Origin of the sequence: Anaeromicrobium sp., assembly GCF_025210435.1 — a bacterium.
Classification (GTDB): Bacteria; Bacillota; Clostridia; order Peptostreptococcales; family Thermotaleaceae; genus Anaeromicrobium.
In genome coordinates, this window is sequence record NZ_JAOART010000147.1 from 1 (window position 1) to 57671 (window position 57671).

66 protein-coding genes and 1 pseudogene are annotated in these 57671 nt (G+C 28.8%); 65 read left to right on the forward strand and 2 right to left on the reverse strand.

What is annotated here, in order from left to right:
* Positions 1-310 precede the first annotated feature (310 nt).
* Positions 311-580, forward strand: a pseudogene (locus N4A57_RS17905) (ABC transporter ATP-binding protein); the annotation flags it as partial.
* A 135-nt stretch (positions 581-715) separates the two neighbouring features.
* Positions 716-1045 (forward strand): transposase, encoded by a 330-nt coding sequence (locus N4A57_RS17910; RefSeq protein WP_293659467.1) that lies wholly within the window; start codon positions 716-718, stop codon positions 1043-1045.
* 34 nt (positions 1046-1079) lie between these two features.
* Here N4A57_RS17910 and N4A57_RS17915 read toward each other — a convergent pair whose 3' ends face one another.
* Positions 1080-1244: a helix-turn-helix transcriptional regulator gene (locus N4A57_RS17915; RefSeq protein WP_293659468.1), complete on the reverse strand. Its 165-nt coding sequence runs from the start codon at positions 1242-1244 to the stop codon at positions 1080-1082.
* A gap of 51 nt (positions 1245-1295) precedes the next feature.
* Between N4A57_RS17915 and N4A57_RS17920 the strand changes: the two genes are divergently transcribed.
* The 58 genes from N4A57_RS17920 (at position 1296) to N4A57_RS18190 (ending at position 49596) form a co-directional block, all read left to right on the forward strand.
* Complete coding sequence (locus N4A57_RS17920; protein ID WP_293659469.1) at positions 1296-1451, forward strand: hypothetical protein; 156 nt, start codon at positions 1296-1298, stop codon at positions 1449-1451.
* A 28-nt stretch (positions 1452-1479) separates the two neighbouring features.
* Positions 1480-1785 (forward strand): MATE family efflux transporter, encoded by a 306-nt coding sequence (locus N4A57_RS17925; protein ID WP_293659470.1) that lies wholly within the window; start codon positions 1480-1482, stop codon positions 1783-1785.
* A gap of 125 nt (positions 1786-1910) precedes the next feature.
* Complete coding sequence (locus N4A57_RS18690; RefSeq protein WP_442863870.1) at positions 1911-2354, forward strand: MATE family efflux transporter; 444 nt, start codon at positions 1911-1913, stop codon at positions 2352-2354.
* Positions 2339-2491 carry a hypothetical protein gene (locus N4A57_RS17930; RefSeq protein ID WP_293659471.1) on the forward strand — a complete coding sequence of 51 codons (153 nt, stop codon included), beginning with the start codon at positions 2339-2341 and terminating at the stop codon, positions 2489-2491. Before N4A57_RS18690 ends, N4A57_RS17930 begins: the two co-directional genes overlap by 16 nt.
* A gap of 410 nt (positions 2492-2901) precedes the next feature.
* Positions 2902-3879 (forward strand): helix-turn-helix domain-containing protein, encoded by a 978-nt coding sequence (locus tag N4A57_RS17935; protein WP_293659473.1) that lies wholly within the window; start codon positions 2902-2904, stop codon positions 3877-3879.
* Positions 3880-4157: 278 nt separating this feature from the next.
* Positions 4158-4385, forward strand: a complete 228-nt coding sequence (locus N4A57_RS17940; protein ID WP_293659474.1) for a FeoA family protein — start codon at positions 4158-4160, stop codon at positions 4383-4385.
* A complete protein-coding gene (gene feoB / locus N4A57_RS17945; protein ID WP_293659475.1) occupies positions 4386-6446 on the forward strand; it encodes a ferrous iron transport protein B in 2061 nt (686 codons plus the stop codon).
* 14 nt (positions 6447-6460) lie between these two features.
* The gene (locus N4A57_RS17950; RefSeq protein WP_293659476.1) at positions 6461-6727 is read left to right on the forward strand and encodes a hypothetical protein; all 267 of its coding nucleotides are present in this window, start codon (positions 6461-6463) and stop codon (positions 6725-6727) included.
* A gap of 86 nt (positions 6728-6813) precedes the next feature.
* Positions 6814-8604: an ABC transporter ATP-binding protein gene (locus tag N4A57_RS17955; protein ID WP_293659477.1), complete on the forward strand. Its 1791-nt coding sequence runs from the start codon at positions 6814-6816 to the stop codon at positions 8602-8604.
* Positions 8597-10339 carry an ABC transporter ATP-binding protein gene (locus N4A57_RS17960; protein WP_293659478.1) on the forward strand — a complete coding sequence of 581 codons (1743 nt, stop codon included), beginning with the start codon at positions 8597-8599 and terminating at the stop codon, positions 10337-10339. The genes N4A57_RS17955 and N4A57_RS17960 overlap by 8 nt, the downstream gene beginning before the upstream one ends.
* Positions 10340-10805: 466 nt before the next feature.
* Positions 10806-11024 (forward strand): DUF6870 family protein, encoded by a 219-nt coding sequence (locus tag N4A57_RS17965; protein ID WP_293659479.1) that lies wholly within the window; start codon positions 10806-10808, stop codon positions 11022-11024.
* A 119-nt stretch (positions 11025-11143) separates the two neighbouring features.
* Positions 11144-12817 (forward strand): recombinase family protein, encoded by a 1674-nt coding sequence (locus tag N4A57_RS17970; protein WP_293659480.1) that lies wholly within the window; start codon positions 11144-11146, stop codon positions 12815-12817.
* Positions 12810-14441 (forward strand): recombinase family protein, encoded by a 1632-nt coding sequence (locus N4A57_RS17975; RefSeq protein WP_293659481.1) that lies wholly within the window; start codon positions 12810-12812, stop codon positions 14439-14441. The genes N4A57_RS17970 and N4A57_RS17975 overlap by 8 nt, the downstream gene beginning before the upstream one ends.
* 3 nt (positions 14442-14444) lie before the next feature.
* Positions 14445-16004 carry a recombinase family protein gene (locus tag N4A57_RS17980; protein WP_293659482.1) on the forward strand — a complete coding sequence of 520 codons (1560 nt, stop codon included), beginning with the start codon at positions 14445-14447 and terminating at the stop codon, positions 16002-16004.
* Positions 16005-16232: 228 nt separating this feature from the next.
* Entirely contained in the window at positions 16233-16439 is a 207-nt protein-coding gene (locus tag N4A57_RS18550; protein WP_330671552.1) for a hypothetical protein, read from the forward strand.
* A 36-nt stretch (positions 16440-16475) separates the two neighbouring features.
* Entirely contained in the window at positions 16476-16676 is a 201-nt protein-coding gene (locus N4A57_RS18555) for a hypothetical protein (RefSeq protein ID WP_330671553.1), read from the forward strand.
* A gap of 254 nt (positions 16677-16930) precedes the next feature.
* The gene (locus tag N4A57_RS17990) at positions 16931-17122 is read left to right on the forward strand and encodes a DUF3791 domain-containing protein (RefSeq protein WP_293659483.1); all 192 of its coding nucleotides are present in this window, start codon (positions 16931-16933) and stop codon (positions 17120-17122) included.
* A 3-nt stretch (positions 17123-17125) separates the two neighbouring features.
* Positions 17126-17389: a hypothetical protein gene (locus N4A57_RS17995; protein WP_293659484.1), complete on the forward strand. Its 264-nt coding sequence runs from the start codon at positions 17126-17128 to the stop codon at positions 17387-17389.
* 166 nt (positions 17390-17555) lie between these two features.
* Positions 17556-18344: a DUF2262 domain-containing protein gene (locus N4A57_RS18000; RefSeq protein WP_293659485.1), complete on the forward strand. Its 789-nt coding sequence runs from the start codon at positions 17556-17558 to the stop codon at positions 18342-18344.
* A gap of 447 nt (positions 18345-18791) precedes the next feature.
* Positions 18792-20435, forward strand: coding sequence for a GspE/PulE family protein (locus tag N4A57_RS18005; RefSeq protein ID WP_293659486.1), 1644 nt, complete (start codon positions 18792-18794; stop codon positions 20433-20435).
* Positions 20436-20446: 11 nt separating this feature from the next.
* Positions 20447-21637, forward strand: coding sequence for a type II secretion system F family protein (locus N4A57_RS18010; RefSeq protein ID WP_293659487.1), 1191 nt, complete (start codon positions 20447-20449; stop codon positions 21635-21637).
* A 119-nt stretch (positions 21638-21756) separates the two neighbouring features.
* Complete coding sequence (locus N4A57_RS18015) at positions 21757-22188, forward strand: type II secretion system protein (RefSeq protein ID WP_293659488.1); 432 nt, start codon at positions 21757-21759, stop codon at positions 22186-22188.
* A gap of 48 nt (positions 22189-22236) precedes the next feature.
* Positions 22237-23040, forward strand: a complete 804-nt coding sequence (gene pilM / locus N4A57_RS18020) for a type IV pilus biogenesis protein PilM (RefSeq protein WP_293659489.1) — start codon at positions 22237-22239, stop codon at positions 23038-23040.
* Positions 23041-23048: 8 nt separating this feature from the next.
* A complete protein-coding gene (locus tag N4A57_RS18025) occupies positions 23049-23549 on the forward strand; it encodes a hypothetical protein (protein ID WP_293659490.1) in 501 nt (166 codons plus the stop codon).
* Between the two features lie 2 nt (positions 23550-23551).
* Complete coding sequence (locus N4A57_RS18030) at positions 23552-24589, forward strand: hypothetical protein (RefSeq protein ID WP_293659491.1); 1038 nt, start codon at positions 23552-23554, stop codon at positions 24587-24589.
* 2 nt (positions 24590-24591) lie between these two features.
* Positions 24592-25785 (forward strand): hypothetical protein, encoded by a 1194-nt coding sequence (locus N4A57_RS18035; protein ID WP_293659492.1) that lies wholly within the window; start codon positions 24592-24594, stop codon positions 25783-25785.
* Entirely contained in the window at positions 25782-26219 is a 438-nt protein-coding gene (locus N4A57_RS18040; RefSeq protein ID WP_293659493.1) for a hypothetical protein, read from the forward strand. Before N4A57_RS18035 ends, N4A57_RS18040 begins: the two co-directional genes overlap by 4 nt.
* Positions 26216-26539 carry a type IV pilus modification PilV family protein gene (locus tag N4A57_RS18045; protein WP_293659494.1) on the forward strand — a complete coding sequence of 108 codons (324 nt, stop codon included), beginning with the start codon at positions 26216-26218 and terminating at the stop codon, positions 26537-26539. Before N4A57_RS18040 ends, N4A57_RS18045 begins: the two co-directional genes overlap by 4 nt.
* Entirely contained in the window at positions 26540-27034 is a 495-nt protein-coding gene (locus N4A57_RS18050) for a type II secretion system protein (RefSeq protein ID WP_293659495.1), read from the forward strand.
* Complete coding sequence (locus tag N4A57_RS18055; RefSeq protein WP_293659496.1) at positions 27031-27597, forward strand: hypothetical protein; 567 nt, start codon at positions 27031-27033, stop codon at positions 27595-27597. The genes N4A57_RS18050 and N4A57_RS18055 overlap by 4 nt, the downstream gene beginning before the upstream one ends.
* 305 nt (positions 27598-27902) lie before the next feature.
* On the forward strand, positions 27903-28085 hold the full coding sequence (locus N4A57_RS18560) for a M24 family metallopeptidase (protein ID WP_334303735.1): 183 nt from the start codon (positions 27903-27905) through the stop codon (positions 28083-28085).
* A gap of 1 nt (position 28086) precedes the next feature.
* A complete protein-coding gene (locus N4A57_RS18565) occupies positions 28087-28218 on the forward strand; it encodes a M24 family metallopeptidase (RefSeq protein WP_330671554.1) in 132 nt (43 codons plus the stop codon).
* A gap of 17 nt (positions 28219-28235) precedes the next feature.
* On the forward strand, positions 28236-28793 hold the full coding sequence (efp, locus tag N4A57_RS18065; RefSeq protein ID WP_293659498.1) for an elongation factor P: 558 nt from the start codon (positions 28236-28238) through the stop codon (positions 28791-28793).
* 41 nt (positions 28794-28834) lie between these two features.
* Entirely contained in the window at positions 28835-29227 is a 393-nt protein-coding gene (locus N4A57_RS18070; protein ID WP_293659499.1) for a CD1247 N-terminal domain-containing protein, read from the forward strand.
* Positions 29228-29337: 110 nt separating this feature from the next.
* The gene (gene spoIIIAA / locus N4A57_RS18075; protein WP_293659500.1) at positions 29338-30348 is read left to right on the forward strand and encodes a stage III sporulation protein AA; all 1011 of its coding nucleotides are present in this window, start codon (positions 29338-29340) and stop codon (positions 30346-30348) included.
* 21 nt (positions 30349-30369) lie between these two features.
* Positions 30370-30888, forward strand: coding sequence for a hypothetical protein (locus N4A57_RS18080; protein ID WP_293659501.1), 519 nt, complete (start codon positions 30370-30372; stop codon positions 30886-30888).
* Positions 30889-30912: 24 nt separating this feature from the next.
* Positions 30913-31116 (forward strand): stage III sporulation protein AC, encoded by a 204-nt coding sequence (spoIIIAC, locus tag N4A57_RS18085; protein ID WP_095129908.1) that lies wholly within the window; start codon positions 30913-30915, stop codon positions 31114-31116.
* A 14-nt stretch (positions 31117-31130) separates the two neighbouring features.
* Positions 31131-31517 (forward strand): stage III sporulation protein AD, encoded by a 387-nt coding sequence (spoIIIAD, locus tag N4A57_RS18090; protein WP_293659502.1) that lies wholly within the window; start codon positions 31131-31133, stop codon positions 31515-31517.
* A gap of 10 nt (positions 31518-31527) precedes the next feature.
* Complete coding sequence (gene spoIIIAE, locus N4A57_RS18095) at positions 31528-32700, forward strand: stage III sporulation protein AE (protein ID WP_293659503.1); 1173 nt, start codon at positions 31528-31530, stop codon at positions 32698-32700.
* Between the two features lie 8 nt (positions 32701-32708).
* Complete coding sequence (gene spoIIIAF / locus N4A57_RS18100; protein WP_293659504.1) at positions 32709-33323, forward strand: stage III sporulation protein AF; 615 nt, start codon at positions 32709-32711, stop codon at positions 33321-33323.
* 15 nt (positions 33324-33338) lie between these two features.
* A complete protein-coding gene (locus N4A57_RS18105; protein WP_293659505.1) occupies positions 33339-33926 on the forward strand; it encodes a stage III sporulation protein AG in 588 nt (195 codons plus the stop codon).
* 28 nt (positions 33927-33954) lie between these two features.
* Complete coding sequence (locus tag N4A57_RS18110) at positions 33955-34626, forward strand: SpoIIIAH-like family protein (RefSeq protein WP_293659506.1); 672 nt, start codon at positions 33955-33957, stop codon at positions 34624-34626.
* A gap of 76 nt (positions 34627-34702) precedes the next feature.
* Positions 34703-35077 carry an Asp23/Gls24 family envelope stress response protein gene (locus tag N4A57_RS18115; protein WP_330671555.1) on the forward strand — a complete coding sequence of 125 codons (375 nt, stop codon included), beginning with the start codon at positions 34703-34705 and terminating at the stop codon, positions 35075-35077.
* Between the two features lie 125 nt (positions 35078-35202).
* Positions 35203-35607: a transcription antitermination factor NusB gene (gene nusB / locus N4A57_RS18120; protein ID WP_293659508.1), complete on the forward strand. Its 405-nt coding sequence runs from the start codon at positions 35203-35205 to the stop codon at positions 35605-35607.
* A 1-nt stretch (position 35608) separates the two neighbouring features.
* Complete coding sequence (locus tag N4A57_RS18125) at positions 35609-36568, forward strand: Kae1-like domain-containing protein (RefSeq protein WP_293659509.1); 960 nt, start codon at positions 35609-35611, stop codon at positions 36566-36568.
* A gap of 2 nt (positions 36569-36570) precedes the next feature.
* A complete protein-coding gene (gene folD / locus N4A57_RS18130; protein WP_293659510.1) occupies positions 36571-37428 on the forward strand; it encodes a bifunctional methylenetetrahydrofolate dehydrogenase/methenyltetrahydrofolate cyclohydrolase FolD in 858 nt (285 codons plus the stop codon).
* The gene (gene xseA / locus N4A57_RS18135; protein WP_293659511.1) at positions 37410-38654 is read left to right on the forward strand and encodes an exodeoxyribonuclease VII large subunit; all 1245 of its coding nucleotides are present in this window, start codon (positions 37410-37412) and stop codon (positions 38652-38654) included. Before folD ends, xseA begins: the two co-directional genes overlap by 19 nt.
* Positions 38623-38856: an exodeoxyribonuclease VII small subunit gene (xseB, locus tag N4A57_RS18140; protein WP_293659512.1), complete on the forward strand. Its 234-nt coding sequence runs from the start codon at positions 38623-38625 to the stop codon at positions 38854-38856. The genes xseA and xseB overlap by 32 nt, the downstream gene beginning before the upstream one ends.
* Positions 38857-38887: 31 nt before the next feature.
* Positions 38888-39772, forward strand: a complete 885-nt coding sequence (locus N4A57_RS18145; RefSeq protein ID WP_293659513.1) for a polyprenyl synthetase family protein — start codon at positions 38888-38890, stop codon at positions 39770-39772.
* 16 nt (positions 39773-39788) lie between these two features.
* Positions 39789-40241 carry a divergent PAP2 family protein gene (locus N4A57_RS18150; RefSeq protein ID WP_293659514.1) on the forward strand — a complete coding sequence of 151 codons (453 nt, stop codon included), beginning with the start codon at positions 39789-39791 and terminating at the stop codon, positions 40239-40241.
* A 635-nt stretch (positions 40242-40876) separates the two neighbouring features.
* Positions 40877-41485 (forward strand): hypothetical protein, encoded by a 609-nt coding sequence (locus N4A57_RS18155; RefSeq protein WP_293659515.1) that lies wholly within the window; start codon positions 40877-40879, stop codon positions 41483-41485.
* A 14-nt stretch (positions 41486-41499) separates the two neighbouring features.
* A complete protein-coding gene (gene dxs / locus N4A57_RS18160; RefSeq protein ID WP_293659516.1) occupies positions 41500-43380 on the forward strand; it encodes a 1-deoxy-D-xylulose-5-phosphate synthase in 1881 nt (626 codons plus the stop codon).
* Entirely contained in the window at positions 43380-44192 is an 813-nt protein-coding gene (locus tag N4A57_RS18165; RefSeq protein WP_293659517.1) for a TlyA family RNA methyltransferase, read from the forward strand. Before dxs ends, N4A57_RS18165 begins: the two co-directional genes overlap by 1 nt.
* 285 nt (positions 44193-44477) lie before the next feature.
* Complete coding sequence (locus N4A57_RS18170; RefSeq protein ID WP_293659518.1) at positions 44478-44927, forward strand: arginine repressor; 450 nt, start codon at positions 44478-44480, stop codon at positions 44925-44927.
* 21 nt (positions 44928-44948) lie between these two features.
* Positions 44949-46661, forward strand: a complete 1713-nt coding sequence (gene recN / locus N4A57_RS18175) for a DNA repair protein RecN (RefSeq protein WP_293659519.1) — start codon at positions 44949-44951, stop codon at positions 46659-46661.
* A gap of 221 nt (positions 46662-46882) precedes the next feature.
* Complete coding sequence (gene spoIVB / locus N4A57_RS18180) at positions 46883-48184, forward strand: SpoIVB peptidase (protein WP_293659520.1); 1302 nt, start codon at positions 46883-46885, stop codon at positions 48182-48184.
* A 183-nt stretch (positions 48185-48367) separates the two neighbouring features.
* Positions 48368-49171, forward strand: a complete 804-nt coding sequence (spo0A, locus tag N4A57_RS18185; RefSeq protein WP_293659521.1) for a sporulation transcription factor Spo0A — start codon at positions 48368-48370, stop codon at positions 49169-49171.
* A gap of 230 nt (positions 49172-49401) precedes the next feature.
* A complete protein-coding gene (locus N4A57_RS18190) occupies positions 49402-49596 on the forward strand; it encodes a hypothetical protein (RefSeq protein ID WP_293659523.1) in 195 nt (64 codons plus the stop codon).
* A gap of 419 nt (positions 49597-50015) precedes the next feature.
* On the opposite strand, the gene N4A57_RS18195 is transcribed toward N4A57_RS18190, so the two are convergent.
* On the reverse strand, positions 50016-50312 hold the full coding sequence (locus N4A57_RS18195; protein WP_293659525.1) for a hypothetical protein: 297 nt from the start codon (positions 50310-50312) through the stop codon (positions 50016-50018).
* A 273-nt stretch (positions 50313-50585) separates the two neighbouring features.
* On the opposite strand from N4A57_RS18195, the gene N4A57_RS18200 reads away from it, so the two are divergent.
* From N4A57_RS18200 to N4A57_RS18220, 5 genes are all read left to right on the forward strand, one after another.
* Positions 50586-51455, forward strand: coding sequence for a mechanosensitive ion channel family protein (locus tag N4A57_RS18200; protein WP_293659526.1), 870 nt, complete (start codon positions 50586-50588; stop codon positions 51453-51455).
* A 389-nt stretch (positions 51456-51844) separates the two neighbouring features.
* Positions 51845-52123: a CD3324 family protein gene (locus tag N4A57_RS18205; protein ID WP_293659527.1), complete on the forward strand. Its 279-nt coding sequence runs from the start codon at positions 51845-51847 to the stop codon at positions 52121-52123.
* Positions 52124-52129: 6 nt separating this feature from the next.
* On the forward strand, positions 52130-54037 hold the full coding sequence (locus tag N4A57_RS18210; protein WP_293659528.1) for an endonuclease MutS2: 1908 nt from the start codon (positions 52130-52132) through the stop codon (positions 54035-54037).
* A 388-nt stretch (positions 54038-54425) separates the two neighbouring features.
* Positions 54426-55304: a tyrosine-type recombinase/integrase gene (locus N4A57_RS18215; RefSeq protein ID WP_293659529.1), complete on the forward strand. Its 879-nt coding sequence runs from the start codon at positions 54426-54428 to the stop codon at positions 55302-55304.
* Between the two features lie 504 nt (positions 55305-55808).
* Positions 55809-56354, forward strand: a complete 546-nt coding sequence (locus N4A57_RS18220) for a site-specific integrase (protein ID WP_293659531.1) — start codon at positions 55809-55811, stop codon at positions 56352-56354.
* Positions 56355-57671: the final 1317 nt, after the last annotated feature.

Genomic DNA, 57671 nt, shown 5'->3' on the forward strand with positions numbered 1-57671 from the left:
GGTTTAATAGGTGTTATGGCTCAAATATAAGAAAATATAAGCTGAAATTCAATTTTATCCTTTATGATATATGATACTATCTAGTTATTTTAGATTTTATGGTTAAATTTAACATTAAATATGGCCAACATAGGGTATTTATAACTCTATCTATTTCCATTATTTTTCTAAAAAGTAATAAAAGTGTAGAAATACTTCTATTTAACAAGAATATAATAGTTTAAGTCAAGGATTAAACACATTAAAGTTCAACTAATTACAAATTATGGATTTTATTCATAATTTGCCCTAATCACTGTACGTAGGTCAGGCGTCTATTGTTATTTTAGATGAGGCAACTGCAAGTGTTGATCCAGAAAATGAGCATTATATTCAGGAGGCTATTAATACCTTAACCCATGGGAAAACCATTATTATTATTGCTCATCGTCTTGCTACAATTCAAAATGCTGATCAAATTTTAGTCGTTGACTCAGGAAAAATTGTACAAAGGGGAACGCATGAGGAGTTGTCAAAACAAGATGGTATATACAGCAGATTTTCAACTATTCGAAAAGCGGCTGAAGGATGGAGTATTTAAGGAACTAATTACAAACCATCTAAGGTGATAGAATTTGTAGTAGCATACATTAACATAGCAAGTAATAAAAAATGACTGAAAATCCATTATTGGTGAATCAGTCATTTTTTAGTGTTTACTATATTTTTAAAATAGATGTATGCACAAGGAATTTTTTTGAAATTCATCAAAAAAGTTATGACCGTACATCCTACGGGTAAGATCTTAATGATTCTAGTCCATCAGGTAAAAATGATCGAAACATTTTTATTAAAATACACTAATAGATTAGAGTTTAGTTTTTTAGTACCATATCGTCCTAAATTTAACCTGGTTGAGGGCTTATGGGGTTGGTTAAAAGCTGAAATAACCAATAATGTATTCTATACAGATGCTTGTAAAATAAAATTAAAAGTTAGAAAATTTATCAGATCAATAAATTTGGTTCCCGAACAGGTAATTAGTAGGAGTTGTCTACAAAAGTAAAATCTTTAATGCAATTTATATATCTTCCTTTTTGTTAAGGAATGTGATGAATAACACGATATCTTTTAGGAGTAATTCCATAAGTTTTTTTAAAAATGCCTGGGAAATGACCTGCGTTCTTATAGCCAACTTTGTTTGCAATGGTTTGTACACTATAATCTGAATTTTGAAGAAGCAATAAAGCATGGTTCATACGCATTTCTTTTAAATATTGGTAAGGGGTTGTTCCATAAACTTGCTTGAATGCCGTTTGAAATCTGGTTTAGGGACTCAACAAGTAGGAGCAGTATCTGTAGCTTTTCCATTATCCTTATATTTTTCTGGTATTGGGTTAACCTTTGGGGTGAGAGGAGCATCTTATATTTCTAGACTCTTAGGAGCAAAAGAAAATAAAAAAAGCAAATGAAGTAGCTGCCACATCATTATATACAAGTTTGATCATAGGTGTGATTTTAGTCATTATAGTTTTAGTGTTTTTAACCCCAATATTAAAGTTTATGGGTGCAACGGATACCATATTACCTTATGCTAAATGTTATGCTGCAATTTTTGCTATTAGTGTGTTATTTAGTACAGCAAATGTTACTGCTGGGAATCTTGCCATTTCACAAGGAGCGAGCAATATTAATTTAAGGGCTATGATAAGTGGTGCTGTTTTGAACATGGTATTAGATCCATTATTAATATATACTTTAAACATGGGGCTCAAGGGAGCAGCTATTGCTACGCTTATTTCATAAATTATTACATCCCTTACATATTTCGGTTTTTCTTTGGGGAAAATAGGTATATTCATATTGGAATATCAAACTTTAAGCCTAAATTAGATATATATTCTCAAGTAATTAAAATTGGAATCTCCATGATGTTATTACAATTCCTTACTGGTTTTTCTATGAGCCTTATTTTAAGGACATCTAGTTACTACGGAGATGAAGTGGTGGTAGCTATGGGGATTGTACTTAGAATTGTTACGCTTGGAACGAATGTTGTATTTGGATTTATGAAGGGGTTTCAACCTATGGCAGGATTTAATTATGGTGCAAAGAATTATACAAGGTTAATGGAGGTAACTCATGTAAGTGTGAAATTGACAACCATCTATTGTGTTCTTTGGACGCTTGTGGTTGTCTTATTTGCTCATCTGATCGTATCTCTATTAAGTAATGATACATACGTTATTGCTATTGCTGAAAAAGCATTAAAAGCCAATAGGATTATATTTTTTTACCTTTGGTTTTCAGTTTGCCTATTCTACCTTATATCTGTCAATAGGAGGAGCCTTATGGGGAGGTGTATTTTCAATTAAATGGAGTAATATATTCTCAATCTGCTGCAGATATGATTACAACCATGATTAGTATTGTATTGGCCATTAAAATAGAAAAAGAACTAATAAATCTTAGCATAGGAAAAGTTTCAAATTTCAATGAAAAATCAATATAATGATAAGGAAAAATGACTGAAGCTATGTATAAGTTTTCAGTCATTTTTCCTTATCATTTTCATATATTCATTTGGCAATAAGGCAATATGAATATAGATTGTTTACTTTTTATGAAATAAATTTGAGAGGAAACAATAATATGGAAAATAAAAATTAGAAGAGTAGAGTGTTGTTTAATTTAAATACATTGTTATACTAGAGGGGGAGTATTATTTGTTTTTATTGGAAAAGATTTTTCTCATTTATGTTTAGCAGAACGGATGTTGGACAATATGCCATTTTGTTAGGAGCTTTCATGGGAAATATATCAATAATTTTCCTGTATAGTATATATTGACAGAGTAGGGGTACGATTTATTACAATATTTATGGTGAACCTAAATTTCAAAAAAGGGGAGGGTAGATTAAAATGATAATAAAAAAAAATATAGTAGATGACTATTACAAATATATTGAAGATAAATACTGTAGTAAAACATTGGATGAGTTACTAGGGAAAAAATATGTTATCAAAGATGAATTTGGTGCAGGAGATTTTTTTAGGATAAAAATAGAAGATGGATTAGAAATCTCAGGATTGAATATCTCAAAAATGGAAATGGATTTTGATAATAGATTAAATTATGAGGAAATTTTAGAAGTAGGATATTGTTATAGTGGATATATAAAAATTTTGTCTTTACCAGACCATAAAGAATATACATTTAAAAAAGGAGATATTTTTATTTATAGAACATTGAATAGACTAGATTATTTTAAATTTAAATATAAAAATTGTAAAACCATATCTATTCATATTAATTTTAATATTATTAAAAATGCTATCAATTCAATTTGGGAAGATAAACTCATAACAGATTGGCAAGAAAACATAAATAATATATTTAATGGAAATATACTAATTATTGAAAAAGCTAGCTATGATTTAAGAAAAATAGCACAAGAGATAGATGCAATTACTAATCATAATGTGATGGGATATATGAAAATAAAATTAAAAACAATTGAGTTTTTAGATACTTTCCTTGAAGAAAAATCAAAAGAAAATTTGAAAAAACTTAAAAATAATGAAGTAGAAATGATCACTAAGGCAAAAGAAATCATCAATGAAAATATTGAAAATGCACCGTCTGTGAAAGAACTAGCGAGTAAATTAAATATGAGTGTTTATAAATTACAAAAATGGTTTAAAGAGCTTACAGGAGATACGGTATATGAATATATAAAAAAAGTAAAAATAGAAAAAGCAAAATATTTATTGAAAAATACAAATATGTCAATTTTGGAGATTACCAATGAAATAGGCTATGAAAATCCAAGTAAATTTGCAAATGTATTTAAAAGATATAATAATATAACACCATTAAAATACAGAAAATCAAAATAATCAAGGTTCCATAGCATTTAAAAAATTCAATAATAATAGGATAAATGTTCCAAATATAAATATTTTTTTATTTTTTGGAGCATTTTTTATTTGTTTTGGAGTAGAAAATGATAATCATTATCAATATAATGATTGTAGGAAAAGATTAAATAAACATAATATAAAGGAACGGGTTATATAAAAAATACGCCAATATATTGATAATGATTATTGTTACAAAATGAAATTGATGCAAAATATATTTAAAAAAATAGATCAACGAAATGAGAGGTGATTAGATGAACGGTTTAAATTTACAAAAGGAAAATACCCTATGTAAAATAGTAGCATTACAAGGATCAAATAAGTTTATAAGTAAAATAACAGCTATGGGACTGACAAATGGAACAATTGTGGAAGTTATTCAAAATAATAAAAAGTTTCCAGTTTTATTGTTTGCTAGAGATACAATGATTGCTGTAAATAAAGAGGAAGCTAAAAAAATACTTGTAAAGGAGGTATCCTAAATGGACAGTGTAGCTGTAGAAGGTTTCGTTAAAATAGGTCTAGCAGGACAACCAAATACAGGAAAATCAACACTTTTCAACAGACTTACTGGTGCAAAACAGCATGTAGGGAATTGGCCTGGAAAAACCGTTGAGCAAAAAAGTGGTATATTTCATTTTAATCATAAAAAATACAGCCTTGTGGATTTACCTGGAACATATAGCTTGACTGCTAATTCGGCAGAAGAGCTTATTGCTAGAGATTTCATCATTTCAGATGAGGTGGATATGATTATTACAATGGTAGATACATCCCAGCTAGAGAGAAGCATGTATTTACTTTCAGAGATGGTAGGAATGAATGTTCCTATAATTGGGGTATTGAATATGATAGATGTTGCCAAGGAACAAGGTAAAGTTATTAACATTGAAAAGCTACAAGAAAAATTAGGAATACCCATTGTTCCTATGGTGGCTGCGAAAGGAGAAGGTGTTGAAAGTCTTTTAGAAAAAGTTCAAATAATAGAAGCAAATGAAAAGATTCTTCATACAGATACTATGGTAAAAATATATAAGGATGTTTTCAAAGAAGCATTCAATGATATTATGAAAATCTTACCTGATGGAGGTATAGGAAATTGTAGTAGAGGGTGGCTTGGTATAAGATTGCTTGAAAATGATAGGCAAATTGTTGATCTTGTTAAAGAAAAGGTTACAAAAGATGAATGGGAAATGATCCATTCTATTATCAAAAGAAATACAGATGGACCTCTAAAGGCAGCTAATTGTAGGTATGCATGGATCGAAAGTGTTTTAGATGGTGTATTCACAAAAAAACGAGAATATTCCCTAAAGAGAATTGGATTTGATAAGCTATCCACCCATAGAATTTTTGGAAAACCGATTGCAGTGTTTATGATGATACTAGGATTTATTGCCAGCATGATGATCGCTATGCCGTTTATGATGGGGATTGGTAGTATATTACCAAAAATCTCTTTAACCTTACGAAATATTTTATTAGATAAAGGAATTTCAAATTGGATTGTTTCATTACTAACAGAAGCAGTTGTGCCTTCAGTTTCTATGGCCATTCTTATGGGAGTATTTATTGCAGGGGTTGTGTTTATTTTCGGATTTATGGAAGATGTAGGATATATGGCGAGAGTTGCTTATGTATTTGATACAACTATGAATAATATAGGTTTACATGGAAAATCTATTATGCCATTTGTTACGAGTTTTGGTTGTAATATGGCAGGGATCACTGGATCTAGAGTAATAGATTCATGGAAACAAAGGCTCCTTACAATTACTACGAGTATGGTCGTACCGTGTGCGGCTATGTGGGGAGTTATAGGCTTAGTAGGAAGTCTATTTTTTGGTGTGAATGCCATATGGGTTATTGTAGCTTTGTTCATATGTTCTATTTTCCATATTATATTTACATCTTGGATTTTTAGAACAAAGTTTATAAAGGAAGAAGATGGGACTGGGCTGATTATGGAGCTGCCACCTTATCACAAACCCAACTGGAAAGGAATTTTTGTTCATGTTTGGAGTAAAATGAAAGATGTTATGAAAAAAGCATTTGTTGTAATTGTGGGTGTATCTGTTATAATGTGGGCTTTGTCATATACGTCTGATGGAAATATTGAAAATAGTCCAATATATGCAATTGGTAAAACAGTAGAACCTATAGCATCTTTTTTAGGACTAGATTGGAGACTATTTATTGCATTGATTGTTTCTATAATGAGTAAGGAAGGTGCTTTAGGCGTATTATCCATGTTATTTGGAGTAGGAACAGGAATATCAAGTTTTTCAGGAATTATGATTTCAGGAGCTGTTCAATTTGACCAAACTGCTTTATCAACGGTTATGTTAGCATCTGTTTCAAAGGCTTCGGCCCTTGCTTTTATGTTTGCATATTATTTTAATATTCCATGTATGGCAGCTATTGCATCTGTCAATGCTGAAACCCATTCCTTAAAATGGACCATTAAAATTGTGAGTTATTATATGGTGAGTGCACTTGTTATCGGTGGCATTGTTTATCGAATAGGAACAATGATTTTTTAGAGGTGATTGGATTGTTGTTAGATAAAATATTAATTACATTAAGGGAAGGAAGAATCCTATCCTATGAAGATCTAGAAGAAAATTTAGATGTAGATGAAATACTTATTAAGACAGCAGTGAATCAGCTTGATAATATGGGTTATCTACAGAAATATTATGCAGGTTGCAATACTTGTAATGGATGCAGTAAAAAAAGTATGAAAAAAAATCAACTGCATGTATGGATGCTTTCTAAAGAAGGTAAAGATTATTTGAAAAGGATAAAAAATCCTTCTTGGTAAATTTTTCAAGAAGGATATATATCTTTTAAAGAAGCTCTTAGTATTTAGGGATTAGGAATCACATAGAAGGATGGTGAATCATAAAAATGGAATCAAAACAAAAATCAACGCTTTCGAAATTATTAAAATTTGCAGGTAAGTATCGTTTTTTCATTATACTTGCAATTGTGTTCTCTGGGATGAGTGCAATTTTATCTTTATTTCCATTTGTTTGTATATGGTTTGTTGTAAAAGATATTTTTAAGGCTTTGCCAGATGTTACCCAAGCTACACAAAGCATAAAATATGGCTGGATGGCAGTTGGATTTTCTCTTTTAAGTATTACGCTTTACTTTATAAGTTTAATGTGTTCACATTTGGCCGCTTTTCGTGTTGAAAAGAACATGAGGAAGGAAGCCATGCATAAGATTGTTACACTTCCTTTAGGTTTTTTCACGAAAAACACAAGTGGTAAACTTAGAAAAGTAATTGATGATAATGCAAGTTTAACCCATGGTTTTTTAGCACATCAATTGCCAGATTTATCAGGGGTTATCATAATGCCTATTGCTATAGTTATCATCTTATTCATTTTTGATTGGAGTTTAGGGCTTGTTTGTTTAGCACCCATATTTTTAAGTTTATTGATTTTAAGGAAGATGATGGGAGGAAATAATGCGAAATTCATGAAAAAATATATGGATGCATTGGAAGATATGAACGCATCTGCCGTTGAATATGTTAGAGGAATTCCTGTAGTGAAGGTGTTTCAGCAAACCGTATATTCTTTTAAGAATTTTCATAAATCCATTAAGGGATATAGTGACTTTGCTTCAGAATATGCCATAAATTGTCGTGTTCCCATGATTGGATTTACGATTACGATCAATGCTCCAGCGTTACTTTTGATACCGATTGGAATTCTTTTCATATTGAACGGGTCAGATTATAATGCATTTTTATTAGACTTGATTTTTTATATGTTATTTTCACCACTTATTGCAGTAATGATGACGAAAATCCTGTTTTCAAGTGAAAATATTATGGCAGCAAAGGAAGCTTTAATCAGAATAGATGAAATATTAGAAGCAAAGAGCTTAGAAGAAACAAACCAGAAAAAACAAACAAATGAAAATGATATTGTATTTAAAAATGTTAGTTTTACTTATCCAGAGAGTGGCAAAGCTGCTATTTGTAATGTGAGTTTTACTATTCCGAAGGGAAAAACTTTTGCGTTAGTAGGTCCTTCGGGAGGTGGAAAGAGTACATTGGCAAGTCTTGTGGCAAGATTTTGGGATGTAGACTGTGGAAGGATTGAAATTGGAGGTGTTAATGTAAAAGATTTTGAGGAGAAAGATTTGATGGAAAAAATTGCTTTTGTCTTTCAAAATAGTAAGTTATTTAAAACAAGCTTATTAGAAAATATTAGATTAGCAAATCCAAAGGCTACTCGCAAAGAAGTAATGAAAGCAGCACATTTAGCACAGTGTGACGATATCATAGAAAAAATGCCTCAAGGGATAGATACAGTTGTAGGGACAGAAGGGGTATATCTTTCTGGAGGAGAACAGCAAAGAATCGCCTTAGCCAGAGCTATTTTAAAAGATTCTCCAATCATTATATTAGATGAAGCAACAGCTTTTGCAGATCCTGAGAATGAATATCAAATACAAAAAGCTTTTGAATCTCTTGTTCAAGATAAAACTGTTTTAATGATTGCTCACAGACTTTCTTCTATAAAAGATGTTGACTCAATTCTTGTTATAAAGGATGGGAAAATTGTAGAAAGTGGAGATCATGAGAATCTTTCACATAAAAACGGAACATACAAAAAAATGTGGGAAGAATATCAAACATCTATTTCATGGAAAGTTGGGAAGGTGGAGGCGAATGTTTAAGATTATTCAAAATAAATTTGCACTTAGTGAACAAGGAACAAAGGATCTTTTAAAAGGAAGTATTTATAGTGCCCTTGTAAACTTGAGTATGATGATTCCTGTAGGAATTTTTATTCTTATGTTAGATGAACTATTAAGACCTGTTCTTGGAAAAGAAGCTACTACCCCAAACATGTTAAAGTATATGGGACTTATTTTAGTAGCAGTAGTGATTAGCTATCTTTTCCATCATTTTCAATATTCAAATCTATATCTTTCGACCTATAAGGAAAGTGCAAAAAGAAGAATCGCTTTAGGTGAGAAATTAAGAGAACTTCCCCTATCATTCTTTGGTAAGAGAGATTTATCAGATTTGACAAATATCATTATGGGAGATTGTGCAATTTTAGAACACGCTTTTTCTCATGCAATACCACAGTTATTTGGATCTATTCTATCTACTACAATGATTGTTATTTCTCTATTAATAATGGATTGGCGTATGGGATTAGCAGTTCTTTGGGTTATTCCAGTATCTTTTACAATGATTTTCCTTTGTAAGCAGATACAACAAAAATCAAAAGAAAAACATTATAAATCTAAATATGTATGTGCAGATGGTATCCAAGAATGCCTTGAAAATATTCAAGATATAAAAGCTTATCATATTGAAAAATCTTATATGGAGGGTTTAGACAAAAAGCTTGATGATTCAGAAAAAGCACAAATAAAATCAGAACTTACAACAGGCGCAATTGTAACGAGTGCACAAGCTGTATTAAGGTTAGGACTTGCAACGGTTATTTTGGTAGGAAGTTCTCTTTTAATAAAAGAGCAAACAGATTTATTAACTTATTTCATATTTTTAGTTACAGCATCAAGATTATATGATCCTCTTTCTGGAAACCTTACGAATATAGCTGAGGTTTTCAGTACAGAAATGCCAATTAAAAGAATGAATGAAATAGAAAATTATAAGGTTCAAACTGGTAAAAAAGATTATGAACCAAATAGTTATCATATTAATTTTAACCATGTTGGTTTTTCTTACAATAATGATGAAACTGTTTTAAAAGATGTTTCATTTACAGCAAAACAAGGAGAAGTAACTGCACTCATTGGACCATCAGGAAGTGGTAAAAGTACGGCTGCAAAACTTGCTGCTAGATTTTGGGATGTAAATAAAGGAAGTATAACCATTGGAGGAGAGGATATTACAAAAGTAGAACCAGAAGCTTTACTTAAAAATTATACGATAGTATTTCAAGATGTTACATTATTCAATGATACAGTAATGGAAAATATAAGATTAGGCAAAAGAGAAGCGAGTGATGAAGAAGTGTTAAAAGCTGCAAAGCTTGCTATGTGTGACGACTTTGTTTCGAGCATGCCAAAAGGATATGAAACCATTATTGGTGAAAATGGTTCAACCTTATCAGGAGGAGAACGTCAAAGAATTTCTATTGCAAGAGCCTTATTAAAGGATTCTCCAATTATTCTATTAGATGAAGCTACAGCTTCTCTTGATGTTGAAAATGAAACGAAAATTCAAAGAGCAATCTCTGAATTGATAAAAGATAAAACTGTAATTGTAGTTGCTCATAGGATGCGAACTGTTGAAAATGCAGATAAGGTTGTCGTTCTTTCTGATGGATATGTAAAAGAGCAAGGAAAACCAAAAGATCTGTTGGAAAAAGAAGGTATGTACAAACATATGGTGCAGCTTCAATCAGAAAGTATGAATTGGTCCTTGTAGACGATATTAGAGACTTTGTTGGCACTGACACAGTATTGTCAATAAACTATTATACATATAATGGAGAAAGTGTTGTATTCAATATCTCTACTAGAGAATAGTAGGGGTATTTTTCATATCAAAAAATAGGAGGAATAAAATTGAATATGTAACTCCTTGAGCCTTTCTTAATTTGGTAGAGTGTATTTAAGTAGCTGTATGTTTTATACGTGTGGCTTTTTTTTATTGCCAATTGTAGGTTATTTAGTTGAAGAAAAACAGCTCAGGAGCTGTTTTTTTGTGGGAAAAGTGAAGTTACATTAGAAAAAGATGTTGTATTTTAATTCAGAACTATACAGGTAAAACATACAACATAGAAGATATAACAACATTTATTCAGGATAAGAAAGATCCTGAATATTTTTTATCATTAGACAATCATTAAAGAGCATATATTTAGATAATCCAAATTATGGGGGATGTTGACATGAAAGATAATTTAGTAGATAAAACATTGTTAATAGATATAAAGGATATTGACATAAATGAAGAACTACAGCCAAGTGAAAGGATACAAAATTTCATAGAAAGTGTTAAAAATCCATACCTTTTCATATGTGAGGGTATGATAGTTGAATCGGTTTTTAGCACCTGCAATCATACTCTTACAGATAGACTAAAACAATATTTTAGGATAGTAGAATAAAAAGTAAAAAAAAATCTGACGATAACTGGTCATTCAAATGAAAATATTATATTTTAGTCTTAGGGCTAAATTAAAAACAACTATCCTATGTTACTGGAAAAAATATAGGAGGTTTTTTTATGCAAAGAAATATTGAATATAATGGAGCAATATATATACGTCTTTCTAAAGATGATGGAGATAAAAAAGAGAGCAATAGTGTAGTCAATCAAAGAGAGCTCATACATGCTTTTTTGAAAAAAAATACTAATATCAAAGTGGCTACAGAAAAAGTTGACGACGGATACAGTGGTATAAATTATGATCGACCAGCATTTAAGGAAATGATGGATCTGGTCAAAAAAGGTGAAGTAAATTGCATTATTGTAAAGGATCTATCCAGATTTGGACGTGACTATTTAGAAACTGGAAGATATATAGAAAAAGTTTTTCCACTCTTGTCGGTGAGATTTATTGCCATTAACGATAGTTATGACAGTATAAAAAATACTTCTAGTACAGACAGCATTATCATTCCTTTTAAAAATCTAATCAATGATTCTTACAGCAGAGATATTTCTACAAAAGTAAGAAGTAGTATTATGGTTAGGCAAAAAAAGGGCCATTATACAGGATCTTTTCCCCTTTATGGTTATGTAAAATCTAAAGAAGATAAAAGAAAGTTAGAAATAGATGATTTTGCAGCTGATGTTGTAAGAGATATATATAAGATGAGAATTGAAGGATATAGTACAGGGAAAATAGCAGATATTCTTAATGACAATGGTGTATTATCACCATATGAATATAAACAGATGTTAGGTTTTTCTTATAAAAATCCTTTTAAAGTAAATAAAATTGCAAAATGGTCAGCTGGTACGGTTGAAAGAATACTAAAAAATGAAATGTATACAGGCGTAATGATACAAGGAAAAAGTGGGCGAACTAATTATAAACTTAAAAAGCTCGTGGATAAACCAAAAGACCAGTGGATACGTGTAGAAGATACACACGATGCCATTATTTCAAAAGAGAGTTTTAATCTTGTTCGTGAAATCTCAAAACTAGATACTCGTAGAAGCCAAGGCAATGATGTGGTGTATCCTTTTTCAGGTATTTTATACTGTGATAGTTGTAAAAATACTATGGTTAGAAAGCTTATTAAAAATAAAGGAAAAGAATATGTTTATTATATTTGTTCCACTTATAAAACAGATAAAAATAAATGCACCAACCATAGAATAAGTGATAAAGCATTGAAAAAAACTGTTAGAGCTGTAATAAAAAATCAAATAAAGCTGATGGTTAAGCTAGATGAATTATTAAAGTATATAGAGAAAATGCCACTTAACAACACAAAAAATGAAAAAGTGGATAGAAGAATAGTTGCTAAGATGGAAGAACTAGAAAAATATAATAACCTAAGGGCGGGCCTATACGAGGATTTTAAAGCTGGTATTATAACCAAATCTGATTATATGGAGATGAAAGCTGATTTTGAAATAAGATGTAATGAAATAGAAGAGCAATTATTGGATCTTGAAAATCGTGCAAGTGAATTAATAACGAGCAAAGGTAAAAGTGAGTGGATTACTAAATTTACTCAAAATAAAAATATTACAGAAATTACGAGAACTATTGTAGTGTTATTGATTGAAAAGATAGTAGTAGTAGATAAAAAGAGGATTAGCATACATTTTAGGTTTCAAGATGAATATAAAGATGCTATAAATTATGTAGAGAATAGCTTAAAGCATAGCCAAAGCAGTAAAGATATAGATAATAAATTAAACGATATAAAGGGTGGTGTTTAGAGTGGCACGTATTAGCAGAAAAAATATAAAACAATCTAACATCACTCTTAAGTATAATGTGGGTATTTATGCAAGACTTTCTATAGAAGATAATGTAACTGGTGGCGATTCTATCGAAAATCAGGTTGCTATGCTAAAGAACTATATAGAAAAAAATGAACAACTAATTTATAAAAAAACTTATATAGATAATGGGTTTTCAGGAACTAATTTTGATAGAGATGCTTTCAATAAGTTAATAGAAGATGTGAAAAAAGGCATAATCAATACAATTGTTGTAAAAGATTTATCAAGATTTGGTAGAAATTATATTGAATCAGGACACTATATTGAAAAGATTTTTCCGAATATCGGTGTCAGGTTTATTGCTGTTACTGATAATTTTGATAGTCTCAATATAAAAGATAATCAGGATCTAGAAATTGCCTTAAAATCAATTATTAATGATAGCTATGCAAAAGACATTTCCAAAAAAATTTGTACAGCATTAGATGCAAAGAAAAAAAACGGCAAGTTTTTAGGTAAGTACGCACCATATGGATATAAAAAATCAGCTGAAAACAAATATGTACTTGAAGTCAATGAAGAAACAAAAGATGTTGTTACAATGATTTTTAATCTAAGGATTAAGGGAATGGGAGTGACTGCTATTGCTCATAAGCTTAATAATCTTAATATCCCATCCCAGTATAGATATTTATGGGAGAAGGGTTTAAGGGGTAGTAAGGACGTAGAAGAAAAAGCATTGTGGCGAGGTTCTTCTGTAAAGAGTTTATTAGAAAATCCTAATTATATAGGTGCAATTATGGGGCGTCAATATGATACGGCACTATATAAAGGTAGGCAAAATAATAAAAGAAAACTAGAGCATGTTAATATAATTAAAAACACTCATGAACCTATAATAGACAAAGAAATATTTTATAAAGTACAGAGTATGAGTAAAGGAAACGGAAAAGAAAAAGCAACTAAAAATAAGGACAATATACTAAAAGGTATGATTGTTTGCGGTACATGTGGTGGTAAATTACAGAGAGATAGTGGCTATAGAAAGGTTAGGGAGAAAGAAAAGGCATATACATTCTATTGTCCTAAAAAATATATCAAAGACGATGGTTGTAATTTTAATGGTATTAAAGAAGATAAGCTTAAAGATATCATTTTTAAAAATCTACAATTACAGATTAACATTCTTCTAGATGAAAAAAATTATAAAGAAACTTACCTTAATTCACCACAGTATAAAAGGGAACTGTCTCATTTAGAAAGTAAAAGATCTAAATTAATAGGTGAGAAAAATAAAATCAAAATGCTAAAAGAAGATACTTATAAGGATTATAAAGCAGGATTATTGTCAGCTAGTGGATATGAATTTGTAACGAAAAAATATGAAAAAGAGTATAGTTTATTGCTACAACAAATTGATCAATTAAATGTTGACAAAAGCAGTTTATTAGAAACGTTAAAAAATCCTGCTGTTAATAATACTATTAGTTTTAAAGATGAGATAAAACTTACAAGAGAAATGCTTGTATCACTTATTCATAGCATAACTGTTATAGAAAATAAAATTGTTATAAAGTATAAATTTAAAGATGAATATAAAGCTTTTCTTGGGGTGTAGCTTATGAATCAAGATTATGTTGTTGGTGTGTACCTTAGAATTTCATCAGAAGATGTGAAAGTTTCAGACTGCGATAGTAACAGTATAGCCTCTCAAAGAGAAAGAATAAAGGATTATATATTAAACCATAAAGAACTTAAAAAAGCATCGCTTAAAGAATATGTAGACGACGGAATAAGTGGGACAAATTTTGAGAGAGAAGCTGTTAGTACGTTAATAGAAGATGCTAAACATGGCTTGATAAATTGTGTGATAGTAAAAGATTTTTCGAGATTTGGGCGTAATTATATAGAAACAGGTACCTACATTGATAAAATTTTCCCCTTCTTAGGTATCCGTTTTATTTCTGTTAATGATAATTATGATAGTGGAAAATCATCTAGCCACACAGGCGGTATTGACGTTGCTTTTAAGAATATGATCCATGATTTTTACTCAAAAGATTTATCTAAGAAGATTATAAGTGCAAAGAGAGGTAATGCTGAAAAAGGAAAACATATGACAGCCTATGCTCCCTATGGTTTTGTTAAAAACAAGGATAAAAAACTGGTTGCTGATATTGAGAGTGCTGATGTAGTTCGAAGGATTTTTACTATGAGATTAAATGGTAAAACCCAAACAGAGATTGCAAGAATCCTTAATAAGGAAGGTATACCTTCTCCACTAATGCTAAGGAAGAAAAGAAACGATAAGTTTCCATGTAACAAATCAAATGATATAACATACTGGAGGGGATCTAGAATACAAGCAATCCTAAAAGATAGAAGGTATGTAGGGGATGCTGTATATGGGAAATATAAGAGAGCGGAAATAGGTAGCAAGAAGGATATAAAAGTACCTGAAAGTGAATGGATTGTTGTAGAAAATGCACACGAAGGAATTATAAGTCGTAAAGATTTTGAAAAGGTGCAAGGCATGTTCAGACATTACTCTAAAGGTAGAAAAAAGAATATGGAGCTTTTTACATCTAAAATCAAGTGTGCTGATTGTAATCATACTTTAATAACCAAAGTATATAATAATAAATCTGGTAAAATTGTAAGATATGTTTGTAATACCAAAAGCAGTGTAAGTGTATATAAATGTATCAATAAGCAGATAGATGAAATGATTATTGCTAAAGTGATACTTACTATGTTACAGAAATTTAGTCTGTTAGTAGATGATGTAAGTCAGGTCAATCAAGGCAGGAAAGATAGTATACAGGAATATGAAAAAGATATTAAAGGCTATAAAATCACCTTGAAAATGCTACAAAATAAAAAATTCGATAACTACAAGGCATATAAAGCTGGTAGCATTTCACTTGAGGTATTTAAAAAGGAGAAAAGTGAATATGAAAAGAGAGAAAGTGAAATAAAAGATCAGATAGATGATCTTGATAAAAAAATGAAGCTATTACAATCTAATATGGAAGATAGTGAAAATACCATTAAAGACTTTACAAGACTTTGTCCCTTTAATAAACTCACTAGAGAGATGGTAGATATATTTATTGACCACATTGAAATAGATCATATGGGTAAAATGGCAGTTGTTTGGAATTTCGAAGATATTTTTTAGGCGATTCTTGACCGTAGGATAATCTTATTTAATTATACTATTAGTCCCGAAATATTCATGGGAAACAACAAGCTACTTGCATCTTTTATTATTCCCCATGAATAATTCGGGTTAGTTTTTAAAACCATGGTTTAACTTAGAAGAATATGGTATACTACAATCATCAAATTGGTTTTCATACCTTAAAAGTACTATCTTGTTTAAAGTTCGAGAGGAGTGAATTTTTAAATGAGTGAAGAAGAAAAAAACGATCTAGTATATGTATGTAGTCTTATTGAGTATATTGCTAGAGTTACAAAGAATAAAGTAGCTGATATTGTTAAAATACTTGGCAAGCCAGAGTTAGAACGACAGTTGGATTTAGCTGAAGTTAGTCACTGCTTATCTTTTGAACAAGTATCAGATGAGATTATAGAGGAATATCGTATTAAATAAGGAGAATTTGATTCAGTTGGCAACTGCATATATAAAGTGCCTAGTCATATAGCTATAGGAAAAGATTATCAAAGGCTTATTGAGGACGTATCAAATGGAAAGAGTATTGTAGATACATTATATGAAGTAATGACATCATTTATATCAGAAGAAATCTCTAATTATAACTCTTCCCTATACTATAGTAGTAGAGAATATCTGAAAGCTTGTTATGAGGCTGGAATGATATTAGATTAAAAAAGTTCAGGTGGAGCAATCACCTGAATTTTTTAAGCCGTTTATTCTATGCTAATATATAATGTTTAAGTATTATAATACAAAAAAAGAGTATTGATGATAAGAACGCTGGATACTGTTAGTATTTTTGCTAGCATTTTATTTTTAATAGACGACTATTGGAGATTTTTATATTTTTAGCACTATTTCCTTGGAAATTCCATAACCTAAAAACTAATATAAAAGTGGTTATATAGATTTAGTAAGGGAAAAGAATGGATAAAATAGTTGATTTTACAGTGTTTTGTCTTGAAAATTACAAGCAGACCCACCATATGACTGGTAAGGATGCTTTGGAGACTTTTAACAAAAACGAGGTATTTGATTATATTAGAAAATTTTATGATGTACTTTATACATTTGGAGAAAGAGATATTGATAAATATATAGAATTGAGAGGTAATTGAACAATGACAAATATAAATTTTATGATGAATATGACAAAATCTTATTTAGAGGGTAAAATTGGCAGTATATCATATTGTCTTGATTTTCCGTATGAACTAGAAAAGAGATATGAAAAAATGGTGAAGGAAAATAGGGAGTATGCAGAATTGATTTATGATCTCTTGATTGAAGATGGAATAAATATGGATAATCAACTAACGGATATAAAATTAAAGGAATTAATTTCTAAACATTATGAATATATTAAGAGCATAGATACCCTTTAATAGACAGGCGAATCTAAATGAAAAAAGTATTTGATACAATAATTACTAGATTGGATAAATATAAAAATTATACAGATGTAATGTATGATGTAGTTATATAGGGAGTTAATGGGATTATAAATGAACTTAAATAAAGAAATTATCACGTAAACAGGGGGCTAATATTTTGAAACGATTTGAAAAACTAAGGAATACTGCAACTAATGAAGATTATATAGTAGGTATAGTTGATTCAAAAGGACCTGGAGGGTCACATTTTCAAGGAGAAGAATATTGGACATTTAGTTTTTCTTTTTATACATGGTATAAAGAAGACAAAAATGTCAGTAATACATCACTGTATGTGTATAAAGAAGTAGAACATTCTAAGGTTAGAGAGTTAATGGATAAGGTGAAGAAAGAAAGTGTTATTAAAATAAGAATTAAATGTCCGATAGAAAATAGTAGGGTTGAATTAATAGATATAGAAGAAACTGATTTTTATGATGAGATATTACAGCCATATTTAGATGAGATAAAAAGGGAAGTAGCATATATTGATGATAATCTAGGCACACTTGTATATGATAAAGGTGTTGAGTGGTTTAGCAAGAATATGCAATGGTGCTCAAATTATGCTGAATTAGTTTTTAACACTAACGATGTTGATGAATTAAAAAGGATGATTAGAGATTATAGTTTTGTCTTAGAAAACAATAAAGAATGGGATGTGAAAGCTAGAGAGTTTGCTGCACTTAAATTATTAGATCTAAAAAATGATTTTTGGTTAGATGAAGATGAAGCAGAGCTAACTCATAGTGATTTTGTTAATAGAATAGGATTAGAATCTTTAAGTATAGAAAGTGACGGAGGCCTAACGTTTTGGTTTAAAGATGGAGATATATTTGCAGGCCATGTCATAATAGTTAAGGCAAATAGTAATGGCGAGTTTTTAGATGCTGAAATGGCAGGTTAGTGGTGGAAAAGTATCATTGATATTCTACATGAAATTATGATGTTGTGACAAAAGGAAATTAAGAAGAAAGATATAATAAAACTATATTAGATTAACAAAAAACTTGTATTTAATGATAACTAAATTTTTTTAGCCCTTACTTGACTGTAGGGTATGTGTCAAGAATTGAAAAAAGAGCCATAAAAAAATTAGGGAAGGCATTTAATAGTAGTTGTAAAAATAAAAGTAAAGAGAAATAAGAAGTATTTAAAGGTGTTACAAGTATTGTAGCATCTTTTTTAATGGAATTAAAAAAGAAATATACTCTATAAAACATATTCAATTCCGAGTAGGAATAAAAAGGAACTAAATATATAAAAATATTAACATAAAAAAACATAAAATTTTACAATAAACCCATAATAATGAATATACGTATAACTTAACATATAGAAACGGAGGGTACTAATGATACATAACAAAATAGGAGAACTATTAATAAAAAATGGGCTTATAAGTGAAAAACAATTAAGTGAAGCTTTAGATATTCAAAAAATTCATAATGAAAAATTAGGAAGAATATTAATAAAAAAAAAGTATGTAGATGAAAAAGAATTGTATATAACATTGAGTAAACAACTAAATATTCCTTTTATAGAGTTAGACAATCACACTATAGATAGTTATATTATAGAAATTTTTAGCAAAAAATTTGTTACTAAAAATCTATTAATTCCATTTTATAAGGGTGACGGATTTTTGAGAATATTAATGGAAGATCCCTTAAATATTAGTTTAATAGAGTATATGCAAAATACTACAGAATTAGATATAGAGGTCTATATTGGGACTAAAAGTCATATATTATGCCAAATTGAAAAATATTATGATAATGTATTGAAAGAAGAGTTAATTTATGAACTTGAAAAAAGGGATAAGGAAGAAAAAGATCATAATATAATGCCAATCAATGGAACTTCAATAGGAACTTTTTTCAATTTTTTAATTAAAAAGGCTGCTCACATGAAAAGTAGCGATATCCATATAGAACCTAAAAATAATAATTTAATAATAAGATTTAGAATAAATGGTGAATTAAAAGTAGTAGAAAATCTTCCTAGGTCTGTTTATGAAGCATTAATTCAACACATAAAATATATGTGTCAACTAAATCTAGTAGAAAAGCGAATTCCTCAGGATGGAAGATATGAAATAAATATAGGTGGTAATAATATTGATATAAGAATCTCAACTATCCCTACTGTTTATGGTGAAAAGATAGTTTTTAGACTATTAAATCGCCAGGAATTTATTAAAACAAGGGACGAATTAGGGTTAGACAAAAAAAGTTTACTTATATATAAAAATATGATTAAGAGAAATTCAGGTATAATTTTAATTTCTGGCCCTACTGGAAGTGGTAAGACAACCACATTATACAGCATTATAAATGAATTAGATTGTAAAAGTAAAAATATAACTACCATTGAAGATCCGGTAGAATACAAGATGGAGAACCTAAACCAAATGGAAGTAAATGAAAAAATAAAGATGACCTTTGAATCAGGTTTAAAAGCCCTATTAAGGCAAGATCCAGATGTAATAATGATAGGAGAAATCAGAAACAAAAATACAGCTAAAATTGCCTTTAAGGCATCTATAACAGGCCATCTAGTATTAAGTACTATACATACTAAAAATACATTCTCTACAATATTAAGATTAAAAGATATGGGTATAGACCCCTACTTAATATCCAATGGTTTAATAGGTGTAATAGCTCAAAGATTAGTAAAAGAAATTTGTCCTAATTGTAAGGTAGCTTATAAAAATAAAAGTTTCCTAGTGGGAAATATAAAAAAACTATATAAAGGAGTGGGATGTAATTATTGTAATAATACGGGTTATAAAGGCCGGCTAGGCATCTATGAAATTATGTCTGTTGATAATCATATAAAAAAATTAATAAACGAAAAATTTTCTTTAGAAAAGATAAGAAGCTATGGAATAGAAAATGGAATGAGTACCTTGGAAAAAGCTGGGCTAAAACTATTGAAACGTGGAAAGATTACATTAGAGGATTTCATAGGGTTATATTATTCTACAAAATAAGAGGTGTTAACTTGACTAAATATGTTTATAAGGCCATAGATGACGATGGAAATGAATTCAAAGGAGATTGTCTGGCAGAAAAAAAAGAAGATGTAATCTCATATATACATGATAAATCTTTATATCCATTAAAAATACGTAAAAGTTACAAATTAAAAATAATAAGATCACTTTCATACAAGGATACAATAGTATTTTGCAGAATGTTAGGAACATTACTAATGGCAGATCTTTCATTTAGTGAAAGTATTAAAATATTATCTTTACAGATTAAAAGTATAAAATTAAGAAATGTCATAAAAACTATTTCTATGGAAATTGAAGATGGAAATAGTATTGGAAACAGTATGAATAGTTGTAAAGGGGCTTTTAACAATTTCTTTATAGGAATGGTAAAGATTGCTGAAGATACAGGTACATTGCATATCTTAATGGATAAAATGGCAAATTTTTATGAGCAAAGGGAAAAGGTTAAGAATAAATTTGTAAATGCCATAATGTATCCAATAATTTTAACCCTTGCCACCATAGGGGTAGTATTTTTTATATTTAATTTTGTCATTCCAAGCATGGCTGGTATATTTAAGACAATGGATATGGACTTACCCTATTCTACTAAAATAATTTATAAAATAAGTCAGTATAGTATGGAAATTTTAATTGGCATGGTCATTAATATAATTATATTGAGTATACTTTTTTTATATTTATATAAAAATAAACAGTATTTTGTGGATAAAACAAAAACTAAAATACCCATTATTAAAAATCTATTAATATTAGATCTAGCATGTAATTTTTGTAGTAGCATGAGTTTAATGTTAAATTGTAATGTGCCTGTTAAAAGGGCTTTAGATAATTTTATCCATACTATTGATAATGTATATATTAAAAATAAATTTAAAAATGTACTATATGAAATCCAAAGTGGAAAAAGCCTTTATAATTCACTGGAAAATACAGACATATTTCCAGAAACCTTAATATTAATGATTAGAATTGGAGAAGAATCTTCTAAATTAAATTTTTTATTAGAAAAGGGTGAAGAAATTTACTATAGTGAGTTAGAAAATTTATTGAAAAAGATAAGTATAATGATGGAACCTGTTTTTTTATCCACCATAGGAATAATAATAGGAACCATAGTTATTTCTGTAGTACTCCCCATGTTTAATATGATGGATATGGTTAATTATATGTAAAGTATCATTCAAATAAATTCAATATTATGGCTTTATTTTTTTGTTAAAAGTTATAAAAAATGGAATAATTACAAATAATATACTTAGAATTTCAACTACAATAAAAAGGAGGAAGAAACATGAAAAATATTAAGAACAATGATAGAGGTTTTACTTTAATTGAAATTTTAGGTGTATTAGCAATAATGGCCATATTAATGGCTATGGTGGTACCTAAAATAGGAGGTTTTACAAATCAAGCTAAAAGAAGTGTGGATACTGTGGCTAAAGATACCATTCAAAAGGCATTGACCTTTTCTTTATTGAATCAAGAGATAACACTAAAGGACTCTAATACATCTGGAGTCATAAATATAAAGAAAGATAAAAGTATTACAGTTGACGGATTGCAGATCAATGGTGAAGATGATTCAAATGGAGCAAAAGCCACAGTACTCTTAACAGAATTATTAGGTAAAGATTTTTATCCTAAATCAGATGATTTTGAGCGCTTTGAAATTACCATATCTGCCAATGATGATATTGACGTAAAATTAATCAAAAAAAAATAATAAAGTAAGTTCTGATAATTATTACACTGCCTAAAGGAGAGTATAAAATTGTTTGATAAATTATCCATAGAAATAAATGAGAAAAAAGTGAAAATAGTTTATGGTAACTATAAAAATAATTTTTTTCACATTAAAAAATTTTATACTCTTAGTAATTCTTATTATGAATCTAATAGGAAAAAAATGATTAATAGTCTATTAAAAGATGAAAAAATCAGTTCCAAAAGGGTATCCTTTATATTTAATAATCCTAACCTCATATGCAAAAGTATACAAACTCCCATTAAAAGGGAAAGGAATATAGATTCTTTCATGGCATATGAATGGGAAAAACATATACCTAAAAACAAAGAATATGTTACTAGGTACAAAATTTTAAAAAAGAGCCCTGAAGGAATTAAGATACTATGGGTATCCTGTCCTAGAAAGATAATAGATGAATATAGAGAACTCTGTCTCAATTTTAATCTAAAACCCCATGTGTTAAATGTGGCTGCAGACTCCATATTTAAAATATTTAAAGAAATGAATTCTCATGAAACTATAGCTTTTATGCGATTAGAAGAAGATCATTTATACTTAAATATAATAAATAACAAATATGACCTTATTAGTAAATCTATTAATATGCAAAAATCTAAATCTATTGTAGATATGATAGGAAGATTATTTAAGTATTTTGAGCAAGAATACAAAAGTCCTGTAAGTAAAATTGCCTTTGTAGGAGATGCTTTTAATAACCTAAAAGAATTGAATCTTCCCATATTAAATGAAATACATGGGATTGAAATTTCTAATAAGCTAAATATTTTAGACAATATTGAAATCTTAGGTTCAATTATTAGCAGGTAGGTGGATTAATGAAACATATAAACTTTTTTAAAGAAGAAAAAAGCAAAAGAATAAAATATATTAATTACATTTTAATTTCTCTCATATTATGCATATTTATATGTGAAGGTTATATTCTAAAGAAAAAATCTGATATAATCAAAACTTTTAACAAAATAGATTATGCTAATGCAAAAAAAGTTAAAAAAGATGAAAAACATAACAGAAAAATTGATGAAGAAATCGAAAATATATCTATAGCGAAAAAAAACATTATTGACAAAAATAATATTAGTGATTTATTGGTATTAACTATAACTGACATACTTCCTGAGGAAATTTCATTAGAAACCTTGTCTATTTCAGAAGACAAAATTTTTGTATGTGGAAGAACATCCTTATTAGGTAGTTTGCAAAACTATAAAAATAGTCTAATAAGTTTAAATGTATTTGAAAATATTGAAATGGAAACTAAAAAAGGAAAAAATGGATATGAATTTAATCTATCCTTTGACATAGGAATGAATTAAACATGATTACATATATTAGAAAGAGAAAATATTACATATTTATATTTATAGTATTAAATTTAATAATTTCTTCCTACAAAGAAATAAGTAGAGCTATAACTATAAATGACAGAGCCACAAGAGTTAATTGTAATTTAGATAAAATTAATGAAAATCTAGCAAATGCTAATGAATATTTAAGTGAATTTGAACTTAAAAAATTAAAACTAAGGAAAGTAAAAAAGGATTTTTTCATAAACTTAGAAGAAGATGAAGCCATTACCCTAATAGAAGAATTTTTCAATATTAATAATTTGAATTTGTTTGATATATATTTAAGGAAGGATGAGAATATATCTAGTACATATAATTGTTGGTACATAAGTGGAGAGTTTTGTGGAACCTTTGAAGAAATTATGAATCTACTTAGTACCTTGAGAAATTATGAAAAGAATATAATTATAAATAAAATAGATTTAGAAAAACTGGAAAAGGATCTCATCCAAGGAAGTATAAACTTGTGCCTAGGCAATATTAAAGAAGAAAAAGGTATTACCATTATACCCCAAATAACCTATTTACCTATTGAAATAAATAATAATCCCTTTAATAGAATTGTAGAAGATAAAGTAATAATACCTAAAAAAATAACTTTCCCCTATTTAAAATATGGTCCCAATCTTTTAAATAGAGGAAATACTATAGAAAGTAAATTGATTATTCAAAGGGATTCTTTAAATATAGATTATAATGTCTATGGTAGTGGAAGTAGCAAATTAATTTTATTTTTTGATAAGGATATTCTAATTCCTAAAAAAACTAAAATTTTAAGATGTGAAATAGTTGGAATAGAAGATGGATCCGTTTTATGCGAGATGATCATAAAAGATGATGAACGATATATTCATAAAATAATTCCAACAAAAACTGAGAATAGCTATTGGTTTGATTTAAGTGAAATTAAGACCATATCAGTACTTCAGCGATTAGAATTTTTAATTAAAACAAAAAAACATGGTAGTATTTGTATAAAATCCATGTATATGAGTGAGGAGAAATAAAAATGAAGAAAATCATTTTTATAATTATATCAATGTTATTAATTTCTTTTAATATAGCATATGCTCAAACTAGTGAAGGAGAGGAGGCAGGAAGTAAGCTCGGAGGTCAAGTGGGAAAATTCAAGGGAGAAGCCGATTATTCTAATGGACGAGAAAAAAATTGGGAAAAAGCAATTTTAAAGGATTACGAAATAATCAATGAATGCAATCTAGAGCGAGAAAGGCCTCAGTATATATTAAATTTTGTAAGGGGTTACAAGGACGGATTCAAAAAAGAATACAATAAAAACTTTTCCCTTAGAAATATTAATACTATTGAAATGAATATAAACTATATTAAGTTGAAACCTAATGAAGTTAAGGTAGAAAGTAAGGATAAAATGTTTGGTATAGACTTTACTAAAAACAGATTTTATAAGGATATATATCTATCCATAAAGAAAAAAACATATGAAATCCCTGAAAAATATGAAAAACTAGGAAGTTTATATGAAGTTAATATGGAAGATTGGAAAAAAGGTATATATGAGCCAATACATATATCTTTTGATTTTCCTTATGAAGAAAATGTAGGAATATATGAGTTGAGAAATAAGGGCTGGACATATTTGTATACTAAATCTCTAGATAAATGTAGTTATACCTCTATAGTAAAAATGAGATACGCAGGAGGTACTTATGCCCTATTAAGAGATAATCACTTTAAATGTCCTAAAGATATTAACACTAATTGGGCAGCTGAGGAAATATATACTTTTGTCAAAAGGGGATACATAAGTGCCCGTTATGATTTAACTTATACACCAGAAGGAGAGATTAAATTAGGAGAATTTATGAGTTTATTAGATAGAATAGATAAAAATAATTTTTTTGTTGAGAATAATGTACAAATACTTAAAGAATCTAAAGAATTTGGGGAATATGGCAATTGTATTGAAACGTTTATCCAAAAGAAATATTTAACAAAAGAAGATTTAGTAAAAATTGATCCCTATAAAAGTTTAGATTATCATTTATTCGAAAAAATATTAAGAAGAATACCTGGAAATAGTCACTTTTCATGGAAAGAAATCCAAAATAAAATTCTTAATGAAAAATATAAAAAATCAAATAGTATTGAGGGAATGAATATACCAATGAAAAGATCAGAAGTAATATATACTCTATACCAATTAGAAGAAAATAAAATAATATGAAAAGTAAAGGCATGTCATTAATTGAAATAATAATATTAATGGCACTTATGACCATTGTTTTTACTCTTTCTCTTAAATTTAATACTAATAAAATAGATGATTTTTTATTACAATCCACGGGAAAAATAATAAAGAGTTACATGGAGCTTGCAAAGGAAATAAGTATTAAGGAAAGAACTCCCTACAGAGTAATATTTGACTCAAATGAAAACACTATCACAATAAGAGAAAGAAACTTTAATCCTCAAATAATAGATCATATTCAAATCGATAATAGAATTAGGTTCATAGGTAAAGAAATAAGTATTTTAGATTTTAACTCTAATGGCCATAGTAGATATTTTAATGTTGTCATAGAAAATAAAAATCATAAACAAATGAGAATTAAAATACTCCCTGTGACAAATGAAGTGAAGGTAGAAGATATAAAATGAAAAAATATGAAAAGGGCATGACTTTAATAGAAGTGTTAATTTCTTTAGTTTTATTAACAGCAATTAGTTCTATTGTAATAAAATCTTGTGTCTTATTAAATAGAATGCACAACCTGCATACATCTGACCATATAACTAAAAGTGTTAACCTCATGGAAGAGTTTAAAGGAAATAAAGAACTAAAAAAAGAAATAGAAATTTCAAAGTACAATAATATGATATTAATAACAATCAAAGGTAAAGAGGTTCTTTATAGGTTAGAGGGAAATCATAGTTTATTTAAGGAAGAAATCCATGAAGAGTACACTGGAGATATGTAAATGAAAGGAAAAAAAGGAATGACATTAATAGAACTAATCTTGTCCATGGGAATTATGGTTATAATATTGTCTGCAAGCATGATGATATTTACCCTATACTGTAAAAAATATATCTATACCACTATAGAATTAGAACATAAATTAAAACTCAAAGAAGCGGCTCAATTAATAGAGATTAGTATTAGTCAATTAAATAAGGATAATATTCAATTTAAAGAAAAAGATATGGCTTTAGAAGGAACTGATTTTTGTGGAAAAGTACACAAAATAAATTTAAGTGGAAGATATACAAATAGTAAAAATACAGATTTGTATTATTATAAAAACTTAGGCCAATTAAGGAAAAATTCATATGGAGAACAAAATGTATTAAGTAGAAATATAAAATACATTAAAGTAAATGAACTTATTCCCTCTAAGTTAATAAAAATAGTAATAGGAGATAAATTTCAAAATGAAGAGACAAAAATTATTTTTATAGGTGAAGGTATATGAAAGGATTCGCATATGTAAACTTAATAGTAATTTTAGGAATAGTTATGATAATAACAGGTGTAGTTATAACCGTTAATTTGCATGATAATATGACAGTACAATTACAATGTGATTATTATAAAGCCAAGTATTTAGCTGAAAGCGGAATCGAAGAGATTAGTGACAAAATTTATGATGACATTAATGCTTATATAAACTCATATTTCCTAAGAACTAAAATGCATAAATTAGAATATATTAATAAACAAGAAAAAGAATATACTCCTTTAGATGTACATAAATACATAAATAAACCCTTTGTTGAAGGAATATATAATTATAATTATAAAAAAGACAACATATTTAAATATGTACACAATCACAAATATAATATAAAAACTACATATGAACCAAAATACAACAGAGTAATAATCGAAAGTGAGGGAACCTATAATAAAAGTAAAAGTAAAATACAGATTCTTATGGATTTGGCAAAATTAGAGGTAAATCATTATGATGAAAATAATCTACCCATTGTAAAAATTAAATCTCCAGAGATTATAGAATATAAATACATTTATTAAAAATACTATTATCTATAAACATACATTACTAAAAAATAAAGTATAAAATTCTACTCAAAGTAACTAATTTATGATATCATAATAAAAGATATGCAAAATTTACATATTACATAGGTTTTACGGGAGATGATTCCCATAGAAGAGAGAATCAATAATCTTAAAAATCTTTTTAATCAAAACAATAAGGAGATTTTATAACCCTTGATTTCGAAGGTTATTGTTCTGATATGATTAGAACTGTAGTTGTGGGTAAGGCTAATGAAAAATAAAATGAAATTTATAATATAGTTTTAGAGGCTCAAAAGATGGCTTTAGCAAATATAAGGCCTAATAAAGAGTGTTCAAAAATAGATAAAATCGCTAGAGACTACATAAGTGAAAAGGGTTATGGCGAATATTTTAGTCATGGTCTAGGCCATGGAGTAGGAATGGAAGTTCATGAGAGCCCGAGGCTATCTCCCATTAGTAATTTCCATATTAAAATCTAATATGGAAATTACTGATGAACCTGGAATTTATATTCCAGAGTTTGGAGTAGTTAGAATAGAAGATTTAGTATTAGTTACCTATAAGGGCCATGACGTTCTATCCCAATCATCAAAAGAATTAATAGAATTATAAAATGTGGAGGGATAATAATGATTTACGCAGGAGATTTTAGAAAAGGTATTACATTTGAAATAAACGGAGTTCCACATGTAATATTGGACTTCCAACATGTAAAGCCTGGAAAGGGAGCGGCTTTTGTTAGAACTAAATATAGAAATATAATGACAGGTTCTACTCGTGAAGAAGCTTTTAATCCAAATGAGAAGTTTAAAAAAGCCCATATTGAAACTAAAGAAATGCAGTATTTATATAGTGATGGTGATTTATATTATTTCATGGACAATGAAACATATGACCAAGTTCCTCTTACAAAAGAACATGTGGAGGAAGCAGTTAAGTACATAAGAGAAAATGATATGGCAACAGTTAAGTTCTTCAATGGAAGTGCATTCCAAGTGGATCCTCCTAACTTTGTAGAATTAGCTGTAATTGAAACGGAACCAGGTATTAAGGGGGCTACTGCCACTAACGTAACTAAACCAGCTACAGTAGAAACAGGTGCAATTGTACATGTTCCAGTTTTTATTAATGAAGGAGATAAAATTAAAATAGATACAAGATCTGGTGAGTATTTATCTAGAGCTTAGGCAATACTATTATAGTAACTAAGCAAAAGGAGGTCGTATCTGTGAACTATCTATATGAAAAGGTAGCATACTTAAGAGGTTTAGCAGAAGGCATCGAAGTAACCGAATGCTCAAAGGAAGGTAAATTACTTATAGGCATTTTAGATGTTCTAGAGGAATTTGCTGATGCATTATCTGACTTGAATGAGGAAGTAGAAGAGTTAGATGAGTATGTTGAGTGTATTGATGAAGACTTATCTGAAGTAGAAGAAGTTTTATTTGAAGAAGATGAAGAAAATCTACTAGAAGATGATCTGGATTTAGTTGAAGTTGAGTGTCCAAGCTGTGGTGATACAATTTACTTAGATGATGAAGTAATGTATAGCAATGATGAAGAAACTGAACTATTGTGTCCAAGTTGTAATGAACACATATATGTTGAACCAAATGAATAAAAAATAAAAAAAAGATTCCTAATTAATATTAATTAGGAATCTTTTTTTTATTTTTTAGCATAATTCAGACTAAGTTTAAATATTAATTATATAAAGGAGGACATGTTATTATGAATTTCTCAAAAGACAATAATTTCTATAAAAAAGTGAAAAATTTACCCCATAATGTATTGGAAATATTTCCATTAAATATAAGAGATATATTATTAAAAATCTCAGAAGAAAAATTAAATGGAACTGAAGAAATTAGACTACGTACAAATAGACCCTTAATAATAAATAAATCTAATAGGGATTTTTTAATTAATAGTTCAGGCCATATGGAAACTAATTTAAATGAACCCTATCTAGTGTCTAAAGAAGACATACTAAAAACATATCAATTAGTGACAGATTATTCAATATATGCCTTTGAAGAAGACATAAAAAATGGATTTATAACTTTAAAAAACGGACATAGGGTAGGCATTTGTGGACGTGTAGTTTTTAATAGAAGTGGAATTCAAACTATACAAGATATATCAGGATTAAACATAAGAATAGCTCACGAAAAAGTAGGGGTATCTAACTTTATCATAAAGTATTTAATTAATAACTCCACAGATATTTATAATACTTTGATAATTTCTCCTCCCCAATGTGGCAAAACAACTTTGCTGAGGGATATTATACGAAATTTAAGTAATGGTATTGAAACATTTAATTATATTGGAACAAATGTGGGAGTTGTGGATGAACGCTCGGAGATTTGTGCCATGTATAAGGGAATTCCTCAAAATAATATAGGTATACGAACAGATGTATTAGATGCTTGTCCAAAGGCTGAAGGTATATTCATGCTCTTAAGATCCATGTCTCCTAATGTCATTGCCACTGATGAAATAGGTAAAAAAGAAGATGTACAGGCAATTAAGAGTATTTTAAATGCTGGTGTAAAAGTAATAACAACCATACATGGATATGATGTGGATGATATTAAAAACAGAGAGCATGTAGGAGAATTAATAGAAAAAAGCATATTCCAGCGTATTTTAGTTTTAACCAATAATCCTAAGGTAGGAACTGTAAAGGAAGTAATTGATGGGAGTAATATGAGTAAAATATATAATTTTATCAATTAAAACAAAGGAGGAATTAAATTGTTGATTAAGTTAGTGTTATCAACCTTAATTATAGGAGCCTGCACTTTTATAGGGTACATGTATTCTTACTCCTATACTCAACGATTTAAAGAATTAAAAGCTCTATATAGTAGTATACAACAATTAGAAACAGAAATAATGTTTACATCATCAAGATTAGTTGATGCATTATATAGGGCAGGAGAATATTCTAAAGACAGTATAGGAAAGGTTTTCATAGAGATTTCAAATTTACTATCTACTAAAAGAGGTTATACAGTAGAGGAAGCCTTTAAAATAAGTATAGATAAAGAAGGTAACAATCTATTTATGTTAAAAGATGACATTGACATAATGTATAATCTCTTTCTAAATCTAGGATACATGGACAAGGAGCACCAACAAACTTTTTTCAAAAGTTCTTATATAGAATTAGATCAGCAAAAAAAGGAAGCCTATGAATTGGCAAAACAATATGGAGATATGTATAGAAAAATAGGCGCCTTAATCGGAATTGCCATAGTAGTAATTTTTATATAAAAACAAAGTTAAAGGAGGATTGTCATGAATGTTAGCGTCGATTTGATTTTTAAAATTGCAGGAATAGGAATAGTAGTAACAGTACTAAATCAGGTACTTATACGCTCTGGCAGAGACGATCAAGCAATGATGACCACATTAGCAGGAATAATTGTTGTATTATTTATGATTATAAAAATGATAAGTGAATTATTTGCTACTGTAAAGACCATGTTTCAACTTTACTAATAAGGGTGATTTATATGGATATATTCAAGATTGTTGGAGTAGGTATAATAGCAACTGTTTTATCTATGACTTTTAAAAAACATAAACCTGAAATCTCACTACAAATAAGCTTAGTAGCAGGGTTAGTAATATTTCTCTTTATATTATCTAAATTAGGAACCGTTTTAGAACTTCTTAATATGATATCTAAAAGACTTGATATAGATATTATATACATATCCACAATATTTAAAATTATTGGTATAGCATATATAGCAGAGTTTGGAGCACAACTTTGTAAGGATGCGGGTGAAGGAGCTATTGCCTCAAAAATTGAATTAGCTGGAAAAGTACTAATAATGGTATTAGCTATACCAATTTTGGTAGGGCTTTTAAATACCATTATTCAATTAATAGCATAGGGTGAATAAGATGAAAAAAATAATTTTAGTGTTACTAATATTTTTCGCATTAACATCTACGTCCTATTCATTAGATAATAATACCTATTCACAAGATGATATATTGAATGAACAAATAAATAATATAGATTTTCAATCTATAGATAAGATATTAGATGAAATAGATGCTAATGGAAAAAGTAAATTATCAAATATAGATATAAAAAAAATGTTAATAGACCTAGTAAAAGGGGAGGGAAATTATTCTGTAAAGTCAGGTATTGAATATACTGTAGAAGTACTTTTTAGGGAAATAGTTTCAAATTCACACATATTGGCACACATAATAATTTTGTCATTAATATGTACTTTATTAAATAACTTATCATCTGCCTTTGAGAGTGACTCAGTGGCTCAATTAGCATATATGGTATGTTATTTACTTATTATTACTCTAGCAATTAAAAACTTCTCAAGTGCCATAAGTATAGGTAATGAAAGTATTGAAAATATGCTAAGTTTTATGCAAGCTTTATTTCCCATATTAATTACTTTCATAGTAAGTACAGGATCAATAACCACAGCAACTTTGTTTCAACCCATAATATTTAGTTCCATATCAATTGTAAGTACATTTATGCAAACTTTAATCATGCCCCTTATTTTTTTTACTGCCATATTGAGTATGGTTAATAATCTTTCGTCGAAGATTCATATAAATAGATTATCTTCCCTTTTAAGGGAAGGAACCCTAGTTGCTATGGGTTTTATTCTAACACTATTTAGTGGTGTTATAGCAATTAAAGGGGTAACATCCGCAGCCAGTGATGGACTAACTCTAAGAACAGCTAGATTCGCTGTAGAGAGCTTTGTTCCAGTGGTAGGAGGATTCATATCAGATGCCTTTGATACTATAATTGGCTGTTCTGTTTTATTAAAAAATGCAGTGGGGATTATTGGTATAATAATTCTTCTTATTATAGTATCAATGCCTTTGATCAAAATACTATCATTAATCTTCTTATATAAAATATCAGCAGCCATAATAGAACCTATAACAGATAGTAAATTAGTGAATTGTTTAAATGAAATAAGTAAAGCTATGGTACTAGTATTTGCAGTTGTATCTTCAGTTGCCATTATGTTTTTTTTGGCAGTAACCATTATAATTGGAACAGGCAATCTGACCTTAATATTAAAGTAGGTGATTGAGTGGAAGTTTTATTTAAAAATTGGATAAAAAACATATTAGTTTTAATAATATTCACTACAGGAGTAGAAGTTATATTGCCTAATGGTTCTACTAAAAAATATGTGAATCTAGTAATAGGTATTTTAGTTATTATTGTAATATTAAATCCTATTTTACTATTGGTAAAAGGTAATATTAATATTGAAGGAGAGATAATAAGAACATCAGCCATTTTGGATAGTAATATATTAGAAATAAAAAAAGATAATATTAATTTAAACCAAGAAGAACAAATTATAAAAGTATATAAAAATAAGCTAGAGGGACATATAAAAGATAGAATTTCTAAGGATTATGCTGTAATAGTCAATAAGGTAGATACAGAAATAATACAAGATACTGCTAGTGATAACTTTGGAACTATTAAAAATGTTAAAATAGGAATTTCATTTAAGGAAAATAAAAAAAATCATTTAAATAAAATAGAAAAAATATATGTAAATGTAAGTAATAATAAAGGGGAAAATGTAAAAGAAGAAAAAAGCAAAAGTAAAAAAATAGATAAAATAAAGAAAGAAATAGCACTCTTCTATGATTTAGATGTTACTGATATAACAATAATAAATGAAAATTAAAGGAAGGGGATAAATATGAAAATCTTTAACTTCTTCAAAAATCTATTAGATAAGAAGAATAATAAAAAGTTAATGAATAGTTTGATCATGATAATAATAATGAGCATAATTGGATTGATAGGATTGGACATTATAGATATAAGTGATAAATCTCAATCAAATATTAAATTAGTCAATGAAAAAAAAATATCTGATAAGGAATATGAGAATCCTAATACATATAATGATACTACGGAGAAGGAACTAGAAGGCATATTGTCACAAATAGTAGGGGTAGGGGATGTTAATGTAATGATAACCTATGAAACTACCTCTGAAGTAATACCAGCCATGAATGTAACTAGTTCTATGGAAGAATCTCAAGAAAAAGATTCACAAGGTGGCATTAGAACAACAAAACAAGAAAACACTTCTAAAAATATTGTTACAAATAACCAACAAAAGAATCTAGTAGTAATAAAAGAAATAAAACCAGAAATAAGAGGAGTAGTGGTAGTAGCCCAGGGAGCAGAAAATATAATTGTTAAGAATTCCATAATAGATGCAGTCAAAACTGTCTTTCAAATACCATCACATAAGGTAATGGTATATGAAAAGAAATAAACCTAAAAGAAAAAAGGAGAGGATTAATATGTTTATAATTAAAAAGAAAAATTTGTTTATTTTTTCCTTGGTCATTCTATTATGTGCAATAAGTTACTTGAATTATTCTATTAATAAATTTTCACTTTTGGAAACTTCTCAAGAACTTGAAGAGTATGAGGAAAACAAATTAGCAAAAAGTAATGTGTTAAATGAAAATGAACAACTTGTTGTAACTAAAGAACCTACTCAAGAGGTGGTTAAAAAAACAGAAAAGAACTTAGCCGTTATAGATAGTACTGAAAGTGAAGTTAAAGATATAATATCAGAAACTAGCAAAACTATTGAAAATGGCATATTATCAAAAGAAAAGGATAATTTTTTTATAGAATCTAGACTAAATATAAATATCGAAAGAGAAAAAATGTTAGAATTACTAAATGAAATAATAAATAACGATAAAACAGATGATAGTAGTAGAAAACTAGCTAATAAAGAAAAAATGAATATAATTAATACTATAAATAAGGAAAAAATAGTAGAAAATTTAGTGAGATCTAAAGGATTTGAAGATGTTGTTGTATTTGTAACAGAACATTCAGTAAATGTAATAGTGCAAACAGAAGAACTGTCAAGTTCTGATATGGCTAAAATATTAGATATTGTCACAAGAGAAACTAAGACTTCTATGGACAATATAAAAATCTCTAATAAATTTTAGATAAGTTTGTAAAAAAAACATGATTTTGGTATACTAAAGATTAGATAAAATTAATATGAATCAGGAGGTTATTTCTGTGAAGGATAATCTAGAAAATATGGACTGTGGTCAGATTAAAATTTCTGATGACGTAGTAGGAATTATTGCTGGACTAGCGGCTACAGAAGTGGAAGGTGTAGCTGGTATGAGTGGTGGAATTGCCGGAGGAATTGCAGAAATACTAGGTAAAAAGAATCTATCAAAGGGTGTAAAAGTAGAAGTAGGAGAAAAGGAAACGGTAATAGATTTATATATAATAGTAGAGTATGGAGCTAAAATTCCAGAGGTATCATGGCAAATCCAAGAGAATGTAAAAAAAGCAATCGAAACTATGACAGGATTAAAAGTATTGGAAGTTAATATTCATGTTCAAGGTGTAAACATGAACCAAAACCAAGAAGCAGAAAAGTAATTTTTCAATTTTTCAAGATAAATTTACCCTCTGATTAATCAGAGGGTAAATTTAAGTTTTTATTCATATATAATATGAAATTTGTGAAACAATAATTATAATACTACAATTATTAGGAGGATTTTATGCAAAGAAAAATGGCAAGAGAGATAGCAATGCAGATAATATTTCAAATGGAGATACACAAGGACTTTTCTGTAACAAGGTTAAACGAATTAATAGATGTGAATATACCAAAAAATGATAAGCAAGAAAAATATGTAAAGAATATTATTTCTAATTTAATAGAACATAAAGAACATGTGGATAAAGTTATTAAATTAAATTTAAAAAGTTGGAAATTCGATAGAATAGCAAAGGTTGATTTAAGTATTCTAAGAATAGCCCTAGTTGAAATTTTATATGATGAAAATATTCCAAATCTAGTAGCTGTTAATGAAGCTGTAGAAATGGGTAAAAAGTTTAGTACAGAGGAATCTGGTAGCTTCATAAATGGTATTTTGGGTAATGTTTTAAAGAGCGACAACTAACATGAGTGAATATGTACTAGGCATAGATACTAGCAACTACACCACATCAATTGCCCTTGTGGATATGGATAGAAACATTATTTTAGATAAAAGGCAACTTTTGAAAGTACCAAAAGGTAAAAGAGGGCTTAGACAATCAGATGCCCTTTTTCAACATATAAATAATATGCCACTTTTATTTAAAGAAATAAGAAACCTACAAATTTGTGATAGAATTAAAGGTGTATGTGTTAGTAGTAAGCCAAGACCTATAAACAAATCATACATGCCAGTTTTCAAGGCGTCCACTTCTTTTGGACAAACTATATCTAATGTGCTAGGTTGTAAATATTTTGAATGTAGTCATCAAGAAAATCATATTAGGGCTGCTCTTCATTCTATTAACGGCCAAGTTGGAAAAAAATTTTTAGCTGTTCATATATCAGGAGGAACAACAGAATTACTTTCAGTTAAAAGAAATTCTAAAATAGGTTATACTATAGATATAATAGGTGGAAGTACAGACATAAGCGTAGGACAATTTATAGACAGAACAGGTGTAAAAATGGGCTTTGATTTTCCAGCAGGCGCCCAATTAGATAAAATTGCATCTAATTCCAATGGGAAAATTACAGAAGAAGTAAAAATATTTACAAAAGGTAGTGAAATTAGTCTTTCAGGACCAGAGACTAAAATTTCCAAATTAATTGAAAAAAAAATTGATAAGGAGTACATAAGTCTTTTGGTCTTTGAATGCATAATCAAAGGTTTAAGCTCTATGATAAATTATGCCACTAAAAACTATAATATAAATGAAGTAATTTTAGTGGGCGGTGTTGCATCTAGTAATTTCATTAAAGCCCATTTATGTAGTAGGATTAAGGACTCAACAAGTATATATTTTGCTAAGGCTTCCCATTGTAGTGACAATGCTATTGGAAGTGCACTTATAGGAGCTGAAGCTGTTTTTCAGGAGGAATAAAAATGGCAAAAATATTAGATGGAAGAAAAATTTCAAAGGAAATAAGATCAAACATAATTGAAAGAGTTAACCGAATGAAAGAACAAAAGGGTATAGTCCCTGGATTGGCTGTTGTAATCGTAGGTGAAGATGAGGCTTCTCATGTATATGTATCAATGAAAGCAAAAGCATGTAAAAGTGTAGGATTTCATTCAGAAGAACATAAACTTCCAGAATCTACAACGCAAGAAGAATTGTTAAAACTTATAGATCGTTTAAATAAGGATGATAAAATTAATGGCATATTAGTTCAATTACCTCTTCCAAAGCATATGGATGAAAACCTTGTAAATTCACATATTTCACCACAAAAGGATGTGGATGGTTTCCATGCAATAAACATGGGAAATTTAACACTAGGAGAAGAATCATATGTGCCTTGTACTCCAAAAGGAATAATAGAACTAATAAAAAGAACTGGCACTAATATGGTTGGGAAAAATGCAGTAGTAGTAGGTAGAAGTAATATAGTAGGAAAACCTGCAGCCTTATTATTATTAAAGGAAAGTTGTACAACTACTATTTGTCACTCTAAAACTAAAAATATGGGACTATTTTTAAAAGAAGCAGATATAGTAGTTGCAGCTGCAGGAGTTCCTAATTTAATTAAGGGACATATGATAAAAGAAGGAGCTATAGTTATTGATGCAGGAACTAGAAAATTAGAAGGCAAACTTGTAGGTGATGTGGAATTTCATAGTGCTAAAGAGGTGGCTTCATGGATTACTCCTGTTCCAGGTGGTGTAGGACCTATGACTATCACTATGCTACTTCAAAATACTTTGGAAGCAACTGAAAAACTATGGAACTTAAAGCTTTAAGCGTTACAGAATTAAATAAATATATAAAAAAACTATTAACTATTGACCCCATACTGAATAATATTTCTTTAAAGGGAGAGATATCTAATTTCAAATTACATTCAAGTGGTCATGCTTATTTCTCAATTAAGGATGAGGAAAGTAAGATAAATTGCATTATGTTTAGGAATAATGTTAATATTTTGAACTTTAAACCTCAAAATGGCATAAAGGTAATTGTTAAAGGCTATGTATCTGTGTATGAGAGGGATGGACAATATCAATTATATGCTCAGAGTATATCATTAGAAGGTTTAGGAGAATTACATAAGAAATTTAAAAAATTAAAGGATTATTTAGAAAAAGAAGGCTTATTTTCTCCTATGCATAAAAAAAATATCCCTAACTTTCCTAAGAAAGTTGGGGTAATAACTTCACCAACTGGTTCAGCAATTAGAGATATTATCTCTGTAATTAGTAGAAGGAACCCTTTAGTGAATGTATATATTTTTCCAAGTTTAGTTCAGGGAGTTAATTCAAGTACATCTATTTGTGATACTATAGAGAAAATAAATAGTACCTATGACAATATGGATGTAATAATTTTAAGTCGCGGTGGAGGTTCTATTGAGGAACTTTGGTCTTTTAATGAAGAAAGTGTAGCAAGGTCCATATTTTTTTCTAAAATCCCTATTATTTCAGGTATTGGCCATGAAACAGATTACACTATAGCTGATTTTGTTTCTGACTTAAGGGCACCAACTCCCTCTGCAGCTGCTGAAATATGTGTAAAGGATTTAAGAGATATTAAAAATTTTATTAAACTAAAATATGAACAAAGTAAAATTTCACTAGAGAAAAATCTTGTGAATATGGAAAATACATTATCAAAATTAAAACCTGTAAATGGGAAAAAAATTGTGGAAAATAAGTTAAATACATATGAAAATAATATTAATAGTATTAAACAGATTATGGATTTTTCTGTACAAAATTATTTGAGTAAGATGGAATTTAAGGTTGAAAATCTAGGTTTAAAGTTGGGAACCTTAAATCCATTTGCTACTGTTAACCGAGGGTATGCTATTGTATCTACTAATTGTAAAACTATTAGTAGCATAGATGAGGTTTCAATAGAAAATAAAATTAAAGTAAATTTAAAAGATGGCCATTTAATATGTACAGTTGAAAATAAACATAAGGAGTCTATTGTAAATGGAAGATTTTGCTCAATTAGCTCTGAGTAATAATGATACCTTTGAAGAAGCTTTATATAAGTTAGAAAGGGTTACAACCCTTTTAGATGAGGGGAATCTATCTTTAAACGATCTTTTAAAGGTATATGAAATGAGCATTAGCTTATATAGATTTTGTAATAATAAAATAGATAATGCAAATCAAAAAATAAAAGTTTTAGCCAAGGATACATTTGTAGATTTTGAAAATTAAGGCTAGCTACGGGGAAATGGAGGGCACAAGTATGGACATCCAAGAGGTTTTAAAGACTAAAATAGAAGTAGTGGAAAAAGCATTAGACAAATATATGCCTAATGAAGGATCTTATGAAAAGGTAATATATGAATCAATGAGATATAGTGTATTTGCAGGTGGTAAAAGATTAAGACCTATATTAATGTTAGCAGCATGTGAATTTGTAGGAGGAAATTATGAAGACGCAATACCATATGCTTGTGCCATGGAAATGATACACTCTTACTCCCTAATTCATGATGATCTACCAGCAATGGATAATGATGATTATAGAAGAGGTAAATTAACAAATCATAAAATCTATGGTGAAGCTATGGCCATATTGGCTGGAGATGGACTTTTAAATTATGCCTATGAATTAATAATAAAAGCTACTTTAGGAGATTTTAATAAAAATAAGTTATTAGCAGCTCAAGAGATTGCATGGGCTTCAGGTTCTTCAGGAATGATAGGTGGCCAAGTTGTGGATCTTCTTGGTGAAGATAAAGAGATTGATAAAAGCACATTAGACTTTATACATAAAAAGAAAACAGGAGCTTTAATACGAGGATCTATACGAGCAGGAGCCATAATAGGAGGAGCGTCTGAAAATCAATTGGAGGATTTAACTAAATACGCTGAAAATATAGGGTTAGGATTCCAAATTACAGATGATATTCTAGATATTATAGGTGATGAAAAAAAATTAGGAAAAAAAGTTGGAAGTGACATAGAAAATAACAAATCTACATATCCTTCATTATATGGAATGGAAGAATCTATAAAAAAAGTAAATTTATTATTTGATGAAAGTATAAACTTACTTAAAAAATATGAAGATAAAGCAGAATTTTTCATTGAATTAGCAAAATATCTTGTAAAAAGGGAATACTAATTGAGGAGGAAAAAATTTGCTCTTTATACATGAATTAATAAATAATGAAATAATATCAGTTACTTTTATTGCTTGGTTTATTGCTCAAATATTAAAAGTTATTTTAACATTAATAATGGATAAGAAATTTGATGTATATAGATTTGTCGGTTCAGGTGGAATGCCTAGTTCACATTCTGCTTTAGTCATGTCTTTGTCTACTGCTGTAGGACTAAAAACAGGTTGGGGTTCTGTTGAATATGCCATAAGTTTAGCTGTGGCCATGGTAGTTATGTATGATGCCTCTGGAGTAAGAAGATCTGTAGGAAAGCAAGCTATGATACTAAATAAAATTATTGCTGATAAACATAATCACAAAAGTTTAAAAGAAATAAGAGAAAAAAGATTAAAAGAACTTATAGGACATACACCTATTGAGGTTTTTGCAGGAGCATTATTGGGTATACTTATAGCAAATATGATAATGTAGTAACTGAATTTTGATTAATTATAAAAAGTTAATAGGTGGTGCAGTATTCTAGTCAGATCATTCATTTCTGAAGGCGGGCCTAAAAATCCGTCAAAGGGCACATCAATGAAGTTCCTGGTGTGTGCTGCTAACGCCCAGTTAGGGGTTAACGCTGGGAGTAAGGAGTAGGGGGCGATCCGCAATGGCATGTGGGCGATGACCCTCCCTCCGTGGAGACTTAACAGAAGATAATTCTATCTGTTAGGATAAACCTATAATTGTGGTATGATAAGTACTACGTATAGAGTAGCCTGCCTTGAGTGGAATATGGTGGATAAATAGATGAAAATATTGTTTTATAGGCCAATAAAATTATACTATTGCTGTTTGAAACCTGTTCTGCAAAAGAGGCTAGGAAATGAGTTGACTGTTGGGGAAAGCTCCTAGACTGTTTGAAAAAGGCGTATTGAAGATTATAGTGTGGACTAAGTGGTAATCTAGTCATGTCATTGGCAACAACACATAAAAAGATTTGAAGGGAAACCACTGATTTGGCGACAAATCAGTATCTTTTTGGGAAATCCAACTAGACCTAAGCCGCAAAATTTATTCATTATGCCACCACCTATTTTTAATACTTATAAAGGTGATAATATATGTCTAAGAATTCTAATAATAAAACAGCTTTATTTAAGAGCATTAAAAAATCTTTGTATAAAAGTCGAAAATGGGTGTTCCTTATAACAATATGGACATTTTTTTTATCCATATTAATTACACTTATATCTGACTTACTTATAAATAAACTCAATATATATATGGCCTTTCTGGTGCTGTTATTCATAATATCAATAGGAATATTGTTTGATTTGATAGGAGTAGCAGTTACATCTGCTAATGAAAAGCCATTTCACTCTATGGCATCAAGAAAAGTGGCAGGTGCAAAGCAGTCGGTTAAACTAATCAGAAATGCCAGTACTGTATCAAATTTTTGTAATGATGTTATTGGAGATATATGTGGTATAGTAAGTGGTATGGCCAGTGCTGTTATTATATTAAAAATAGCTGTACTTATTAAATCTCACTCTATTTCAGAGAGTATATTAAATGTGTTTTTGAGTGGAGTTGTAGCATCCCTTACCGTTGGAGGAAAAGCATTAGGAAAAGAAATTGGAATAAGTCATTCAAAGGAAATTGTATTTGCGGTAGGAAAGTTGTTACACCAGATAAAGAAAAAATTTGGTTTAAATATAATTAAAGATTAATAATTGAAAGAGAGATGAATAGGGTGCAAAACTTTTTAGATAAAGTAAACACACCAAATGCATGTAAAGGCTCTAACTATAATGAATTGGAAGTTTTAGCTGGTGAAATAAGAAATTTTTTAATAGATAAAGTTTCTATTACAGGGGGGCACTTAGCATCAAATTTGGGGGTTGTGGAATTAACACTAGCACTACATAATGTATTTGATACTTCTAAGGACAAAATAGTTTGGGATGTAGGCCACCAAACCTATGTTCATAAGATTTTAACAGGAAGAGGCAACAAGTTCGATACCTTAAGACAATACAAGGGGTTAAGTGGATTTCCAAAACGTTCAGAAAGTATACATGACCATTTCGACACAGGACATAGTAGTACATCAATTTCTGGAGCTTTAGGCATGGCAAAAGCTAGAGACATACAGGAAGAAGACTATTCGGTTGTGGCAGTAATTGGAGATGGTGCATTAACAGGTGGTATGGCCTTTGAAGCTTTGAATCACGCAGGTCATTCTAATACGGAACTGATAGTAATATTAAATGATAATGAAATGTCGATTTCCCCTAATGTGGGTGGCATGTCAAAATATCTCAATAGATTACGTACAGATCCCACATATGTAAAGGCCAAAGATGATATAGAGCAATTATTAAGTAAAATCCCTGCTGTTGGAAAAACCATGGCTCGAACAGCTTCAAGAGCTAAGGGCAGTTTGAAGCATCTCCTTGTACCGGGAGTTTTATTTGAAGAGTTAGGTTTTACATATTTAGGTCCAGTTAATGGACACGATATAAAGGAATTAAAAATTGTTTTAGAAAGGGCTAAAAAAATAAAAGGACCCGTATTAGTTCATACCATAACAAAAAAGGGAAAAGGATACTCTTTTGCAGAAAAAAATCCTGACAAATATCATGGTATAGGTCCTTTTGATATTAACAGTGGAAAGACATTGAAAAAATCTCCTAAGGGAGAAGAATCTTACTCCTCTGTCTTTGGAAAAACCCTTGTAAATATAGGTGATAAAAATAAAAATGTAGTTGCCATAACAGCAGCTATGCCTACAGGAACTGGTCTTTTGGATTTCTCAATAAAATATCCAAAGAGATTTTTTGATGTAGGGATAGCTGAACAACATGCAGTAACTTTCGCAGCAGGATTGGCAACCTGTGGATTGACACCTGTATTTGCCGTATACTCAACATTCTTACAAAGGGCATATGATCAAATAATACATGATGTATGCCTTCAAAATTTACCTGTTGTACTTTGCCTAGACAGAAGTGGTATTGTGGGAAATGATGGTGAAACTCATCATGGAGTATTTGATCTATCATTTTTAACAAGTATTCCCAATCTAACAGTAATGGCTCCAAAGGATGGTAAAGAACTAGAAAATATGCTAAAATATGCTGTGAGCTTAAATAAACCTGTTGCCATTAGGTATCCACGGGGTATTAGTGAAGACTTTTCCTCTATAAGCACTAATTATAATGTGTCTAGTGGTAAATCAGAGGTCTTAGTAGATGGACACCATGTATGTATAATTGCAATTGGAAAAATGGTGAAAGTAGCATATGATGTGGCTATAAAATTATTAGAAGATAATATTAAGTGTAAGGTGATAAATGCAAGATTTGCCAATCCCTTAGACAAAGATACTTTAATAAAAGAATGTAATGGAATTGAAAATGTATTAGTTATAGAAGACAATTTAGTTAAAGGTGGTTTTGGCAATAAGGTATTAGAGTTGTTTAATGAAGAAAATATTGAATGTGACTTAAAACTCTTAGGTTTTCCAGATGAATTTATTGAACATGGAGATACTAAAATTTTAATGGAAGCATATAAACTAGACTCTAATAGTATAGTTCAATATATAAAAGGAGTTTTATAATGAAACAAAAAAATAGATTAGATGTACTTTTAGTTGAAAAGGGTTTTTTTCCATCAAGGGAAAAGGCTAAGAGGTCTATAATGGCTGGATTAGTTTTTGTAGGCAACGAAAAAATAGATAAAGCTGGAACTATAGTAGATAGTACAAAGGAAATTGTGGTAAAGGGCAAGGCAATTCCCTATGTAAGTAGGGGTGGATTAAAACTAGAAAAGGCCATGAAACAATTTCCTATATCTTTAAAGGACAAAGTTGCCATGGACGTAGGAGCATCGACTGGTGGTTTTACGGATTGTATGCTTATGAATGGAGCAAAAAAAGTATATTCTGTAGATGTGGGATATGGACAACTTGATTGGAAATTGAGGCAAGATGATAGGGTAGTAGTAATGGAAAGAACTAATATAAGGTATATTAATAAGGAATTAGTAGATAAACTTGAGTTTGCTTCCATAGATGTATCCTTCATATCTTTGAAATTAGTTTTGCCTGTTGTAAAATCCCTTTTAAAAGAAAATGGTGAAATAGTATGCTTAATAAAACCTCAATTTGAAGCGGGAAGAGAAAAAGTAGGTAAGAAAGGTGTAGTTAGGGATATTAATGTTCATAGAGAAGTAATAGAAAAAATAATATCATTTAGCATCCAGGAAAATTTATCAGTAAAGGGATTAGCCTTTTCTCCAATAAAAGGTCCTGAAGGAAACATTGAATATTTAGCATATTTAAGAAATTGTAAAAATGAGAGCGTTGAGAATCTAGAAGAATTAATTGAAAGTATAGTTAATGAATCTCATAATATCTTAAATAAAAGATAGCCTTTAGGGTTAGGCATATTCAAAAAATAAATTAGTCATTTCACTGGTTATTTGAATTATTTTCTTCGTTATGGAATCGCTTACATATGTTTAATATGCTCGCTCACCATGCATTGAAAATAATCCAAATCCCTCAGAGAACTGACTAGTTTATTTCTTTCATATGCCTTATCTTTTATTTAAGATTAAGTTCTATTCCTAATTATTTATAAAAAGGCCTCTAAAGGGATTATTAAAATGGTGTAGAAATTTAAATATATACTATAAGATGGAAGGACTGAGTAGATGAAATATTCTAGGCATGCAAAAATATTAGAACTAATAGAAATGTATGAAATTGAAACGCAAGAAGAATTATCTGAGTATTTAAAGAAAAATGGCTTTAATGTTACACAGGCTACTGTATCTAGAGATATTAAGGAATTAAGATTAATTAAGGTATTAGCCTTGAATGGAAAATATAAGTATGCCACTATGAAGCTTCAGGAAAGTTCTGCCTCAAACAGATTAGTAAAGATCTTTAAAGACTCCATTTTATCCATTGATAAATCAGGGAATATAGTCGTATTAAAAACCCTTACAGGAGCGGGGCAAGCAGCATGTGCTGCAATAGATGCATTAAATATAAAAGATATAGTAGGTACAATAGCTGGTGATGATACTATATTTATATTAGCTAGAAGTGAAGATTCTGTAGGCGAATTAGTAGAACAGTTTAAGAAATTAATGTACTAAAGATAAAGCGGGGGTATGAGTATGCTTTTGCAACTAATGATTAAGGATTATGTATTAATAGATAAATTAGAAATTAGATTTTGCCATGGTTTAAATATACTTAGTGGTGAAACTGGAGCTGGTAAATCTATTTTAATTGGAGCTATAGGTATGGCTTTAGGAGAAAGAGCAGATAAGTCCATTGTAAGAAATAATGCAGAAAAAGCTACTATTCAATTGATTTTTAGCATAAGTGATGATCAACTAAAGGACAAGCTTTTGAGTAATGATATAGAGTTAATAGATGAAGACATCCTAATAATATCTAGGTCTGTCTATGCAAATGGGAGAAGTACATGTCGTATTAACGACAGAATGGTGACAGTTTCGTATTTAAAAGAACTTTCTAAGTATTTAATAGATGTTTTTAGTCAGCATGCTCATCAATCTTTATTATACCCAGAAAATCATATTGATATGTTAGATGCATATGGTGAAAAGAAAATATCACCTTTAAAAAACGAAGTAAAAGATAAGTATGAGGAATATAAAAATATACAAACTCAACTAACTAAACTGTACGGTGACGACAGAGAAAGAGAAAGAAAAAAAGATTTATTGGAGTTTCAAGTTGATGAAATCATGTCAGCTGACTTAAAAGCTGATGAAGAAGAATCTTTAATAGAAGAATTACATATACTATCTCAATTTGAAAAGATTTCTAATACCATGGGTTATTCATATGAAAGTTTGTACCATGGAAATAATAGGGAAAAGTCTATAGTAGATGAATTAAATACTATAGTAAGTCAAATAAATAGTATAAAGGATATAGATAGTAGAATATTAACTATATATGAGACATTACAAGAAAGTCTATATAATTTAGAAGATATTACTCGTGAAATTAGAGATTACAATGATTCTATGGAATATAACCCTAATAGATTAGAAGAAATTCAAGATAGGTTGAATTTAATAGATAACTTGAAAAGAAAATATGGAGATACAATAGAGGATATATTCATCTATAGGGATAAAATAGAAGAAGAGTTAGAATATATAAATAATAGTGAAGTTTTGAGAAAAGAACTAAAAGAAAATCTAAGTTTAATAGAAAATGATTTAACTGACCTCTCTTTAGAACTAAGTCAGATTAGAAAAAATTTAGCCAATAAGCTTGAAGGAGAATTAGAAACTCAATTAAAAAGTTTAAATATGGAAAATGCAACCTTTAAGGTAGCATTTACAGAACCTTCTTCTGTGGCAAATGTTTTTTCAGCAAAGGGAATAGATAAGATAGAATTTTTAATTTCCACAAATCCAGGAGAGAGTTTAAAACCTCTTTCAAAAATTGCATCTGGTGGAGAAATTTCTAGAATCATGCTAGGATTTAAAACAATATTTGCACATGTTGATAAGGTACCTACTTTAGTATTTGATGAAATAGATACTGGAATAAGTGGAAGAACTGCTGATATTGTAAGTGAAAGACTGGGAATAATATCTAAAAATCACCAAATACTATGCATTACCCATTTACCACAAATTGCAAAAATGGCTGATTATCATTTTTACATAGAAAAAACTTATGGTGAAGATACAACAACTACCAATATAAGAAGACTATCATATAAAGAACAGTTAAATGAAATAGGTAGGTTAATAGGTGGGAATTCCATAACTGACTTAACATTAAAACACGCAGAAGAGCTATTAAATTTAGCTAAATCTTATAAAAAAAGTATAATGTAGAATAAAAAAAGTTCATGATTTTAGCAAACATGGACTTTTTTCTTTGTATAATAATTTATTTTAGTATTATCAACCTAAAATTTATTAATCATTAAAATCTTCCAAATGAAGAGTTTTTTTTTAGAGAATAATAAGGTGAGAAAAAGGCTAAATTAAACATATATCACAAATCTATTGAACACCATTTTAAATGCTTCAAGGGAAAATAGGAGTGATATTACTTGACTAATCATAAAAACAAGCGCTTTTTTTTGCTGTTTTTTATTCTAATAGTCTTTTCCCTATTTGCCTGCTATGATTTAGTTCATGTTTTAACTTTTCCAAACAATGTGAGAGTATTTGAAAATGAAAGACAACCTATTGACGTTAATTTTCCGTTTAAAGTGAGCACCTTACAAGAGGAGAATGAGTTTTTAAAGATACAAAAGACTAATTATGCTTCCACCTATGTAAATCCTCTTAAAAGAGGTAGAACTAATTTAGAATTAAACTTTTTAGGATTAATTCCTATAAAAAAGGTAACTGTAAATATAATACCTAAACTTCAAGTAATTCCTGGTGGTCAATGTATAGGTGTAAAATTAAGTACAAAAGGTGTATTGGTTGTTGGTACTGAAGACATAAAGGGGATTGATGGTAAAAAATACAATCCCTCCCATGAAGCTGGAATTGCAATAGGAGATACAATTTTAGAAATACAGGATGAAAGGGTAAAAGATTCTCAACATGTTATAAGTGTAATAAATGATAATAAAGGAAAATCTTTAAAATTAAAAGTAAAAAGAAAAAATAGAACTTTTAATACTAGTATTACTCCTGTACAAACATATGAAGAAAGAGACTACAAAATAGGTTTATGGGTAAGAGATAAAACTGCAGGTGTGGGAACTTTAACCTTCTACGAACCTAATAGTAAGGTATTTGGTGCACTAGGCCATGCAATAACTGATATTGATACAGGTTTATTATTAACGGTGGAAAAAGGAGAAGTAATAAAATCAAAGGTTGCTTCTATAAAACAAGGTAAGAGAGGGAAACCGGGAGAAATAAAGGGTATATTTTATGATACTACAAGGCCAATTGGAAAGTTAGAATATAACACTAGATTCGGAATATATGGACATTTGTATAAGCCTATGGATGATTCCATATATTCAAAACCTATAGAAGTGGCAGGACAACACGAAATCCAAGTAGGTAAGGCTAGTATATTAACAACTATAGAAAATAATACGGTAAAAGAATATGAAGTGTATATTGAAAAAATAAGTAAGCAAAGAAGTTCTAGTACCAAAGGAATGGTAATAAAAGTAACAGATAAGAGATTGTTAAAAAAAACTGGAGGTATAGTTCAAGGAATGAGTGGTAGTCCTATTATCCAGAATGGGAAACTCATAGGTGCAGTTACCCATGTATTTGTAAATGATCCTACTAAAGGGTATGGTATATTTATTGAATGGATGATAGATAAAGCTCAAATTCAATCATACGAAAGTAAACTAGCAAGAAGAGGATGTCCTTAGGGCATCCTTTTGGCTGTTTATGTTAATTTTACTAAATATATAAGCAATTATATAAAAGTTTGTATTAAAAAAAATAATATTTCTAAAATTAGAAGGAAATCCCTCTCATTTGTCGAATTTCTTTTCCTAGGACTTATTATAAGTCGACTAGTTTACATAGTTAAATGATGGGGGGATAATTAAGTGGATCCAGTGAAAGTTTTAATCGCAGATGATAATAAAGATTTTTGTGATATTTTATGTGAATACTTAGGAAAGCAAGATGACTTAGAGATTATAGGTATTGCTAAAGATGGTTTGGAGGCTATTGATTTAGTCTCAAAGAATCCACCAGACGTTTTAGTATTAGACATAATAATGCCGCATTTAGACGGTTTGGCTGTATTGGAAAAATTAGCAGGTATGAACTTAAGTAAAACGCCTAAAATAATAGTGCTGTCAGCAGTTGGCCAAGACAAAATTACCCAAAGGGCGATTGCTTTAGGAGCAGACTATTATGTTGTAAAGCCATTTGATTTTGAAATTTTTATTAGAAGAATTCGCCAGTTAATGGGGGCTGCTACTATACCTGTTGAAAGAAAATCTGATTATAGAGATTTATTAATAAATACCAATACAAGACCACATAAGGTTCAAAGTTTAGAGGCGGAAATAACTAATATTATACATGAAATTGGTGTTCCTGCTCATATTAAGGGATACCTATACTTAAGGGAAGCAATTTCAATGGTAGTTGAAAATATTGAAATGTTGAGTGCTGTTACAAAAGAATTATATCCTTCTATAGCTAAGAAATTCAACACTACTCCAAGTAGAGTTGAAAGAGCTATAAGACATGCTATTGAAGTGGCATGGAGCAGAGGAAAAATAGATACTATAAATAATCTATTTGGTTACACGGTACACAACGATAAGGGTAAGCCTACTAATAGTGAATTTATAGCCATGGTAGCTGATAAATTAAGAATAGAAAGAACTGCAGTTTAATATTACTTAAGCATGTTTTTATACTAATAAAGTTATTTGGCATGTAACAATAAACACCTTCTATTTATGTGATGAGTTTTCATTTCATAAAGGAGGTGTTTTTCTAATGACTAATAAAACTTCATATATGAAAAATCTAAAGTTATATAGTGTAATATTTTTTTGTTTAAAGAGAAAAATATAAGAAGTATAGAAAGTTTTTTCAAATATTTTTTTAGGAGGAAGAGTACATGGACATTAAAGGTGAACTTTTAGCAGTATATAAAGATGAAACTAGAAGAAAGTTAAAATTTAGAGGTTATGTTGAAAATGAGGGAGATGGCATGAGTGATATAGAAGTTCAAACGCTTTATGATGGAGTAGGAAATTACGTAGAAGTGGATGAAATTAATGGTTTTGAAATATTAAATTATAAACCAAAGTAATAACTTATAGAATAGTAATAATTTCTAAATACAATAAGATTATCTACATAACTATATATGCTAGCCTTTTATAGAATCATTATTTATGTATGGAGAATTGGGCAAAATCCCAATTCTTTTATTTGTTTAATATCCTCTATATCCACCATAACAATTACAGAATATAATTACTAATAGTAAGAAGAAAAATAATAATTCATCTCCACATCCACCGCAGAAACCACATTGCTTATCAGCCATAAAATCGCACCCCCTTTATTAAATATGTAGATTTTATGGTTTATAAATCTAGTATTTGTTTTTTTCTTAATATAAATTATGCAATATAGTATTCATATGTTACTACTTCGAAAAAGCATCTGTTTAAAAGGCAAACATAATTAGTAAAATTTTCATTTTACTAATTATGTTTTTAGTTTTCAGAAGAAAGGATGATTCTTGTAACTTTCCATAATTAATTGTTCTCCTAAATTAGTAATTTTATATATTTTTTTATTATTCTTTTCAGTTTCTTGAATCAAGTGATTTTTATATAATTCATCCATTATTTTTCTTATTTTAGCTTTTTTCCGATTTGAAAACATAAGATGAATTTCTTCAATACATAACTCTCCTTTTATTAGTAGATCCTCTAATATTTTAACAGCAAAAAATTTATCTATAGGTTTAAATTTAGTAAATAAATGGAGAAAAATATCTTCTTGTTTAGGACTCATAAGAAATACCTCACTTTATATAAACTTACTAATTCTTATGAGGAATAAAGATTGTACTATACCATATTTAAATAAGGATATAACCATAGATATTATAGATAATGGAGTTTATAAAGAAATTAAGAACATATCTTTAGATTAAAAATAGGTAGACTTTCGAAAAGTTTACCTATTTAAATTTACTAAGAATTAGTGTATAGTTTAAAACATAAACATTTGTAATATTAAATAAATCATTATATAATATTAACTTATTAGATAGGGGAGATTACTTTGCAAGTAGCTTGGACATATATAAATGAGAATCATCTACTATATAAAGGAGGTTGGACCCTTATAGGGTTAATTGTAACCTTATTACTAATCAGAGTCATTAATCGTGTTTTGTATTCTATTATGGAACATAATAACAAATACTATGTGGCAAAAAAAAGAGTATATTATTTCTTTAGTTCTGTTTTTGTTATATTCTCAGTATTTCTTTGGTTAGATTCTATGGATAGTCTAACTACCTATTTTGGTCTTGTGTCAGCAGGTATAGCTATAGCACTAAAAGATTTGTTTGCAAATATTGTAGCATGGCTCTTTATTATACTTAGAAAACCCTTTGAGGTTAGTGATAGAATCCTAATTAATAACCAACAAGGAGATGTGATAGATATACGTATGTTTCAATTTACTTTAATGGAAATATCATCCTATGAGGATGGAGAACAAAGTACAGGACGTATTATAAATGTTCCTAATTACTATATATTTGTAAATTCACTGATTAACTATAATAAAGGATTTAAATATATTTGGAATGAAATAAAGGTACTCATTACTTTTGAAAGTGATTGGCAAAAGGCTAAAGACATATTAACTAATATTATTAACAATCATTCTCTACATTTGTCTGAAGAAGCATCTAAAATGATTCAACATGCACAAAAAACATATTTGATTCACTATAATAAATTAACACCAATTGTATATATGGATGTAAAAGAAAGTGGAATTCAATTAACTATACGTTATCTTTGTATACCGCGGCAAAGACGTACTACGGTAAATGACATATGGCAAGATATACTACAAAGATTTGACAAGGAAGAGAACATTAAATTAGCTTACCCAACAATAAGGGTTACTCCTAATTAATAGCTTTTTTCTATGTTCTGAAATATAGTGAAAATAAATAAAATTTCTATTCGTGATAAAATGGTATATTAACTTATAGAAGTATCTCTACATAAATAAAGGACATGAATTCATGTCCTTATTAGTTTTATACATGTCATTACGTTGTGAAAGTTTAATTATAAAAAATAATTCTCTTGAAAATAAAATGAATTCCATGAGATAATTATTAAGAATAATATTAAGTATAAAAGGAGTTGTAATTTATGTTACTAAAAAATAAATCTTACTTATTAGAGGTGGAAGTTAAACGACTTAATAAATAAGTGTGTTTAACTAATATTAGTATAACCCTTATTTATTAAGTCGTTTCTCACAATAAGACTTATAAATATGGGAGGATTTAAAAGGTGAGTTATAAAAATGGAAAAGATATTTTACCGAAAAGTTTATTAATAGAAATTCAAAAATATGTAGATGGTGAATTGATATATATTCCTAAGAATGAAGGAACCAGAGTGCCCTGGGGACAAGTTAATGGTACTAGAGAATTTATGGAAAAAAGAAACAAGGATATTTGCCATAAATATAAAGAAGGTCATTCCATTGATACTATTATGGAAATCTATAATTTATCAGAATCTAGTATTAGAAAAATAATATTAAAATCAAATAAGGGTATGAGGTAAATGGTTATGAATATAAATACATTAGAAAAATTAGGGTATACTCAATTAAAAGAAGAACTTAAAAATTTCTGCATAAGTGGTTTAGGTAAAAATTTGATAGATAATCTAAAACCCCTTACTAATATGGTGGGAGTTAAAAAAAGATTAAACGAAACAAGTGAGGCGAAGAATTTATTAAATAACGTTAATCATGTACCCTTTGATGGGATACATGATATAACATTCCTAATGGATAAGATACAGAAGGGAAGTATTTTAGACCCTGGTGAACTTATTAATATATCTGATTTTTTAAGAGGAAGTAGAAGATTAAAAAAGTTCATGATAGAGCAAGCCTTTTATGCACCCACATTAAGTGAATATGCTCTAGCTCTTAGTTCACTTAATTTTATTGAAGATGAAATTAATAACTCTATTAAAAATAACAAAGTTGATTCTAACGCCTCTAAGGAATTATTTAAAATAAGAAAAAAAATCTCTAATACAGAAGAAAATATACAGCAAAGATTAAGTAAAATTCTTTTATCCAACAAATATAAAAAATATATACAAGATTTTCACGTAGTAAAACGAAATGATAGGTATACTATTCCTGTAAAATCATCTTATAAGAATAAGATTGATGGAACAGTACTAGATGTTTCTTCAAAGGGAACTACAGTTTTTATAGAACCCTCTAGTATTTGTAAATACAACGAAGAACTTACAAGTTTAAAATACAAAGAGAAGGGTGAAGAATATCAAATACTTGCTTATTTAACAGGTATGCTATATGAAGAAATACAATCTCTTAGTATTAACATAGAATTAATTAGTCAATACGACATGATTTTTGCTAAAGGGAAATATAGTAATTATATAAATGGAGTAGAGCCTAATATTAATTTTCATGGATATATCAATATAATAGAGGGAAGACACCCTCTTTTAAAGGAAGAATGTATACCTCTTGATTTTCATATTGGAAATGATTATAGAACACTAGTAATTACAGGTCCAAATGCAGGAGGTAAGACTGTAGCCTTAAAAACTATAGGACTTTTGACTTTAGCTGCTCAATCTGGATTACACATAAGTGCATCTGAAGGAAGTAGTTTATCTATATTTGATAATATATTTGTAGATATAGGCGATAATCAAAGTATAGAAAATTCCCTTAGTACCTTTTCATCCCATATGAAAAACATCGCACAAATTGTGTATAAAGCTAATAATAGCTCTTTGGTATTGTTTGATGAAATTGGTACAGGGACAGAGCCTAACGAGGGAGCTGGACTTGCCATTGCCATACTAGAGGAATTATATCATATGGGAGCTATAACTATTGCCACTACCCATTATTCTAATATAAAGGATTATGCTCATAATCACCCAGAATTTCAAAATGCTTATATGAAGTTTAATCCAAAAACTTTAGATCCGTTATATGAAATGGTTATTGGTAAAGCTGGAGATAGTAATGCTCTTTGGATATCAAAGAGAATGGGTTTAAAGGAAAAAATATTAAATAAAGCAAGGACATATATAGATACTAAAGAATATAACTATAACATTGTAGATTCAAGAAAAATACGAAAAGAACAAAAAGATCCTATATGTAGAACAGATGAAACCATATATGATTTTAGAGTAGGAGACAAGGTTCTATTATTAGATACTAATGAAAAAGCCATAGTCTATAAGGAAAAAGATAAAAACTATAATATAGAAGTAATGGTAGATAATAAGTTTAAAAGTATAAACATTAAAAGAATAAATATCCTAATAAAAAGAGAAAATCTTTACCCAAAAGGATATGATATAAATTCATTATTTACTTCCTATGAATGTAGAAAGCTTGAAAAAGACATTAAAAGAGGTTCAAAGAAAGTTTTAAAGAAAATACAAAGGAGCATGAAAAATAGAGACCTATAACTATAGGTCTCTATTTTTGCAGAACATACGTTCGAACCGCTAAAAAAGGGCACTCAATCTCATTCTGATTGAAAAATAAAGTTTGAAATTAAGCCATGTATGATTAAATACAGTCTAAGTGCTAATTTTACGCCTTGAGAACATACGTTCTGTTGCTGCACAATAAGATACTATATAATTTCCTTTTATGTGGTTATCTTTGCTAATTTTAAGAAAGAGGTTTCTCCAGATATAAGCTCTATTATATACTAATTAATAGAATTTATAGTATAGGCGAAATTCCATTTACATAAATCATTTATGGTAAACTAATAAAAATTTGTTTAAAAAAGCGCATTTTTACCTTACAATATAAATATAGACAGATTGGAGGTATTAAATATATATTATGGAAAGCATATACATAATAAACGACTTTTTACATAGACTTAAAAATCCCAAAAGCAAAAAGGATTATAAGAGGGATATAATATGTTTCTTAGATTTTGTACAAAAGGATAACTTTGAACATATAACCCTTCAGGATTGTAAAGATTACATAGACTATGTAATCACTTTAGTAAATGAAAATAAATTAGCTTTAACCACTGCTGAAAAATTTTATAGTCAATTATATAGTTTTTTTAACTATTTAGTACAGAGAGAATACATAGACTATAATCACTTTAAAAATATAAGAAAAATCAAAGCCACTAGAAAAATATCTAAGGATAGGATCATTAGCTGGGAAGATTTAGATAAACTAATTACAGTGCTGAGAGGATATAACCCAAGAGACTATGCCATATCTCTTTTGATTTTCACATCAGGGTTGACTTTAAAAGAAGCGGTAGAATTAAAATGGAACCAATTTGTTTTAGATTCTAGGAACAATGTAGGGATTAAATTTAGTACACCTAAAGGGGATAGATTTGTAAAAGTAAAAAATGACGTTTGGCAACTTTTATTAGACTATAAATCCAATCTAGATTATGCCATTTCCAAAGATTCCTATGTATTCCTAAACAAAAAAGGAAGTAAAATATCAGATAGATGGATTAGAATTATCTTAGAAAAAGCCTGCAAAGATGCTGGCCTGTCAAGGACCTATTCACCAAGGGATTTAAGACACGCTCTAGCTGCCCATGCTTTAAAACGAGGTGCTTCATCTGAGCAAGTGAAAGATCAACTAGGATGGAGTAATTCATCTTTAGCAGAAAGATATTTATATACTATCCAAGAGCTAGATAACAACGCCATAGATTTTATAAATTTTAAATTAAAGTAAGCAAAGAACAAGCCTATATTTTTGATTATAAGGCTTGTTTTTTTATGCCTTAGTACAATTGATCTTAAAGACATGTTTTTTCATTATATGACATTGTAAGATCAATTAACACCAAGAGGTGGTTATAATAATATTATGGTAAACTATCTTTGGTTTTGCCATAGAAAAAACTAAGACTAGAACATTTCTTTTAAGGTACTTCTAAGAAAATTAAAACGAATCTCTAAAATAAGTTTTAAGAGGATTTTAATTATATTAGGCCCTATAAGTCGACGGCATACCAAAAAACTCCTTAAAAGAACTATATAAAAAATCCATATATAGACCCTTTCCAAATGTAACACTTTATACAAAGTGTTACATTGGCATTTCCCTTATATGCATTGAAATTTCAATACTTCGACATGTGTCGAAATAACTAATGTAACATAATTCATTGCATTGTAACATTAAATGTAATATAATTTTAATGTGGAGTTGTGTGAAAAAAGGGGGAATTTAAGGGTGAAATTTGTACAGCCTATAAGGGATAAACATAAGATTGAAGAGATGAAAAACGAGCTCTTGAAAAGTGGTTATAAAAATTATTTATTATTTGTGGCTGGAATAAATACAGGACTTAGAATTAGTGACTTGTTAAGATTAAGAGTTTACCATATACGTGATAGAAATCATATTATAATAATCGAGAAGAAGACAGGCAAGGAAAAAAGGTTTTTAATTAATAGCCAACTTCGAAAGGATTTCGAAAAATACATAGGAAACATGAGTGATGATACTTATCTATTCAAAAGTAGAAAAGGAAAGAATAATCCTATTTCAAGAATTCAAGCTTATAGAATTTTAAATAATGCAGCAAGTATCATAGGTCTTTCAGAAATAGGCACTCATACTTTAAGAAAAACTTTTGGATATTGGCATTATCAAATTTATAAAGACATAGCCATACTTCAAGATATTTTTAATCACTCATCTCCAAGCATAACTTTGAGGTATATAGGCATAACTCAAGATCTGAAAGATAAGACTATAGAAGATTTTTATCTTTAGTTTACATAATGTTTTTATAAGTGACTTTTGTGTTTTTAGATAAAACTCTTCAGAAAACAAGGCTATAATTCCATATATAAGCCTTGTTTTTTTGCTTTTAAATCAATAGCTTTGTGAAGATACATTTCTTTTTAGATAGAACTCTAATCCTTATGAGAGTACTAAGTTTCCATATTTATATTATGGTAAACTTAATATATTTCAATTTATAATGTAAATGCCTATTTGCACGTACAAGAACATCCGTTCTGAGTTTATATATGACTGATTTTTCTAATACAAAGTTAAAGCTCTCTAATGATGCTTAAACAAATAGATATATCCACCATATAAATAAGGTAAGAGTACTATTTCAGAGACTCCAGAACATGTGTTCCTAATTAGAATTATATTGATTTACCCATAAGAAAGATAGGGCGTATAAAATGAATTTATATAAAATATAAATACTCATTGTTATGTAAGTCCATTCTACATGTTGATAGACTTTTCAGCATTATCAATTCTAAATTTTCATTGACAAATATAAAATACCTTTTATTTAGATCTATATGAAAAAGCATACCAATTATATCATTTATGAGTTTACCATAATTATATTATGTATGGTAGAATAGTTTCTTAAAAGATGTGAAATAGTATTAAAATAGAAATGTAAATATATATAAATGCGGAAAATTTTCATTGAGATATTGAATATAATTCAAAAACAAAAAATATTAAAAGATTGATAATTACTGGGTAAAAATTTAAAATTGAGCTAAATAAAATTATTCAATAAAATGATAAAAAAATTATTTAATGATACAAAATACATTTTTGATATCAATTAGGAATTATATAAAATCACAAGGAATCGGAGAAAAGATAGGGGTTTTTAGAATATATAATTCAAATCTAACTATTCTTTAAATGTATATTTAAGGAATAGTTAGATTTGAATTATATACTAAATATATTAAAGCTTATTCTTTTTACCTTACAGGTATAAATTTCCTTGAAAACTAAATATTTATAAATCTTTATAGTAATTTATTTTTGTATACTATGATTTACATATTTTTTGAATCCATATAATTTTATCTATTTAACTTCAATTATGAAATTTGTAATTTTTATAATGATTTTACATATTTTTTACCATTCTCAAACAGCAACCATTCGATAATTATGCTTAATCTCTCCTCCTATCTTTGATACATATCCATTAAATGCCTTCTTTAACTTATATAGACCTATACGGTCAATCGCCTTTTCTATTCCACATAATATCATTATGGTAAACCATTATATATCTATAAAAAAAGCATGCCATCT

Bases quoted from the DNA above. Each gene is read 5' to 3' on its own strand.
- N4A57_RS18195 (WP_293659525.1), bottom strand. From the start codon at position 50,312: ATGAGTCCTAAACAAGAAGATATTTTTCTCCATTTATTTACTAAATTT.
- xseA (WP_293659511.1), top strand. From the start codon at position 37,410: ATGGAACTTAAAGCTTTAAGCGTTACAGAATTAAATAAATATATAAAA.
- N4A57_RS17965 (WP_293659479.1), top strand. From the start codon at position 10,806: ATGAAAGATAATTTAGTAGATAAAACATTGTTAATAGATATAAAGGAT.
- N4A57_RS17960 (WP_293659478.1), top strand. From the start codon at position 8,597: ATGTTTAAGATTATTCAAAATAAATTTGCACTTAGTGAACAAGGAACA.
- spoIIIAA (WP_293659500.1), top strand. From the start codon at position 29,338: ATGAATTTCTCAAAAGACAATAATTTCTATAAAAAAGTGAAAAATTTA.
- feoB (WP_293659475.1), top strand. From the start codon at position 4,386: ATGGACAGTGTAGCTGTAGAAGGTTTCGTTAAAATAGGTCTAGCAGGA.
- N4A57_RS18050 (WP_293659495.1), top strand. From the start codon at position 26,540: ATGAAAGGAAAAAAAGGAATGACATTAATAGAACTAATCTTGTCCATG.
- N4A57_RS17955 (WP_293659477.1), top strand. From the start codon at position 6,814: ATGGAATCAAAACAAAAATCAACGCTTTCGAAATTATTAAAATTTGCA.
- N4A57_RS18055 (WP_293659496.1), top strand. From the start codon at position 27,031: ATGAAAGGATTCGCATATGTAAACTTAATAGTAATTTTAGGAATAGTT.
- N4A57_RS18105 (WP_293659505.1), top strand. From the start codon at position 33,339: ATGAAAATCTTTAACTTCTTCAAAAATCTATTAGATAAGAAGAATAAT.
- N4A57_RS18215 (WP_293659529.1), top strand. From the start codon at position 54,426: ATGGAAAGCATATACATAATAAACGACTTTTTACATAGACTTAAAAAT.
- N4A57_RS18040 (WP_293659493.1), top strand. From the start codon at position 25,782: ATGAAAAGTAAAGGCATGTCATTAATTGAAATAATAATATTAATGGCA.
- N4A57_RS18560 (WP_334303735.1), top strand. From the start codon at position 27,903: ATGGCTTTAGCAAATATAAGGCCTAATAAAGAGTGTTCAAAAATAGAT.
- xseB (WP_293659512.1), top strand. From the start codon at position 38,623: ATGGAAGATTTTGCTCAATTAGCTCTGAGTAATAATGATACCTTTGAA.
- N4A57_RS18125 (WP_293659509.1), top strand. From the start codon at position 35,609: ATGAGTGAATATGTACTAGGCATAGATACTAGCAACTACACCACATCA.
- recN (WP_293659519.1), top strand. From the start codon at position 44,949: ATGCTTTTGCAACTAATGATTAAGGATTATGTATTAATAGATAAATTA.
- N4A57_RS18045 (WP_293659494.1), top strand. From the start codon at position 26,216: ATGAAAAAATATGAAAAGGGCATGACTTTAATAGAAGTGTTAATTTCT.
- N4A57_RS18005 (WP_293659486.1), top strand. From the start codon at position 18,792: ATGATACATAACAAAATAGGAGAACTATTAATAAAAAATGGGCTTATA.
- N4A57_RS18565 (WP_330671554.1), top strand. From the start codon at position 28,087: ATGGAAATTACTGATGAACCTGGAATTTATATTCCAGAGTTTGGAGTA.
- N4A57_RS18165 (WP_293659517.1), top strand. From the start codon at position 43,380: ATGAAACAAAAAAATAGATTAGATGTACTTTTAGTTGAAAAGGGTTTT.
- N4A57_RS17940 (WP_293659474.1), top strand. From the start codon at position 4,158: ATGAACGGTTTAAATTTACAAAAGGAAAATACCCTATGTAAAATAGTA.
- folD (WP_293659510.1), top strand. From the start codon at position 36,571: ATGGCAAAAATATTAGATGGAAGAAAAATTTCAAAGGAAATAAGATCA.
- N4A57_RS18030 (WP_293659491.1), top strand. From the start codon at position 23,552: ATGATTACATATATTAGAAAGAGAAAATATTACATATTTATATTTATA.
- N4A57_RS18145 (WP_293659513.1), top strand. From the start codon at position 38,888: ATGGACATCCAAGAGGTTTTAAAGACTAAAATAGAAGTAGTGGAAAAA.
- N4A57_RS18190 (WP_293659523.1), top strand. From the start codon at position 49,402: ATGGACATTAAAGGTGAACTTTTAGCAGTATATAAAGATGAAACTAGA.
- N4A57_RS18035 (WP_293659492.1), top strand. From the start codon at position 24,592: ATGAAGAAAATCATTTTTATAATTATATCAATGTTATTAATTTCTTTT.
- N4A57_RS18550 (WP_330671552.1), top strand. From the start codon at position 16,233: ATGAGTGAAGAAGAAAAAAACGATCTAGTATATGTATGTAGTCTTATT.
- N4A57_RS18210 (WP_293659528.1), top strand. From the start codon at position 52,130: ATGAATATAAATACATTAGAAAAATTAGGGTATACTCAATTAAAAGAA.
- spoIIIAD (WP_293659502.1), top strand. From the start codon at position 31,131: ATGGATATATTCAAGATTGTTGGAGTAGGTATAATAGCAACTGTTTTA.
- N4A57_RS17980 (WP_293659482.1), top strand. From the start codon at position 14,445: ATGAATCAAGATTATGTTGTTGGTGTGTACCTTAGAATTTCATCAGAA.
- N4A57_RS17935 (WP_293659473.1), top strand. From the start codon at position 2,902: ATGATAATAAAAAAAAATATAGTAGATGACTATTACAAATATATTGAA.
- spoIIIAC (WP_095129908.1), top strand. From the start codon at position 30,913: ATGAATGTTAGCGTCGATTTGATTTTTAAAATTGCAGGAATAGGAATA.
- dxs (WP_293659516.1), top strand. From the start codon at position 41,500: ATGAATAGGGTGCAAAACTTTTTAGATAAAGTAAACACACCAAATGCA.
- efp (WP_293659498.1), top strand. From the start codon at position 28,236: ATGATTTACGCAGGAGATTTTAGAAAAGGTATTACATTTGAAATAAAC.
- N4A57_RS17990 (WP_293659483.1), top strand. From the start codon at position 16,931: ATGGATAAAATAGTTGATTTTACAGTGTTTTGTCTTGAAAATTACAAG.
- N4A57_RS18155 (WP_293659515.1), top strand. From the start codon at position 40,877: ATGTCTAAGAATTCTAATAATAAAACAGCTTTATTTAAGAGCATTAAA.
- N4A57_RS18015 (WP_293659488.1), top strand. From the start codon at position 21,757: ATGAAAAATATTAAGAACAATGATAGAGGTTTTACTTTAATTGAAATT.
- N4A57_RS18025 (WP_293659490.1), top strand. From the start codon at position 23,049: ATGAAACATATAAACTTTTTTAAAGAAGAAAAAAGCAAAAGAATAAAA.
- N4A57_RS17995 (WP_293659484.1), top strand. From the start codon at position 17,126: ATGACAAATATAAATTTTATGATGAATATGACAAAATCTTATTTAGAG.
- N4A57_RS17910 (WP_293659467.1), top strand. From the start codon at position 716: ATGTATGCACAAGGAATTTTTTTGAAATTCATCAAAAAAGTTATGACC.
- N4A57_RS18690 (WP_442863870.1), top strand. From the start codon at position 1,911: ATGTTATTACAATTCCTTACTGGTTTTTCTATGAGCCTTATTTTAAGG.
- spoIIIAE (WP_293659503.1), top strand. From the start codon at position 31,528: ATGAAAAAAATAATTTTAGTGTTACTAATATTTTTCGCATTAACATCT.
- N4A57_RS18110 (WP_293659506.1), top strand. From the start codon at position 33,955: ATGTTTATAATTAAAAAGAAAAATTTGTTTATTTTTTCCTTGGTCATT.
- N4A57_RS17970 (WP_293659480.1), top strand. From the start codon at position 11,144: ATGCAAAGAAATATTGAATATAATGGAGCAATATATATACGTCTTTCT.
- N4A57_RS17915 (WP_293659468.1), bottom strand. From the start codon at position 1,244: ATGCGTATGAACCATGCTTTATTGCTTCTTCAAAATTCAGATTATAGT.
- nusB (WP_293659508.1), top strand. From the start codon at position 35,203: ATGCAAAGAAAAATGGCAAGAGAGATAGCAATGCAGATAATATTTCAA.
- N4A57_RS18170 (WP_293659518.1), top strand. From the start codon at position 44,478: ATGAAATATTCTAGGCATGCAAAAATATTAGAACTAATAGAAATGTAT.